The sequence below is a fragment of the Cellulomonas sp. PSBB021 genome (assembly GCF_002240455.1).
In the GTDB taxonomy this organism is placed as follows: Bacteria; Actinomycetota; Actinomycetes; order Actinomycetales; family Cellulomonadaceae; genus Cellulomonas; species Cellulomonas uda.
In genome coordinates this window covers 2,471,041-2,526,980 of sequence record NZ_CP021430.1, presented here as the reverse complement: position 1 = coordinate 2,526,980, position 55,940 = coordinate 2,471,041, and the positions used below count along the sequence as shown (strand labels likewise).

Annotated in this window: 58 protein-coding genes and 1 tRNA gene (2 of these 59 only partly in view); 32 read left to right on the top strand and 27 right to left on the bottom strand. The window is 73.6% G+C overall.

Translation table 11 applies throughout. The annotated features are described in order from the left end of the window. The 4 genes from CBP52_RS11560 to CBP52_RS11545 all read left to right on the top strand — a co-directional run. On the top strand, window positions 1–2,011 hold the 3' portion of the coding sequence (locus CBP52_RS11560; protein WP_094181073.1) for a DNA polymerase III subunit gamma and tau. Its footprint begins 803 nt before the window's first position; the window shows 2,011 of its 2,814 coding nt (coding positions 804–2,814); its start codon lies beyond the left edge, outside the window; the stop codon is at window positions 2,009–2,011. After that, entirely contained in the window at window positions 2,008–2,241 is a 234-nt protein-coding gene (locus CBP52_RS11555; RefSeq protein WP_094181072.1) for a hypothetical protein, read from the top strand. Before CBP52_RS11560 ends, CBP52_RS11555 begins: the two co-directional genes overlap by 4 nt. 178 nt (window positions 2,242–2,419) lie before the next feature. Beyond that, a complete protein-coding gene (gene recR / locus CBP52_RS11550; protein ID WP_094181071.1) occupies window positions 2,420–3,019 on the top strand; it encodes a recombination mediator RecR in 600 nt (199 codons plus the stop codon). Between the two features lie 64 nt (window positions 3,020–3,083). Then, window positions 3,084–3,662, top strand: coding sequence for a DUF5063 domain-containing protein (locus CBP52_RS11545; protein WP_094181070.1), 579 nt, complete (start codon window positions 3,084–3,086; stop codon window positions 3,660–3,662). Window positions 3,663–3,722: 60 nt separating this feature from the next. Here the strand turns inward: CBP52_RS11545 and CBP52_RS11540 are convergent, their stop codons facing one another. Further along, complete coding sequence (locus tag CBP52_RS11540; protein WP_094181069.1) at window positions 3,723–4,832, bottom strand: ABC transporter permease; 1,110 nt, start codon at window positions 4,830–4,832, stop codon at window positions 3,723–3,725. Then, window positions 4,829–5,881, bottom strand: a complete 1,053-nt coding sequence (locus CBP52_RS11535) for an ABC transporter ATP-binding protein (protein ID WP_094181068.1) — start codon at window positions 5,879–5,881, stop codon at window positions 4,829–4,831. Before CBP52_RS11535 ends, CBP52_RS11540 begins: the two co-directional genes overlap by 4 nt. Window positions 5,882–6,045: 164 nt before the next feature. Here CBP52_RS11535 and CBP52_RS11530 point away from each other — a divergent pair, with 164 nt between their 5' ends. From CBP52_RS11530 to CBP52_RS11500, 7 genes are all read left to right on the top strand, one after another. Next, complete coding sequence (locus CBP52_RS11530; RefSeq protein WP_094181067.1) at window positions 6,046–6,495, top strand: thioredoxin family protein; 450 nt, start codon at window positions 6,046–6,048, stop codon at window positions 6,493–6,495. Between the two features lie 82 nt (window positions 6,496–6,577). Beyond that, window positions 6,578–7,036, top strand: a complete 459-nt coding sequence (locus tag CBP52_RS11525) for a DUF4395 domain-containing protein (RefSeq protein ID WP_094181066.1) — start codon at window positions 6,578–6,580, stop codon at window positions 7,034–7,036. A 126-nt stretch (window positions 7,037–7,162) separates the two neighbouring features. Further along, a complete protein-coding gene (locus tag CBP52_RS11520) occupies window positions 7,163–8,434 on the top strand; it encodes an aspartate kinase (protein WP_094182341.1) in 1,272 nt (423 codons plus the stop codon). Continuing rightward, window positions 8,431–9,489, top strand: a complete 1,059-nt coding sequence (locus tag CBP52_RS11515) for an aspartate-semialdehyde dehydrogenase (protein ID WP_094181065.1) — start codon at window positions 8,431–8,433, stop codon at window positions 9,487–9,489. Before CBP52_RS11520 ends, CBP52_RS11515 begins: the two co-directional genes overlap by 4 nt. Before the next feature lie 168 nt (window positions 9,490–9,657). Continuing rightward, complete coding sequence (locus CBP52_RS11510) at window positions 9,658–11,070, top strand: sensor domain-containing protein (protein ID WP_094181064.1); 1,413 nt, start codon at window positions 9,658–9,660, stop codon at window positions 11,068–11,070. Beyond that, entirely contained in the window at window positions 11,058–11,720 is a 663-nt protein-coding gene (locus CBP52_RS11505) for a response regulator transcription factor (protein ID WP_094181063.1), read from the top strand. The genes CBP52_RS11510 and CBP52_RS11505 overlap by 13 nt, the downstream gene beginning before the upstream one ends. Then, window positions 11,717–12,625, top strand: a complete 909-nt coding sequence (locus tag CBP52_RS11500) for a DUF4097 family beta strand repeat-containing protein (protein WP_094181062.1) — start codon at window positions 11,717–11,719, stop codon at window positions 12,623–12,625. Before CBP52_RS11505 ends, CBP52_RS11500 begins: the two co-directional genes overlap by 4 nt. A gap of 84 nt (window positions 12,626–12,709) precedes the next feature. On the opposite strand, the gene CBP52_RS11495 is transcribed toward CBP52_RS11500, so the two are convergent. From CBP52_RS11495 to CBP52_RS11485, 3 genes are all read right to left on the bottom strand, one after another. Continuing rightward, a tRNA-Pro gene (locus tag CBP52_RS11495) sits at window positions 12,710–12,783 on the bottom strand. 99 nt (window positions 12,784–12,882) lie between these two features. Continuing rightward, window positions 12,883–13,845, bottom strand: coding sequence for a metallophosphoesterase (locus tag CBP52_RS11490; protein WP_094181061.1), 963 nt, complete (start codon window positions 13,843–13,845; stop codon window positions 12,883–12,885). Then, window positions 13,842–16,313 carry a transglycosylase domain-containing protein gene (locus CBP52_RS11485; RefSeq protein WP_094181060.1) on the bottom strand — a complete coding sequence of 824 codons (2,472 nt, stop codon included), beginning with the start codon at window positions 16,311–16,313 and terminating at the stop codon, window positions 13,842–13,844. The genes CBP52_RS11490 and CBP52_RS11485 overlap by 4 nt, the downstream gene beginning before the upstream one ends. Before the next feature lie 374 nt (window positions 16,314–16,687). Between CBP52_RS11485 and CBP52_RS11480 the strand changes: the two genes are divergently transcribed. The 3 genes from CBP52_RS11480 to CBP52_RS11470 all read left to right on the top strand — a co-directional run bounded on the left by CBP52_RS11480 (window position 16,688) and on the right by CBP52_RS11470 (window position 17,684). Continuing rightward, window positions 16,688–16,978, top strand: a complete 291-nt coding sequence (locus CBP52_RS11480; protein WP_094181059.1) for a WhiB family transcriptional regulator — start codon at window positions 16,688–16,690, stop codon at window positions 16,976–16,978. Window positions 16,979–17,040: 62 nt separating this feature from the next. Further along, on the top strand, window positions 17,041–17,199 hold the full coding sequence (locus CBP52_RS11475; RefSeq protein ID WP_094181058.1) for a DUF4177 domain-containing protein: 159 nt from the start codon (window positions 17,041–17,043) through the stop codon (window positions 17,197–17,199). Continuing rightward, the gene (locus CBP52_RS11470; protein ID WP_094181057.1) at window positions 17,199–17,684 is read left to right on the top strand and encodes a RidA family protein; all 486 of its coding nucleotides are present in this window, start codon (window positions 17,199–17,201) and stop codon (window positions 17,682–17,684) included. The genes CBP52_RS11475 and CBP52_RS11470 overlap by 1 nt, the downstream gene beginning before the upstream one ends. 53 nt (window positions 17,685–17,737) lie before the next feature. Here the strand turns inward: CBP52_RS11470 and CBP52_RS11465 are convergent, their stop codons facing one another. Both CBP52_RS11465 and CBP52_RS11460 read right to left on the bottom strand, forming a co-directional pair. After that, a complete protein-coding gene (locus CBP52_RS11465; protein WP_094181056.1) occupies window positions 17,738–18,415 on the bottom strand; it encodes a Crp/Fnr family transcriptional regulator in 678 nt (225 codons plus the stop codon). A gap of 126 nt (window positions 18,416–18,541) precedes the next feature. Continuing rightward, window positions 18,542–18,955: a hypothetical protein gene (locus CBP52_RS11460; protein WP_094181055.1), complete on the bottom strand. Its 414-nt coding sequence runs from the start codon at window positions 18,953–18,955 to the stop codon at window positions 18,542–18,544. A 171-nt stretch (window positions 18,956–19,126) separates the two neighbouring features. Between CBP52_RS11460 and nth the strand changes: the two genes are divergently transcribed. After that, complete coding sequence (nth, locus tag CBP52_RS11455) at window positions 19,127–19,840, top strand: endonuclease III (protein ID WP_094181054.1); 714 nt, start codon at window positions 19,127–19,129, stop codon at window positions 19,838–19,840. 21 nt (window positions 19,841–19,861) lie between these two features. Here the strand turns inward: nth and CBP52_RS11450 are convergent, their stop codons facing one another. Genes CBP52_RS11450 through CBP52_RS11440 form a run of 3 tightly spaced genes read right to left on the bottom strand, consistent with a single transcriptional unit; the run spans window position 19,862 to window position 22,866 of the window. Next, a complete protein-coding gene (locus CBP52_RS11450) occupies window positions 19,862–20,797 on the bottom strand; it encodes an alpha/beta fold hydrolase (protein WP_094181053.1) in 936 nt (311 codons plus the stop codon). Window positions 20,798–20,807: 10 nt separating this feature from the next. Next, window positions 20,808–22,163 carry a Na+/H+ antiporter NhaA gene (gene nhaA / locus CBP52_RS11445; RefSeq protein ID WP_094181052.1) on the bottom strand — a complete coding sequence of 452 codons (1,356 nt, stop codon included), beginning with the start codon at window positions 22,161–22,163 and terminating at the stop codon, window positions 20,808–20,810. Next, on the bottom strand, window positions 22,135–22,866 hold the full coding sequence (locus tag CBP52_RS11440) for a response regulator transcription factor (RefSeq protein WP_094181051.1): 732 nt from the start codon (window positions 22,864–22,866) through the stop codon (window positions 22,135–22,137). Before CBP52_RS11440 ends, nhaA begins: the two co-directional genes overlap by 29 nt. A 258-nt stretch (window positions 22,867–23,124) precedes the next feature. On the opposite strand from CBP52_RS11440, the gene CBP52_RS11435 reads away from it, so the two are divergent. The 10 genes from CBP52_RS11435 (at window position 23,125) to CBP52_RS11390 (ending at window position 31,360) form a co-directional block, all read left to right on the top strand. After that, complete coding sequence (locus CBP52_RS11435) at window positions 23,125–23,859, top strand: hypothetical protein (RefSeq protein ID WP_094181050.1); 735 nt, start codon at window positions 23,125–23,127, stop codon at window positions 23,857–23,859. A gap of 248 nt (window positions 23,860–24,107) precedes the next feature. After that, complete coding sequence (locus tag CBP52_RS11430; protein ID WP_094181049.1) at window positions 24,108–24,788, top strand: FABP family protein; 681 nt, start codon at window positions 24,108–24,110, stop codon at window positions 24,786–24,788. 19 nt (window positions 24,789–24,807) lie between these two features. Continuing rightward, entirely contained in the window at window positions 24,808–25,986 is a 1,179-nt protein-coding gene (locus CBP52_RS11425) for a folate-binding protein YgfZ (protein ID WP_094182340.1), read from the top strand. Window positions 25,987–25,988: 2 nt separating this feature from the next. Next, window positions 25,989–27,128, top strand: a complete 1,140-nt coding sequence (locus tag CBP52_RS11420; protein WP_094181048.1) for an aromatic acid exporter family protein — start codon at window positions 25,989–25,991, stop codon at window positions 27,126–27,128. A 282-nt stretch (window positions 27,129–27,410) separates the two neighbouring features. Beyond that, window positions 27,411–27,746 carry a type II toxin-antitoxin system Phd/YefM family antitoxin gene (locus CBP52_RS18275; RefSeq protein ID WP_094181047.1) on the top strand — a complete coding sequence of 112 codons (336 nt, stop codon included), beginning with the start codon at window positions 27,411–27,413 and terminating at the stop codon, window positions 27,744–27,746. Continuing rightward, window positions 27,746–28,165: a type II toxin-antitoxin system VapC family toxin gene (locus CBP52_RS11410; protein WP_094181046.1), complete on the top strand. Its 420-nt coding sequence runs from the start codon at window positions 27,746–27,748 to the stop codon at window positions 28,163–28,165. The genes CBP52_RS18275 and CBP52_RS11410 overlap by 1 nt, the downstream gene beginning before the upstream one ends. Before the next feature lie 146 nt (window positions 28,166–28,311). Beyond that, the gene (locus CBP52_RS11405) at window positions 28,312–28,644 is read left to right on the top strand and encodes a DUF2516 family protein (RefSeq protein ID WP_232514459.1); all 333 of its coding nucleotides are present in this window, start codon (window positions 28,312–28,314) and stop codon (window positions 28,642–28,644) included. Further along, entirely contained in the window at window positions 28,644–29,615 is a 972-nt protein-coding gene (locus tag CBP52_RS11400) for an asparaginase (RefSeq protein WP_094182338.1), read from the top strand. The genes CBP52_RS11405 and CBP52_RS11400 overlap by 1 nt, the downstream gene beginning before the upstream one ends. A 58-nt stretch (window positions 29,616–29,673) precedes the next feature. After that, complete coding sequence (gene dtd / locus CBP52_RS11395; RefSeq protein ID WP_094181045.1) at window positions 29,674–30,111, top strand: D-aminoacyl-tRNA deacylase; 438 nt, start codon at window positions 29,674–29,676, stop codon at window positions 30,109–30,111. Window positions 30,112–30,811: 700 nt separating this feature from the next. Continuing rightward, window positions 30,812–31,360, top strand: a complete 549-nt coding sequence (locus CBP52_RS11390; protein WP_094181044.1) for an O-acetyl-ADP-ribose deacetylase — start codon at window positions 30,812–30,814, stop codon at window positions 31,358–31,360. A gap of 10 nt (window positions 31,361–31,370) precedes the next feature. Here the strand turns inward: CBP52_RS11390 and CBP52_RS11385 are convergent, their stop codons facing one another. The 11 genes from CBP52_RS11385 to CBP52_RS11335 all read right to left on the bottom strand — a co-directional run bounded on the left by CBP52_RS11385 (window position 31,371) and on the right by CBP52_RS11335 (window position 38,651). Next, complete coding sequence (locus CBP52_RS11385; protein WP_094181043.1) at window positions 31,371–31,955, bottom strand: alpha/beta family hydrolase; 585 nt, start codon at window positions 31,953–31,955, stop codon at window positions 31,371–31,373. A 5-nt stretch (window positions 31,956–31,960) separates the two neighbouring features. Beyond that, window positions 31,961–32,860, bottom strand: a complete 900-nt coding sequence (locus CBP52_RS11380; protein WP_369826218.1) for an HAD family hydrolase — start codon at window positions 32,858–32,860, stop codon at window positions 31,961–31,963. Window positions 32,861–32,871: 11 nt separating this feature from the next. Next, window positions 32,872–33,591 (bottom strand): vancomycin high temperature exclusion protein, encoded by a 720-nt coding sequence (locus CBP52_RS11375; RefSeq protein ID WP_232514458.1) that lies wholly within the window; start codon window positions 33,589–33,591, stop codon window positions 32,872–32,874. A gap of 212 nt (window positions 33,592–33,803) precedes the next feature. Beyond that, window positions 33,804–34,145 carry a DUF86 domain-containing protein gene (locus CBP52_RS11370; protein ID WP_094181042.1) on the bottom strand — a complete coding sequence of 114 codons (342 nt, stop codon included), beginning with the start codon at window positions 34,143–34,145 and terminating at the stop codon, window positions 33,804–33,806. Then, entirely contained in the window at window positions 34,142–34,588 is a 447-nt protein-coding gene (locus tag CBP52_RS11365) for a nucleotidyltransferase domain-containing protein (RefSeq protein WP_094181041.1), read from the bottom strand. Before CBP52_RS11365 ends, CBP52_RS11370 begins: the two co-directional genes overlap by 4 nt. Window positions 34,589–34,625: 37 nt before the next feature. Further along, window positions 34,626–35,360 carry a Sir2 family NAD-dependent protein deacetylase gene (locus tag CBP52_RS11360; protein WP_094181040.1) on the bottom strand — a complete coding sequence of 245 codons (735 nt, stop codon included), beginning with the start codon at window positions 35,358–35,360 and terminating at the stop codon, window positions 34,626–34,628. A gap of 1 nt (window position 35,361) precedes the next feature. Beyond that, window positions 35,362–35,844 carry a PPOX class F420-dependent oxidoreductase gene (locus CBP52_RS11355; protein WP_094181039.1) on the bottom strand — a complete coding sequence of 161 codons (483 nt, stop codon included), beginning with the start codon at window positions 35,842–35,844 and terminating at the stop codon, window positions 35,362–35,364. A gap of 20 nt (window positions 35,845–35,864) precedes the next feature. Further along, a complete protein-coding gene (locus tag CBP52_RS11350; protein ID WP_094181038.1) occupies window positions 35,865–36,458 on the bottom strand; it encodes a hypothetical protein in 594 nt (197 codons plus the stop codon). Beyond that, window positions 36,455–36,967: a hypothetical protein gene (locus CBP52_RS17945; RefSeq protein WP_198303438.1), complete on the bottom strand. Its 513-nt coding sequence runs from the start codon at window positions 36,965–36,967 to the stop codon at window positions 36,455–36,457. The genes CBP52_RS11350 and CBP52_RS17945 overlap by 4 nt, the downstream gene beginning before the upstream one ends. Then, window positions 36,964–37,518 carry a nucleotide-binding protein gene (locus tag CBP52_RS11340; RefSeq protein ID WP_198303437.1) on the bottom strand — a complete coding sequence of 185 codons (555 nt, stop codon included), beginning with the start codon at window positions 37,516–37,518 and terminating at the stop codon, window positions 36,964–36,966. The genes CBP52_RS17945 and CBP52_RS11340 overlap by 4 nt, the downstream gene beginning before the upstream one ends. Then, a complete protein-coding gene (locus CBP52_RS11335; protein WP_232514457.1) occupies window positions 37,515–38,651 on the bottom strand; it encodes an XRE family transcriptional regulator in 1,137 nt (378 codons plus the stop codon). Before CBP52_RS11335 ends, CBP52_RS11340 begins: the two co-directional genes overlap by 4 nt. 226 nt (window positions 38,652–38,877) lie before the next feature. On the opposite strand from CBP52_RS11335, the gene CBP52_RS11330 reads away from it, so the two are divergent. The 3 genes from CBP52_RS11330 to CBP52_RS11320 all read left to right on the top strand — a co-directional run bounded on the left by CBP52_RS11330 (window position 38,878) and on the right by CBP52_RS11320 (window position 43,098). Continuing rightward, window positions 38,878–42,060 carry a type I restriction endonuclease subunit R gene (locus CBP52_RS11330; protein WP_094181037.1) on the top strand — a complete coding sequence of 1,061 codons (3,183 nt, stop codon included), beginning with the start codon at window positions 38,878–38,880 and terminating at the stop codon, window positions 42,058–42,060. A gap of 175 nt (window positions 42,061–42,235) precedes the next feature. Beyond that, window positions 42,236–42,781 carry a hypothetical protein gene (locus tag CBP52_RS11325; RefSeq protein ID WP_157732587.1) on the top strand — a complete coding sequence of 182 codons (546 nt, stop codon included), beginning with the start codon at window positions 42,236–42,238 and terminating at the stop codon, window positions 42,779–42,781. After that, window positions 42,778–43,098: a hypothetical protein gene (locus CBP52_RS11320; protein WP_157732586.1), complete on the top strand. Its 321-nt coding sequence runs from the start codon at window positions 42,778–42,780 to the stop codon at window positions 43,096–43,098. The genes CBP52_RS11325 and CBP52_RS11320 overlap by 4 nt, the downstream gene beginning before the upstream one ends. A gap of 61 nt (window positions 43,099–43,159) precedes the next feature. Here CBP52_RS11320 and CBP52_RS11315 read toward each other — a convergent pair whose 3' ends face one another. From CBP52_RS11315 to CBP52_RS11290, 6 genes are all read right to left on the bottom strand, one after another. Continuing rightward, window positions 43,160–45,262, bottom strand: a complete 2,103-nt coding sequence (locus tag CBP52_RS11315; RefSeq protein ID WP_094181034.1) for an MMPL family transporter — start codon at window positions 45,260–45,262, stop codon at window positions 43,160–43,162. 153 nt (window positions 45,263–45,415) lie between these two features. Further along, entirely contained in the window at window positions 45,416–47,278 is a 1,863-nt protein-coding gene (locus CBP52_RS11310) for a M48 family metallopeptidase (protein ID WP_094181033.1), read from the bottom strand. Window positions 47,279–47,374: 96 nt separating this feature from the next. Next, window positions 47,375–48,208 (bottom strand): hypothetical protein, encoded by an 834-nt coding sequence (locus CBP52_RS11305; RefSeq protein ID WP_157732585.1) that lies wholly within the window; start codon window positions 48,206–48,208, stop codon window positions 47,375–47,377. Continuing rightward, a complete protein-coding gene (locus CBP52_RS11300; RefSeq protein WP_094181031.1) occupies window positions 48,205–48,837 on the bottom strand; it encodes a DUF6318 family protein in 633 nt (210 codons plus the stop codon). Before CBP52_RS11300 ends, CBP52_RS11305 begins: the two co-directional genes overlap by 4 nt. Before the next feature lie 180 nt (window positions 48,838–49,017). After that, entirely contained in the window at window positions 49,018–49,491 is a 474-nt protein-coding gene (locus CBP52_RS11295) for a hypothetical protein (protein WP_094181030.1), read from the bottom strand. A 129-nt stretch (window positions 49,492–49,620) separates the two neighbouring features. Next, on the bottom strand, window positions 49,621–50,271 hold the full coding sequence (locus CBP52_RS11290; protein ID WP_094181029.1) for a DUF6318 family protein: 651 nt from the start codon (window positions 50,269–50,271) through the stop codon (window positions 49,621–49,623). 248 nt (window positions 50,272–50,519) lie between these two features. Between CBP52_RS11290 and CBP52_RS11285 the strand changes: the two genes are divergently transcribed. The 4 genes from CBP52_RS11285 to CBP52_RS11270 all read left to right on the top strand — a co-directional run. Continuing rightward, window positions 50,520–53,099: an ATP-dependent Clp protease ATP-binding subunit gene (locus tag CBP52_RS11285; RefSeq protein ID WP_094181028.1), complete on the top strand. Its 2,580-nt coding sequence runs from the start codon at window positions 50,520–50,522 to the stop codon at window positions 53,097–53,099. Window positions 53,100–53,228: 129 nt separating this feature from the next. Beyond that, window positions 53,229–54,059, top strand: coding sequence for a hypothetical protein (locus CBP52_RS11280; RefSeq protein ID WP_094181027.1), 831 nt, complete (start codon window positions 53,229–53,231; stop codon window positions 54,057–54,059). Then, a complete protein-coding gene (locus tag CBP52_RS11275; RefSeq protein WP_094181026.1) occupies window positions 54,056–55,561 on the top strand; it encodes a serine hydrolase in 1,506 nt (501 codons plus the stop codon). The genes CBP52_RS11280 and CBP52_RS11275 overlap by 4 nt, the downstream gene beginning before the upstream one ends. A gap of 25 nt (window positions 55,562–55,586) precedes the next feature. Then, on the top strand, window positions 55,587–55,940 hold the 5' portion of the coding sequence (locus CBP52_RS11270) for a gluconokinase (RefSeq protein WP_094182333.1). Its footprint extends 156 nt past the window's final position; the window shows 354 of its 510 coding nt (coding positions 1–354); the start codon lies at window positions 55,587–55,589; its stop codon lies off the right edge, out of view.

The window sequence follows — 55,940 nt, the reverse complement described above, 5'->3', positions numbered from 1 at the left end:
TGCCGCGTTCCGCGTGGTCGAGCGCGTGATCGCGACCGGCCACGAGCCGCGCCGGTTCGTCGAGGACCTCCTCGAGCGCCTGCGTGACCTCATCGTGCTCGACGCCGCCGGCGAGGCCGCGGGTGCGGCCCTGCGCGGGCTGCCGGGGGACCAGCTCGCCGCGATGCGCGTGCAGTCCGCGCGGCTCGGCGCCGCCGAGCTGTCGCGGTCCGCCGACCTGACCAACGCCGCCCTGACCGAGATGACCGGCGCGACCTCGCCGCGCCTGCACCTCGAGCTGCTCATGGCCCGCCTGCTGCTCCCGGCCGCCGACGACCAGCGCGTCGGGCTCGCCGCACGGCTCGACCGCCTCGAGCGGGGTCTGCCGGCCATCGCGGGCGCGGCACCGGCAGCCGCCGCCGAGAGCGTCTCCGCTGCTCCTGCGGGCAGCGAGCCTGCGACGCCCGTCCGGCTGGGTGGTGCCGGCCGGGGTGCGGACGCCGCACGTGCCGTGCTCGCGGCGCACCGGGCCGCGCAGCGCGGCGACGCGGAGCAGCCGTCCGCGGTCTCCGCGTCCGCCCAGCCCGTGACCCCCGCGCCCGTGGCCGCCGTGCCCGTGTCCGCCGAGCCCGTGGCCGCCGTGCCCGTGTCCGCCGAGGCCGGGGCGGCGGGGCGCGTGCCCGACGAGCCCGATGTCCCCGACGTGCCGGCAGTCGACCACGTGGTGACGCCGGACGACGTCGACGACGTCGCCACGCCGGTGGGTGGTGCGTCGCCCGAGACTGCCGCGCGCTCCGAGGAGGACGTGCCGGCCGAGGGTGAGGCGACGACCGAGGGCGAGGCGTCCTCCGACGGCGAGATGTCCTCCGACGGTGAGACGTCCTCCGGCGGTGAGGCGTCCTCCGACGGTGAGGCGTCCTCCGAGGACGAGGCGCCGTTCGAGGCCGTGCGGGTGCCGGCGGTCTCCGAGACGGAGACGCTGCGTCGTCGCTGGCCCGAGGTGCTCGACACGGTCCGCTCGCTGCGTCGGGTGACCGGTGCGCTCGTCGACCCGAACAACGCCCAGGTCGCCGAGCTCGACGCGACGACGCTGCGCCTCGCCTTCACCACGCCCGAGCTCGCCAACGCGTTCCGCGGCGGCCCGCACGCCGACGTCGTCTCGCGCGCGGTCCACGAGACGCTCGGGTTCCAGGTCCGTGTCGAGGCGGTCACGGGTGACGCCCGCGCGGCTCAGCCGACTGTCGCGCGCCCGCAGCCGGGCCCGAGCCGGCAGGGTTCCGCGCAGGAGCGGCCGGGTCACGAGCGTCCCGCTCAGCGGCGTGCTGCCGAGCAGCGTCCTGCCGGCGCGACGCGGTCCGCCCAACCGCGTGCAGACGAGGCGAGCGCCACCGCGGTTGCGGACTCGGGCGACGCCGACGCGGAGGGCCACCGGGCGTCCGGCACACGAGCGGCCGACCACCCCGCCGAGCCGGGCGAAGAGCCTCGGGCGGGAGCGCGCGCGGGTCGTCCCGGCCTCGAGGACGGCAGCGCCCCCCAGGACGGCAGCGCCCCCCAGGACGGCAACGCCCCCCAGGACGACTGGGTGCCCCCGGAGGAGCCCGACGACCCCTGGGCGACGCACGTCCCGGCCGAGACTCCGACGACACCCGACCCGGTCCGCGCGGCGGCCCCGATGCCCGCCTCCGCCCCGGCGCACCCGTCGTCGCCGGCACCCGACCCGGCGACGCCGGCACCCGACTCGGCGATGCCCGCAGCCGACCCGGCGCCCGCCCCGCCTCGTGCGACCCTGACCGCTCCCGGTGTGATCTCGCCCGAGGACGCGGCTGCGTCCTGGGGCCTGCCTGCCACCATCCCGGCGGCGCCCGCCTCGCCCGCAGCCGCCTCGCCCGCAGCCGCACCGTCCGCAGCCGCACCGTCCGCAGCCGCATCGTCCTCGGTCGGGCGGCCTGCGGCCGCGTCGTCGTCGGTCGCATCGACTGCGGCCGGGGCACCCTCGGGCCGCGAGGGGCCGGCCCGGGGCCGCGGGCGATGAGCGCGGTCGAGTCCGCGGTGGCCCGCGCGCAGCGGCTCGCGGCGGCGGCGCCGCAGCGGTCGGCGAGCGCGCCTCGTCGGCCCGCGCCGAGCGTCCCGAGCGACCCGTACTTCGACGCGTCCCCGGACGACCCGGACATGGCCTCGTCGGGCCTGGTCGGCGCGCCGCTCGTCGCGCAGATCCTCGGCGGCACCGTCATCGACGAACAGCTCGACGACCCCCGCCCCTGACACCCCCGCCCCCCGCCGCCCCCGCGATGAGGTCGTGGGTCTCTCGGGAAGTCGCGCAGTCGAACGCACGACCTCGCGAGAGACGCACGACCGTGCGAGAGACGCGCGACTTCACCAGCGGCGGCGGGGGTGGGCGCGGGAGGCGGGTCGTGGGGGTGGCAGCACGTACGCTGGGGGCGTGTACGAGGGCGCGGTCCAGGACCTGATCGACGAGCTCGGGCGGTTGCCCGGGGTCGGCCCCAAGAGCGCCCAGCGCATCGCGTTCCACGTGCTGGCGGCGGACCCGGCGGACGTGCGGCGGCTCGCGGACGCGCTCATCGAGGCCAAGGAGCGCGTGACGTTCTGCGAGACGTGCGGGAACGTGGCGCAGGAGCCGCAGTGCCGGATCTGCAAGGACCCGCGGCGCTCGCCGACGGTCCTGTGCGTGGTCGAGGAGGCGAAGGACGTCGTCGCGATCGAGCGCACGCGGGAGTTCCGCGGGAAGTACCACGTGCTCGGCGGCGCCATCAACCCGATCGCGGGGGTGGGACCGGACGACCTGCGCATCGCGCAGCTCATGCGTCGCCTCGCGGACGGCACGGTCACCGAGGTGATCCTGGCGACGGACCCGAACGTCGAGGGTGAGGCGACGGCGACGTACCTCGCGCGGCTGCTCCTGCCGATGGGCCTGACGGTGAGCCGTCTGGCGTCGGGCCTGCCCGTGGGCGGGGACCTGGAGTACGCCGACGAGGTCACGCTCGGCCGCGCGTTCGAGGGTCGTCGCCTGCTCTCGGCGTGACGCGCACGCCGGGACGGCCTGCGCGTCGGATGACACGCGCGCCCGCGACGCGGAGGATGGGCGGATGAGCTCCTCGGCTGTCCTCCCGCCCGACGACGACCTGCGCTCCATCGCCGAGGCGATGGCGACGGAGTCCCGCTCGTACCTGACGACGGTGACGGAGGTCGCCGCGGGTGCGAACCCGGAGGCGGCGCTGCCGCTGCTGCTGCTCGCGGTCTCGGACCTGCTGGCGGTGGGGGCGCGCCTGGGTGCGACGACGGACGTGGTGCCCGTCGAGCGGTTCGAGCCGGACGTCGGCCCGGACCCGGACGTCGAGCCGCTGCGTGCGGGGCTGGCGAACGCGTTCGAGGGCATCGACGAGTACGTCGAGGTCGTCGACCCGCTGCTGGGTGCGGAGGTCGCGGCGGCGACGGTGTCGGGCGACCTGGTGGCGATCGCGGGCGCGGTGGTGCAGGGTCTGCGGCACCACGAGCGCGGCGGTGTGCTCGAGGCGCTGTGGTGGTGGCAGTTCTCGTACCTGTCCGACTGGGGGGAGCGTGCGTCGAGCACGCTGCGCACGTTGCAGGTGACGCTCGCGCACCTGCGCCTGGACGTGGACGACGACGTCGCGACCGAGGCGGAGTACGACGCGCTGCAGCCCTGAGCGTGACCGAGCCCGGCCCGGGAGCACCCCGGACCGGGCTCGGCGAGGACCCCGCCTGCGTCAGGCCACGCGGGTCCCGCGGGGCAGCGTGCGGGTCGGGATGGACAGGCGCCGCACGGCGAGCACGTAGCCCACGGCGCCGAGCGCGAGGTTGAGGCCGAGTCCCCAGGGCCACACGGGTGCGTCGCTCGTGGCGTCCTCGAAGTCGTCGTTCATCCAGCACTCGTCGACCTTGCCCTCGGCCCCGGCGCGCACCTGCCGGACGACGTGCCGCAGGCCGCCCAGGACGTCGGACTCGTCGTCGAGGGCGGTGCGTCCCGCGCCGTCGGCGACGACGACGAAGGGGTTCACGGCGAGCAGCCACCACGTGCGCTCGGTGTGCGCGACGTCCCGCTCGCCCGAGCGCCAGACGCACTCCACGTCCGCGGAGCCGTCCCAGTCGTCGGGCATCGAGTAGACCTGGACGCGGTCGGTGGATGTGACGGAGCCGTAGGTCAGCCCGAACAGCATGGGCGACAGGAACGTGACGGCCGCGACGACGATGAACGTCAGCACGGTCGACCCGGCGGTGCGGGACACGAGCGCGGACATCCCCAGCCCGATCGCGCAGACGGCGACGAGCAGCGCGGCGATCAGCAGCACGACGCGCAGCAGGGCCCACCAGGAGGTCGGCCCGGACGCGGTCGCGAGCGCGAGGAACGGCACGCTCAGGACGAGGAACGCGCATGCGGCGGCCCACGCGGCGAGCAGCTTGCCGAGGGCGATCTCCGCGGGCGTCAGGAGCGTGACCTGGAGCGTCGCGAGCGTGCCCGCGTTGCGGTCGCCGTTGACGGAGGTGGAGGACAGCGTCGGCGTGACGAGCAGCCCGAGCCCGAGCACCAGGAACGTCACGGCGGCGAACAGCACGGGCCCCTGGCTGGCGCGCGTCATCCCCGCGTCGCCGGTGCCGAACACCGTGCCGAGCGCGCCGAGCATGAGGAGCGTGAGCGCCCCGATGACGACGGTCCACACGACGAGCGCGACGACCCACCGGGTCGAGCGCACGCGCTGGCGCAGCTCGAGGGCCGCGACCGTGCGCACGCCGTGCCAGGTCAGGCTCCACCGGCCGCGGATGCGGGGCGTGCCGCCCGGGGCGGGCGCCGCCGCCGGGACCTCGATCGTCTGCGTCATCGCCGCTCCTCCTCGAGTGCCAGGTACGCGCGCTCGAGCGCGCCCGCCGCGGGCGCGAGCGAGACCAGCGGGACGCCGGCGGTGACCGCGTCGCGCACGAGCCGCGCCGCACCCTCGTCGCCGTCGACCGTGAGCAGCACGCCTCCGGGCTCCTCACGTGGCGGTTGGTGGGGGTCCTGCTCGTCGTCGGGCCGCCACGACGCCCCGGCGGCCGTGAGCCAGCCGACGAGCGCCGCGTAGGACAGGGCACGCACGTGCCACGTCGCGCTCGCCGCTGCCCCCGCGCGCACCGTGCCGGCGCCGAGCTCGTCGGACGTGACGGTGCGGCCGCGGGAGACGAACACGACGTCGTCGGCCATCTCCTCGAGCTCGGCGAGGATGTGGCTGGAGACGATCACGGTGCGGCCCTCGTCGGCGAGGCGGCGCAGCAGCAGGCGCAGGTCGACGCGCGAGCGCGGGTCGAGGCCCGAGGCGGGCTCGTCGAGCAGCAGCACCTGCGGGTCGTGCACGAGCGCCCGGGCCAGGCCGAGCCGCTGCTTCTGCCCGCGGGAGAGCACGGACGCCGGGCGGTCGGCGTACTCGGTGAGGTGCACGGTGGCGAGCAGCTCGGCGGCCCGGCGGCGCGCGGTCGCGGGGTCGAGCCGGTACGCGGCGCCGAACGTGTGCAGCACCTCGCGCGCGGTGAGCGAGTCCCACGTGCCGAACGCGTCGGGCATCCAGCCGGTGCGGCCGCGCGCGGCGAGGCCGTCGGTGACCGGGTCGTGGCCCGCGACGCGGACCTCGCCCGCGTCCGGCACGAGCAGTCCCGCGAGCACGAGCAGGAGCGTGGTCTTGCCCGAGCCGTTGGGCCCGACGAGCGCGGTCACGGCTCCCGAGCGCGCGGTGAACGAGACGCCGTCGAGCGCCTGCACGGAGCCGAACGCGCGGCGCAGGTCGCGCACGACGACGCCCGGCGCCGGGCTGGGCGCGGCTGCCGCGGCGGGCCCGGGGCCGGGTGCCGAGGTCGGGGGTGCCGGCGGCCCCTCGGGGGGAGCGGGAGTGTCGGTCATGCGAGCGACCCTAGGAGTCTGGGCCCGGCCGCGGAGTCGTCCTGCGGGTGGATCTGCCGGTGGCGCGCGTCATCACCCGGTCGGGTGGCGTCCGTCCGCGTGTCGACCGTCGCCTACCTTGACCGGCTCGGTCGGGTTATCGTGAGCGCCTCGACCCGGGAGGCATGGTGAAGGAAGTCGCGCTCGTCGCGGTGGTCCTCGCGCTCGCCTCCGTGCTCGGGGTCGTGTGGCGGGCGCGCAACGGCCGGTTCCGCGCCGCGCCGTCGACGAGCGTCGCGGCCGCCGGCCTCGTCGTCCTGACGCCCGACGAGGTGACGGTGCCGCTCGGTGCCCGCGCGACGTTCCTGCAGGTCTCGAGCGAGGTCTGCAGCGCGTGCCGTTCGACGCACCGCGTGCTGTCCGCGGTCGCCGCGCAGGAGCCCGGCGTGGTGCACGTCGAGCTCGACGCCGCCCAGCACCTGGACCTGGTGCGCCGCCTCGACGTGCTGCGCACCCCCACCACGTTCGTGCTCGCGCACGACGGCTCGGTCGTCGGTCGCATGTCCGGTGCCACCGACCGCCGGCAGGCCCTCGCCGCGCTCGAGTCCTGTCCGGACGTGGCGCCGGCCCGCTGACCCTCCCGCCCCCGCGGGACCACCGCCCGTCGCCCGTCCTCCGGCGACGCGCGTCGTCGGACTCCCCCCACCTGGAGCCGTCATGACCACTGCCTCTGCGACCACCACCTCGGTCGGCGTCGACCCGCGCGGGCCGCGGTTCGGGGCCGGCGTCACCGCCGTCCTGCTCGTCCTCGTCCTGCTGCTCGGCGGCTCGCTCGCGGCGACCGTGCTGCTCGCGCTGGTCGCCGCGAGCTTCGCGCTCGGTGCGGTCGGTGGCGTGGGTGCCACGTGGCAGGGCCGGGTGTTCGCCGCGGTCGTGCGCCCCCGCCTCGTGCCGCCCGCCGAGCTCGAGGACCCGCGCCCGCCGCGGTTCGCGCAGCTCGTCGGCCTGGTGATCACGGCGCTGGGCGTGCTGGGCGCGCTGCTCGGCGCGGCGTGGGCCGTGCCGCTCGCGGCCGCGTTCGCGCTGGTCGCGGCGTTCCTCAACGCGGTGTTCGGGCTGTGCCTCGGCTGCGAGCTGTACCTGCTGGGCGTGCGCCTGCGCGCGCGCCGGCCGTGACGGCCGCGGCGACCGCATCCTGATACTGCTGGCCCTCGCGCGCCGGCGGCGCTTACGATCCCTGCGACCAGGAGGACCCGGCGGGCCGTTGAGACAGACGGCGACCGGCGACAGATGGAGCAGCACGTGGCACTTGTCGTGCAGAAGTACGGCGGTTCGTCGGTAGCGGACGCCGAGAGCATCAAGAGGGTGGCCAAGCGCATCGCCGCGGCGAAGCGCGCCGGGGACGACGTCGTGGTCGTCGTGTCGGCCATGGGTGACACCACCGACGACCTCCTCGACCTCGCGAAGCAGGTCTCGCCCCTGCCGCCGCAGCGTGAGATGGACATCCTCCTCACGGCGGGTGAGCGCATCTCGATGTCGCTGCTGGCGATGGCGATCAACAACCTCGGGGTGCGCGCGAAGTCCTTCACGGGCCAGCAGGCGGGCGTCATCACCGACGCCGTGCACGGCAAGGCCCGCATCGTCGACGTGGTCCCGACGCGCGTGCGCGAGACCGTCGAGAAGGGCCAGGTCGCGATCGTCGCGGGCTTCCAGGGCGTCACGGAGTCGACGAACGACGTGACGACGCTGGGCCGCGGCGGCTCGGACACCACGGCGGTCGCGCTCGCAGCGGGCCTGGGCGCCGACGTCTGCGAGATCTACACGGACGTCGACGGCGTGTTCACCGCCGACCCCCGGATCGTCTCGACCGCCCGCAAGCTCGACCGGGTCTCCTACGACGAGATGCTCGAGCTCGCCGCGTCGGGCGCCAAGGTGCTCATGCTGCGGTGCGTCGAGTACGGCCGCCGCTACTCCGTCCCCATCCACGTGCGCTCGTCGTTCACCAACCACACGGGCACGCTGGTCACCAACGAGAAGAACGAGGACTCAGACGTGGAGCAGCCGATCATCGCGGGCGTCGCGCACGACCGCTCGGAGGCCAAGATCACCGTCGTCGGCGTGCCGGACGTCCCGGGCAAGGCCGCACGGATCTTCCAGGTCGTCGGCGACGCCGGCGTGAACATCGACATGATCGTCCAGAACGTGTCGGTCGCCGCGACGGGCCTGACCGACATCTCGTTCACGCTGCCTGCCCTCGACGGGACCGCGGCGCTCACCGCGCTGACCGAGCGCCAGCCCGACATCGGGTTCCACTCGCTGCAGTTCGACGACTCGATCGGCAAGCTCTCGCTCGTCGGCGCGGGCATGAAGTCGCACCCGGGCGTCTCGGCGAAGCTGTTCGCCGCGCTGGCCGACGCGGGCATCAACATCGAGATGATCTCCACCTCGGAGATCCGGCTCTCGGTGGTGACGCGGGCCGACGACCTGGACGACGCGGTGCGCGCGGTGCACACGGCGTTCGAGCTGGACGCCGAGCAGGACGAGGCCGTGGTGTACGGGGGGACCGGACGATGAGCGGGCTGACCATCGCCGTCGTCGGCGCGACCGGCCAGGTCGGGGCGGTCATGCGCCGCCTGCTCGACGAGCGCGACTTCCCCGTCGCGTCCATCCGCTACTTCGCGTCGGCCCGGTCCGCGGGGCGCACCCTGCCGTGGCGTGACCAGGAGGTCGTCGTCGAGGACGTCGCGACGGCCGACCTGTCGGGCATCGACATCGCGCTGTTCTCCGCGGGTGGCTCGACCTCCAAGGAGCACGCCCCGCGCTTCGCGGCGGCGGGCGCGATCGTCGTCGACAACTCCTCCGCGTGGCGGCGTCACCCGCAGGTGCCGCTCGTCGTGTCCGAGGTGAACCCGGACGCGCTCGACGAGATCCCGCTCGGCATCGTCGCGAACCCGAACTGCACGACGATGGCCGCGATGCCGGTGCTGCGCCCGCTGCACGAGGAGGCCGGCCTGCGTCGCCTCGTCGTCTCGACGTACCAGGCGGTGTCCGGCTCGGGCCTCGCCGGTGCGCAGGAGCTCGACAGCCAGGTCCGTGCGGCGGTCGAGCAGGACACCCTCGGCCTGGTGCACGACGGCTCGTCGGTGTCGTTCCCCGACCCCGTGAAGTACGTCGCGCCGATCGCGTTCGACGTGATCCCGCTCGCGGGCTCGGTCGTCGACGACGGCCGCAACGAGACCGACGAGGAGCAGAAGCTGCGGCACGAGTCGCGCAAGATCCTGTCGGTGCCGGACCTGCTGGTCTCCGGCACGTGCGTGCGGGTCCCGGTGTTCACGGGTCACTCGCTGTCGGTGAACGCGGAGTTCGAGCGGCCGATCAGCCCGGAGCGGGCGCGTGAGCTGCTCGCCGACGCGCCCGGCGTGCGCCTCGAGGACGTCCCGACGCCGCTCGCGGCCGCCGGTCAGGACCCGTCGCTCGTCGGACGCATCCGGGCCGACGAGGGCGCGCCCGAGGGCCGCGGTCTGGCGCTGTTCATCTCGAACGACAACCTGCGCAAGGGTGCCGCGCTCAACGCGGTGCAGATCGCCGAGCTGCTGGCGACGCGTCTGACGGCCCGCGCGACGGCCTGACCCCGCCCCGCCCGACCCACCCCTGCCGACCCCGCGGTTCCTCCGGCTCCGACGCACGTGAGCCGGAGGAACCGCGGGGTCGGCGTGCGTGACCGGGGGTTCTCCCTACCGTGACCTGGTGGGCCGACGGGATGTCGACGCAGGCCAGGGGGCCCGTAGGTTCGTGGCATGACCTCGCAGCTCGCTCCCGGCCCGGTCCCCTCCGGGCCCGTCGACCAGCCCGTCGACCCGGTCGACGCCGCCTTCCCGCCCACGTCCCGCGACCTCGCCACCGTGGCGCCCGCGCTGGCCGACTCGGGGCGGTTCGCGCTCGCACCCGTCACGCCCGAGACGTGGCGTGCGCTCGCGCAGACGACCATCGGCTTCCTCTGGCTCGTCACGGTCGGCACCGTCGTGCTGACCGTCGTGCCGATCGCGGTGTCGTTCGTCCTCGTCTTCGGCGTCGGCCTGCTCATGCTCCCGCTCGTCCTGCGCGCGGCCCGGGGGTTCGCCCGCGCCGAGATCGCGCGGCTCGGCGCCCAGACCGGTGCGCTGGTCCCGCCCCCCGTGCCCGCCCACCGCGGCGGACCGGGCTGGTGGTCGCGCTACCTCGCCCCGCTGCGCGACACGCGCGCCTGGGCCGCCCTCGGCTACGCGGCGCTGGCGACCCTCACGTCGTCGCTCGCGTTCGCGCTCGTCGTCGGGCTCGGCGGCGGCGGCCTCGCCGGCATCCTGGCGCCCGTCTACGGCACCGGCCCGCTGCTCGAGGACTGGCTCGGCTGGCCCACGTGGCTCCTCACCGCGGCCCTGGTGCTCGCCGGGCTCGTCGCCCTGTGGCTCGCGGCGCTCGCGGCGCAGGCGACCACGCTCCTGCACGTCCGCATGGCCCGCGGGATGCTCGGCGCACCGCGGTCCGCGTACGAGGTCGCGGTCGCCGACGCCGCGCGCGAGCGCGCCGAGTCACGCGTCGCGCACGTGGAGGAGACCCGCCACCTCGTCGTGGGCGCCGCCGACGACGAGCGCCGCCGCATCGAGCGGGACCTGCACGACGGCGCGCAGCAGCGCCTCGTCGCCCTGGGCCTCGAGCTCGGCGCGGCCAAGCGCCGCGGCGCGCAGGACCCGGAGGTGGCCGCGGCCGCGCTGGACCACGCGCACCGCGAGATCCAGGAGACCCTCGCCGAGCTGCGCGACCTGGTGCGCGGCATCCACCCGGCCGTCCTCACCGACCGCGGCCTCGACGCCGCGCTCAGCGCACTCGCGTCCCGCTCGCCGATCCCCGTGACCGTCCGGACGCCCGACGACGACACGCTCGAGCAGTGCGGCACCGCCGCGCGGGCCGCCGCGTACTTCGTCGTCGCCGAGGCGCTCACCAACGTCGCCAAGCACGCCCAGGCGCGCTCCGCGCAGGTCGCGGTCGCGTGCGACGGCACCACGCTGCGGCTCGTCGTCTCCGACGACGGGCGCGGGGGAGCCGCGGCGGCACCCGGCTCGGGCCTCGACGGCCTGCGCAGCCGCGTCGCCGCCCTGGACGGCACCTTCGACCTCGCCAGCCCCGCCGGGGCCGGCACGACCCTCACCGTGGAGCTCCCGTGCGCATCGTGATCGCGGAGGACTCGGTCCTCCTCCTGGACGGCCTGACCCGGCTGCTGACCGCCGAGGGGCACGACGTCACCGGCTACAAGACCGCCGACGAGCTCGTCGCGGCGCTCGGCCCCGACGCGGCGGTCCCCGACGTGCTGGTGACCGACGTGCGGATGCCTCCCTCGCACACCGACGAGGGTCTGCGCGCCGCGATCCACCTGCGCAGCCTGCACCCGCAGCTCCCCGTGCTCGTGCTCTCGCAGTACGTCGAGCAGCGCTACGCCCGCGACCTGTTCGCGGGTGACGTGCGCGGCCTGGGCTACGTGCTCAAGGACCGCGTGACCGACGTGGACGAGCTGCTCGACGCGATCTCCCGGATCGCGGCCGGCGGCACCGTGATCGACCCGGAGGTCGTCGCGCAGATCATGGCGCGCGCGACCCGGACCGGCCTGGAGGACCTCACCCCGCGCGAGCGGGAGGTCATGGCGCTCGTCGCCGAGGGTCGCTCCAACTCCGCGATCGCCGAGCGCCTGTTCATCGGGCTGCCCGCCGTGGAGAAGCACGTCACCTCGATCCTCACCAAGCTCGGGCTGCCGCCGGACAGCGACGACCACCGTCGCGTCCTGGCCGTGCTGCGCTGGCTCGAGCACCGACCGAACGGAGAGTCATGAGCACCGCCACCCAGACCCCCACGCCGCCCGCACCGGTGCGCGACCCGCGCACCTCCGGCTGGGCCAAGGCCCTGCTGTGGGTGGGCGGCACGATCGGCGCCCTCGCGATCGTGTGGGCCGCCCTCGACGTCACGAGCCTCATCGCCCGTGAGAAGACCACCGGTGAGGCCACGTACGCGGCCGCGCCGACCGTCGAGCTCGTCGCCGACGGCCGCGTGACCGTCACCGCCGGCGGGTCCGACGAGGTGCACGTCTCGCGCGAGGCGCGGTTCGCGTTCGTCGACCCGCACTACGCGGCGAGCGCTTCCTCGGACCGGCTCGTCGTCTCCTACCAGTGCTCGTGGGGCTGGGTGTGGGACTGCGACACCGACCTGGACGTCACGCTGCCCGCGGGCACCGCGATCGTCGTGCGGACCTCCGACGGCGACGTCCGTGCCACCGGGGTGCTCGGTGACGCGGACCTGCGCTCCAGCAACGGCCGCGTCGAGGCCTCCGCGATGGGCGGCGACCTCGTGGCGCACTCGAGCAACGGCAGCGTCGACGTGCGTGACGTCACCGGGTCGGTGCGCGCCACGTCGAGCAACGGCTCGGTGGTCGTGCGCGGCGCCGCCTCGGTCGAGGCGCGCTCGAGCAACGGCCGCGTCGAGGTCGAGGACGTGCAGGGCGTCGTCGTCGCCGAGTCCAGCAACGGTGACGTGCAGGTCGCCGAGGCCCACGACGACATCACCGCCACGTCCAGCAACGGCAGCGTGACCGTGCACGGGACGGGCCGGCCCGTCGCGCTCGACATCCGTACCTCGAACGGCTCGCAGCGCACCGAGGCCCCCACGGACCCCGCGGCCCCCGTGCACGTGACGATCCACTCGTCCAACGGCTCGGTGAGCTACCTGCCCCCGCGGTCCTGACGGACCCGTGTCCGGCGCGACGGCGCGAAAGCGATGGGCCCTCACGCCCCGGCATGATTGCCGGCCGTGAGGGCCCATCTGCTGTCGGGGTGGCGGGATTCGAACCCACGACCTCTTCGTCCCGAACGAAGCGCGCTACCAAGCTGCGCCACACCCCGTGGAAAGCCCGCTCAGACTACCTGACCGACCCCCGGATCTCCGAATCCGTCCCGCCCCGAGACGGGCCCGGGTCCGTCTCGGGTCCGGCCCGGGTCCGGTCAGTGCTCGGCGGGGACCAGGGTGAGGAGCGTCGCCTCCGGGCGGCACGCGAACCGCACGGGTGCGTACGGAGACGTGCCCAGGCCGCCGCTCACGTGCAGCCACGTCGAGCCCGCCCCACCCGGCGCGTCGGGACGGGGCCCGGGCCAGCCGTGCAGGCCCTTGGCACGGCCCGGGTCGAGGTCGCAGTTCGTCACGAGCGCACCCCAGCCGGGGACGGCGAGCTGGCCGCCGTGCGTGTGACCCGCGAGGACCAGGTCGGCGTCGTCGGCCAGGAACGCGTCGAGGACGCGCTGGTAGGGCGCGTGGGTCACGCCCACGTGCAGGTCGACGCCCGGCGTCCCGGCTGGGCCGGGCTCGGTGCGGGCGTCGTCGGGACCGCCCGCGGCGGGCATGCGGTCCCGGTCGAGGTGCGCGTCGTCGGTCCCGACGAACGACACGCGCCGCCCCGCGACGTCCAGGACGCCCCGGTGGTTGTCGAGGTCCAGCCAGCCCGCGGAGCGGAACAGGCGCACCATCTCGCGCCACGGCAGCTCCTGCGGGGGCTGCGGGGGAGTGGAGCGCGCGTCGGCGCGCAGGTACCGCGCCGGGTTCTTGGGCTGCGGCGCGACGTAGTCGTTGGAGCCCATGACGAACACGCCCGGGCGGGCCAGCAGCGGCTCGAGCGCGTGCGCGAGCAGGCCGAACGACTCGAGGTGCGCCCAGTTGTCGCCCGTGTCGACGACGAGGTGCGGGTCGAGCTGCGCGAGCTCGCGCACCCACGCGGCCTTGCGGTCCTGGTCCGGCGTGAGGTGCAGGTCGGAGACGTGCAGCACCCGCAGCGGGTCGTGCCCGCTCGGCAGCACGGGGACCGTCACCTCGCGCAGCGTGTACCAGCGGGCCTCGACCAGGCCCCACGCCACCCCCGCCGCGGCGAGCGCGACGAGGCCCCCCGTGGCGCGGGCGAGCGAGGCTCCCGTCACGGCTTCACAGCGGCGTCGTCACGGCCGCCGCGGTCCCGTCCGGGGGGTCCGGGCTGGTCGCCCTGGCAGGCCGGGTGGTCGGGGTTCACCTCGCACGGGTCGCGGTCCTTCTTGCCGCTCGACAGCGTGAGCGTGATGACGGAGCCGGCGGTCGCGGACCCGCTCGGGTCCTGCCGGGCGACCCGGCCCTCGGGCACGTCCGACTCGATGCGCTCGCTGGAGACGACGACCTGGAACCCGTGCGACGCGAGCGTCTGACGCGCCTCGTCCTCGGTCTGGCCGACCACCCACGGCACGGAGATCTTCTCGCCGTAGATGTACTTGGCCGGCGGCTCGTCGAAGGACGGGTTGTCCTGGTCGCCGAGCGCGTCCTCCATGAACCGGACCCAGGTGGGCGCGGCGATCGACGAACCCCACGGACCGCCGCCGTACCCGCCGTAGTACTTGCCGTTGATCGTCAGGCCGTGCATCGACTTCATGCCGTCGGTGTGGCCGACCCACACGGCGGCGGACAGCTTGGGCGTGTAGCCGACGAACCACGTGTGCTCGTTCTGCGACGTCGTGCCGGTCTTCCCCGCGGCGGCGAAGCCGGGCTGCTTGACGCCCTTCGCGGTGCCCTTCCAGACGTTGCTGAGCGCGTAGTTCATCGTCTTGGCGATGTTCTGGTCGATCTTCTGGCTGCACCCGGCGCTCGGCACCTCGAGCTCCTTGCCGTCGCTCTTGGTGACCTTGAGGACGGCGATGGGCTTGCAGTACTTGCCGTCGGCGGCGAACGCGGCGAACGCGGAGGCCATCGTGAGCGGCGAGACGGACTGCGAGCCGAGGACGTTCGCGGGCAGCGGGTCGATCTGCCCGTCGCCGGCGAGCCCACCGGCCTTCACGACGCCCAGCTCGGCCGCACCGGTGAAGATGCCGCACAGGTCGACCTTGCTCGCCATGGCGACGTACGCCGAGTTCACCGAGTTCATGGTGCCCTGCAGGACGGTCATGACGCCCTTGCCGCCCTCGGCGTTGTTGAAGTCCCAGGTCCCGGTCAGGTTGGTGCACGACGCCTTGAACTCCGAGAGGTTGTACGACATCTTCGTCGCGTTGAGGACCTCGTAGAGCGAGTGCCCCTCCTTGAGCCACTGCAGCAGCGTGAACGGCTTGAACGTCGAGCCGGGCGGGAAGCCGGAGGCGCTGCCGAACGCGTTGTCCGCGGTGAAGTTCACCGCGGTCTCGCGGTCGCCGTGCTCGAGCGTGTTGTTGTACACCCGGTTCTGCGCCATGGCCTTGATCTGGCCCGTCCCGGGCTCGACGACGACCATCGCGGTGCCGATGCCGGAGGAGTCGTCGACCGGGATCCCGGCCTTGACCTCCTTGTCGGCGTCGGCCTGCATGTCCTTGTCGAGCGTCGTCCAGATGGTCAGGCCGCCCGTGAGCAGCAGGTGGCGCCGCTCCTTGGCGGTCTCACCGAACGCGGGGTCGTTCGCGATGACCTTGGTGACGTAGTCGCAGAAGAACCCCGAGCCCGGCACGGTCTCGCCGGCCGACATGCAGCCGAGCTTGGCGGACTGGGGGTTGAGGGTGTCCTCGATGGGCGTCTTCTTGCCCTCCTTGAACTCCTTCTCCGTGATGTAGCCCTCGCGGAGCATGAGGCTCAGCACCGTGTTGCGGCGCTTCTCCACCCGCTTCGGCTGCTTCAGCGGGTCCCAGTACGACGGCGACTTGGTGATGCCGGCGATCGTCGCGGCCTGCAGGTAGTTGAGCTTGCTCGCGCGCATCCCGAAGTAGCGCTGCGAGGCGGCCTCGACGCCGTAGACGTTGGTGCCGAACGCCGCGATGTTGAGGTACTTCTCGAGGATCTCGTTCTTGGACATCGTCTTCTCGAGCGTGATCGCGAGCTTCGCCTCGCGGAGCTTGCGCGCGAGGCCCTCGGTGCCCTCGTCGGCGCGGGCCTCCTCGATGGCGGCGAGCCTCGCCTCCTCGGTGTCCTCGTTCAGGGCCGCGTCGATCAGCACGTTCTTGACGTACTGCTGCGTGAGCGTGGACGCGCCCTCCTGCGAGACGTGCAGCGCGTTGCGCGCGGCCGCACGGAACATGCCCATGACGTCGACGCCCGCGTGCTGGTAGAACCGGCGGTCTTCGGTCGCGATCACGGCCTTCTGCATGATCTCGGCGATCTGGTCGAGCGGGACGACGACGCGGTCCTGGTCGTAGAACGTCGCGAGCGTGGTGCCGTCGGACGCGAGGATGCGTGACTTCTGGGGCAGCGGGCTCTGCTTGAGCTCGGTGGGCAGGTCGTCGAACGCGGTGACGGACATGTTCGTCACGCCGTTCGCGATCGCGACGCCCGGCAGGGCGAGCCCCGCGGCGAGCACGCCGCCGATCCCGGCGACCAGCACGAAGGACAGCAGGAGGGCCAGCGCCTGGACGGCGTTGACCTGGCGGCCGCGCGTGCGGGCAGGCGTGCGGGCAGGGTTCGGCATGCCCGTCAGGGTAGTCGGCCCACCTGGACGACCGCCTCGTACCAGGGGAGGACCCGGACCTCTGCACCGGACCTGCACATCCACCGTCCGTGGGGTGACCGCTCATCCCCGGTCCCGACGAGGGTCCGCGCGGTCGGGTGCACCCGGTCGGGTCGAGCCGGGGTGCCCGGTTCACCCGATCCGGTCACCGCGTGCGGGAGCGCGTCCACACCTCGGGATGACCCGATCGGAGTCTCGTCAAGATTCCAGATCACGCGCTAGTTTTCCAGTCATCCAGCGGACGACGACGCCTTGTGGTAAAAGCCAATGACGCTCAGAGGTCCGGGAACGGTACCGGCGACGGGGGCCTCGCCGACTTCGAGCAAGGGGGCGCGGTGGTAGCGACCAAGGAGGGTCACTGGACCGCGTCTGCGGCCTGCGGGTCCGGGAACGTCTCGCCCGACGCGCTGTTCGTCGAGGGCTCCGCGCAGCGTGACGCCCGGTCGGTGTGCCAGCAGTGCCCCGTCCGGCTCGAGTGCCTCGCCGACGCGCTCGACAACCGCATGGACTTCGGGGTGTGGGGCGGGATGACCGAGCGGGAACGCCGCGCGCTGCTGCGCCGCCGGCCCGAGGTCCGCTCGTGGTGGTCGGAGCTCGTCCCGCGCGGCGAGCTGGTCCCGAACTGAGCGACCCGTCGCGGCGGTGGCCGGGACGCACGGCCGCGCAGGCGGCTGGCTAGGGTGGGCGCATGGCGACCAAGTGGGAGTACGCGACCGTCCCCCTCATCATCCACATGACCAAGGCGATCCTCGACCAGTGGGGCTCCGACGGCTGGGAGCTCGTGCAGGTGGTCCCGGGGCCCGGTGACGGCCTCGTCGCCTACCTCAAGCGCCCGCTGGACTCCTGATGGGTGCCGCGCAGCGGCTCGCCGAGCTCGGGCTCACGCTCCCGTCGGTGGCCGCGCCCGTCGCGGCGTACGTCCCGGCGGTCCGCAGCGGCGCGCACGTGCACACGTCCGGGCAGCTGCCGTTCGTCGACGGCGCGCTGCCGACCACCGGCAAGGTCGGCGCGCAGGTCGGTCCCGACGAGGCCACGGTGCTCGCCCGGACCGCGGCGCTCAACGCCCTCGCCGCGGTGGCTGCGCTCGTCGAGCGGGAGGGCGGGCCTGCGGGTGCGGACGCGCTCGACCGGATCGTGCGGGTGGTCAAGGTCGTCGGGTTCGTCGCGAGCGACCCGTCGTTCACCGGCCAGCCCGCGGTCGTCAACGGCGCGAGCCTGCTGCTGCACGACGTGCTCGGTGACGCGGGCGTGCACGCCCGGTCCGCGGTCGGGGTCGCGGTGCTGCCGCTGGACTCCCCGGTCGAGGTCGAGATCGTCGTCGAGACGGCGTAGACGCGTCGGAGGCCCGGACCGACGGTCCGGGCCTCCGACGTCGTCGAGGCGCGTCAGCGCGCGCGGCGCTCCAGGCGGTCGATGTCCAGCAGGACGACCGCACGCCCCTCGCGGCGCACCCAGCCGCGGGCGGCGAAGTCGGCCAGGGCCTTGTTCACGGTCTCGCGCGAGGCGCCGACGAGCTGCGCGAGCTCCTCCTGCGTGAGGTCGTGCGCGACGCGCACCCCCTCGTCCACCTGCTCGCCGAACCGCGTCGACAGGTCCAGCAGCGCCTTCGCCACCCGGCCCGGCACGTCGGAGAACACGAGGTCGGCGAGCGCCTCGTTGGTACGGCGCAGCCGGCGCGCGAGCGCCTGCAGCAGGTGCCGCGCCACGTCGGGGTTGTCGGCGAGCCAGCGGACCAGGTCGTCGTGGTCGAGCTCGAGCAGGACCGCGTCGGCGACGACGGTCGCGGTGGCCGTGCGGGGACCCGGGTCGAACATCGAGAGCTCGCCGAACATCTCGCCCGGGCCGAGCACCGCGAGCAGGTTCTCCCGCCCGTCGGTCGAGCGCCGACCGAGCTTGATCTTGCCGTCCCGCACGATGTAGAGCCGGTCACCCGGCTCGCCCTCGTGGAACAGCACGTCGCCTCGCACCATCTCGAGCGGGGTCATGCTCGCGACGAGCGCGAGCGCCGCGTCCTCGTCCAGTCCGGCGAACAGCGGTGCTGACAGCACGACGTCCTCAGCCACGCCACGCTCCTTCGTCTCGATCCAGCCCGGAACACTCCGGTTCACCCGGCGCGCCGAGGCCCGGCCACGTCGAGATCCACCCACCAGTCTGCCGCATCCGGCGTCGCTGTCCCGCGCGAGCGGGGGTCAGCGACGGACCGGTGGCGTCGCCACGACGTCGCCGGCGCACGCCGGGTGGTCGGCGAGACGCGAGATCAGACGGTCCGTGGTGCGTGCGAGCGCCTCCGTGACGCCCTGCTCGTACAGCGCGAGCTGCTCGTCCAGCGCGCGCAGCCGGTCGATCGCGGGCATGTCGCTCGGTTGCAGGTCCGGCAGCAGACGCTCGAGCTCGCCCATGCGCGGCACGCCGAGCGTGACGTCGAGCGGCAGCTGGAACGCGACGTCCTCACCGAGCGGTGCGGGCCGCGCGGCTGCCGCCAGCGCCAGGTCGAGACGTGCGCGTACGAGCCGCCGCCACCAGCCGACGCGCTGGCTCTCGGCACGTAGCGCCCGTCGGTCGAGCCGCAGGCTGCGGACGCCGTGGTCGCCCCCAGATGTCATCGTGGTACGTCCTCCTCGTCCCGCTGACCAGTACGTCTACGGCAGACCGGACGTCCGACTTGAACGGTTCGGCCCGTGGTTCTTCGCACGTCACCCTGGGGGAGCAACGCGAACCGATGCGGACATCCGTCCAGGTCAGGGGGTGTGGGTGCCCGCACCTACGCTGACAGGGTGACGAGGACCTCCCCGCAGCCCGCTGTTGCCGAGACCCCCCTCGCCCGGACCCGCCGCGCGCGGCGCGTCGACCGCCTGCTGGCGCAGCGCTACCCCGACGCCCGGTGCGAGCTGGACTTCACCGACGCGTTCACGCTGCTGGTCGCGACCGTCCTGTCGGCGCAGACGACGGACGTGCGCGTCAACGCCACCACCCCCGAGCTGTTCGCGCGCTACCCCGGCCCGGCGGAGCTCGCGGCGGCGGACCCCGACGAGCTCGAGGCGATCCTCAAGCCGCTCGGGTTCTTCCGGGCCAAGGCGAAGGCCGTGACCGGGCTGTCGCGCGCGCTCGTCGAGCAGTTCGGCGGGACGGTCCCGCGCCGGCTCGACCAGCTCGTCACCCTCCCGGGCGTGGGCCGCAAGACGGCCAACGTCGTGCTCGGCAACGCGTACGGCGTCCCCGGGATCACCACCGACACGCACGTGCTGCGGCTGTCACGCCGGCTGGGGTACACGACGAGCGAGGACCCGCTGGTCGTGGAGCGCGAGCTCGGCGCGCTGCTGCCGCGGCGCGACTGGACCATGGCGTGCCACCGGCTGATCTTCCACGGCCGCCGCACGTGCCACGCGCGACGGCCCGCGTGCGGCGCGTGCCCGCTGGCACGCCTGTGCCCGTCGGCGGGCATCGGGGAGACGGACCCCGTGCGGGCCGCGGCCCTGCTCAAGGGCTGACGCGACCCGGGGAGCCGGGGGTCAGGGCTCGAGCGGCGCGACGCGACGCAGCCACGCCAGCAGCGTGCGCGTGACGTGCTCGGGCTCCTGCTCCGCGAGGAAGTGCCCCGCGCCTGGCAGCAGCTCGTACGTGTAGTCCGAGCCGACGAGCGCCGAGGTCTCGCGCGTCAGCGCGGCCGCCCGCGAGCCGAACAGCCCGTCGCGTGAGCCGTGCAGGTGCAGCACAGGCGTCGGACGCGTGCGCCGCAGCCCCGCCGCGAACCGGCGGCCGTCGGGCCGGGGCGCGGAGCGGCCCAGCCAGCGCAGCTGCTCGAGCTGCGAGTGCGCCGCGAACGGCACGCGCAGCGCCCCGAGGTAGGTCCGCTCGGTCGCGCGGTCGAGCCACTGCCCGCCGCCCCACTCGACGAGGAACCGGTGCGCGAGGTCGCCGCGCGCCAGCGCCCGCTCGGGCAGGGACGGCAGCTGCACGTACGCGAGCCGCCGCGCGGCGGCGGGGCGGAACGTGGTCCAGGGCCGCCGCACCATGTCGAGCGGGTGCGGCGACGACAGCACACCGACCGCGCGCGTCGCGGCGGGCTGCAGCGCGGGCATGGCCCACGCGACGGCGCCACCCGTCCCGGCGCCGACCACGACGGCCGAGCTCGCCCCGAGCGAGCGCACCACGCCCGCGACGTCGGCGGCGAGGGTCGGCACGTCGTAGCCCTGCGGCGGCTTGTCGGAGCCGCCGGTGCCGCGCAGGTCGAGCGCGGCGGCGCGGTACCCGGCCTCGGCGAGCGCGGGCAGCTGGTGGCGCCACGCCCACCAGAACTGCGGCACCGCGTGCAGCAGCACGACGAGCGGGACGTCGCGGTCGTCGGGTCCGGCGACGGCGGCGTGGAACCGCGCGCCGTTGGCGGCGACGAACCGGTGCTGCCACGGCCCGTCGATCAGGAGCGTGGCGGAGTCGACGGCTGTCATCGTCGTGAACCTATCCGTTCGGCGGTGACGCGGGCGCCTCGGTGCCCGCAGGGTCGGCCGGGTGAGGGGTGGTCGGGTCGGTGCTCGCGCGCAGCCGCCGGCCACGCGCTGCGAGCACGGTACCGCCGACGAGCGCGGCGACGAGGGACGCCGCGAGCACCGCGAGCACCGCGTGCTCGTCGTGCCCCGAACCCTCGTCGAACGCGAGCTCGGCGATCAGCAGCGACACGGTGAACCCGATCCCGCCCACGAGCCCCACCCCGATCACGTCGCCCCAGCGCAGCCCGGGTGCCAGGCGGGCGCGGGTGAACGTCGCCACCAGCCACGTGACGCCGACGATGCCGAGCGGCTTGCCGACGACGAGGCCGACCGCGACCCCCTGCGCGACCGGGTCGGACAGGGCGCCGCGCACGACGTCCGACGAGATGGTCACGCCCGCGGCGAACAGCGCGAACACCGGCACGGCGACGCCCGCCGAGACGGGGCGCCACACGTGCTCCCACCGTTCGGCGAGCGACTGCTCCGGGTCGTCGGGGAGGCCGTGCGCGCGTGCGGTCGCGGCCGGGCTCGCGGGCACGACGAGGCCGAGCGCGACACCCGCGAGAGTGGCGTGCACGCCGGACGCGTGCAGCAGGGCCCACGCGAGCACCCCGAGCGGTACGAGCAGCCACGCGCTGGTGCGCCGCCGCCGCACCAGCACCGCGAAGACGACGACGCACCCGACGGCGCCGACGAGCGGCAGCCACGCGAGCGAGTCGGTGTAGAACGTGCCGATCACGAGGATCGCGAGCAGGTCGTCGACCACCGCGAGCGTCAGCAGGAACGCCCGCAGCGCCACGGGCAGCCCGCGGCCGACGAGCGCGAGGACCGCGACGGCGAACGCGATGTCGGTCGCGGTGGGCACGGCCCAGCCCTCGGGCGCGCCACCGTCCCGGCTCAGGTTCACCGCCAGGTACAGCAGCGCGGGTGCGACCATCCCGCCCACGGCCGCCACGATCGGCACGACCGCCGTCGCGGGGTGGCGCAGCTCGCCGACGGTCAGCTCGCGCGCGAGCTCGAGACCCACGACGAAGAAGAAGACCGCGAGCAGGCCGTCGGTCGCCCACTGCGCGAGCGTGAGGTCGAGGTGCAGCGCGTGCGGACCGACGACGGTGTGCGACACGCTCGCGTACGCGTCCGGCCAGACGTTCGCCCACACCAGCGCGACGAGCGTCCCGACGAGCAGCAGGACCCCGCCCGCGCGCTCACCGCGCAGCGTGTCGGCGAGGTTGCGCTCGCCGCCGGGGGTGAGCCGGGCGAAGAGGTCCGGTCCGCGGCGGGCGGGCGGGCGGGTGGGGTCAGACGGCGGGTTCGGTGACGTTGTCACGGTCCCCCGACGCCCCCGACGCCCGGCGCTCCTTGGGCGGGTCGAAGCGGTACCCGACGTTGCGCACGGTCCCGATGAGCTGCTCGTGCTCGGGGCCGAGCTTCGCGCGCAGACGCCGCACGTGCACGTCCACCGTGCGCGTACCCCCGTAGTAGTCGTAGCCCCACACCTCCTGGAGCAGCTGGGCGCGGGTGAACACGCGACCCGGGTGCTGCACCAGGTACTTCAGGAGCTCGAACTCCTTGTACGTGAGGTCGAGCGGACGGCCGCGCAGCCGGGCGGTGTAGCCGCCCGCGTCGATCGTCAGCTCGCCCGAGGAGATCTCCTGCGGCGCGTCCTCGAAGCCCGAGACCGCGGCACGCTCCATGACGAGCCGGAACCGTGTCTCGACCTCCGCCGGGCCGGCCGAGTCGAGCACGATGTCGTCCGCGCCCCACTCCGCCGTGACGACCGTGAGGCCGCCCTCGGTGAGCACGAGCACGAGAGGGACCGCCAGACCCGTGGCGCGCAGCAGCCGACAGGTGGTGCGCGCGGTGACCAGGTCGCGGCGCGCGTCCAGCACGACGATGTCCGCATCCGGCGCGTCGACCAGCGCCGAGGGCTCGACCGGCAGCACGCGCACGCGATGGGACAGCAGCCCGAGCGCCGGCAGCACCTGTGCCGATCCACCGGACGCCGGGGTCAGGAGCAGAAGGTCTGCCACCGTGGAACCTCCCTGCGGCGAGTGGGGACACGCTACCGCGTGCGCCGCGCCCGGCGGACGGGCGTCCGGGAGTCGTCGTCCGCGCGTCGGGCCGCTCGGGCGGGTGATCACGGGCCGTCGCACCGGGCACCGGCCCGGGCATCTGCGAGACTGTCGGCCGTGCTCTCCCTGGTCCTGATCGTCCCCGTGCCCGGTGCGGGCGTTCTCGTCGGCGTGCGCGCCGCGTCGCGCCGAGCGGCGGACGGGCGGTAGCGGACCGTGCAGCTCGCCACGCGTGCGGTCGTCACGGCCGCCCTCGCCGCCGTCGTCGCGGTCGCCGGGTACGTCGGCGGCCTGCCCGTGACCGTGGTCGCCGCCCTGCTCGCGATCGCGTTCGCGGTGGGCTGGCCGTCGCTCGCGAGCCTGCCGTTCAAGCCCGGCTCGGCGGCCGTGATCGGCATCGGCGGGGTCGGGGCCGTGCTCGCGGTGCACGCCGTGCTCGACCAGCCGTACCTGCGGTACCTGCCCGTGGTGTTCGCGACGACGATCCTGCTCGCGTTCCTCAACGAGCTGCTGCGGCGCGGCGGGCGGGACCGGCTCGTGGAGTCGGTCGCGGGCACGGTGACCGGCACGCTGCTGGCGGTCGCGGTGGCCGGCTGGGTCGCGATCGGGCGCACGCCCGGCGGTGAGCCGATCGTCGTCGTCGGTGCGCTCGCGCTCGCGGTCGGGTCCGCGGTCGTCGCGCTGCCGTTCGCGGGCTGGGCCGGGGCCACCGTCACGACACTGGCCGCGACCGGCGCCGGTGCGCTCGCCGCGCTCGTCCTGCCGGACATCGACCTCGTGGCGGGTGTCGTGCTCGGCGCCGCGGTGGGTGTGCTCGTCGCGTCGCTGCACGTCCTGTTCGACGACCTGCGCACGCTCGCGCGCCACCTGCCGTCCATCGCCGCGGTCGTGCTGCCCGTCACGGTGACCGGGATCCTCGTGTACGTCGTCGGGCGCGTGCTCGTCGGCTGACGAGCCCCCGGGACGACCCGGGAGACGCGGCGCGCGGCGCGGCGCGAGGTGGATGTGACGTGCGTCGTCGCGATCGACGGGGGCACAGCGCGTCGAGGTCGTTAGGATCGGTCCATGACTGCGCTCGAGGGGCTCTTCATCGGTCTGCTGGTCCTCGCCACCGGCGCCATCGCCTGGACGGCGGGCATCGTGGTGCTCCGCCTGTTCAAGTCGCAGAACTGACGCCCGGACCCGGGAGGCACCACCCCATGGCCTTCGTGCTGCCCGAGGGGCTCGCACCCGAGGTGTACCCGCTCGCCTGGCTGGTCGGCCGCTGGCACGGCCAGGGCGTCGTCGGGTACCCCGGCATCGACGAGACCGCGTTCGTGCAGGACGTCGTGTTCGACCACGACGGCGGCCCGTACCTGTCCTACACGTCGACCATCCGGCTCGTCGTCGCGCCGGACGACGCGTCCGCGCTCGCGGACGCCGCACCCGACGAGGCAGCGCCCGACCACGCCGCACCCGACCGTGCCGCACCCGACCGTGCCGCACCCGACGAGGGCGGGGCCGGGGACGGCGCGCCCTCCGCGCGCCCGGCGAGCGACGTGCCCGTCGAGGACGGACCGGTCTGGTCGACCGAGTCCGGGTACTGGCGGGTGCCGCCCGAGCGGCCCGCCGACCTGCCGGACGCGCAGTTCCCCGTCGAGGTCCTCCTCGCCGACCCGTCCGGGCACGTCGCGGTGTACGTCGGCGCCGTCGGCAACGGCCGCGTCGACCTCGCGTCCGACCTGATCGCGCGCACCGCGACGGGCGCCGACGTGACCGCAGCGAAGCGGCTGTACGGCCTGGTCAACGGCGAGCTCATGTGGGCGCACGACATGGCGGCGTTCGGCCGGCCCATGCAGTCCTACGCGTCGGCGCGCCTTGCGCGCGTCGAGGACGCGTGAACCGGTGACGGGCCCGGCGATGACCGAGGCCGCCGTCCCCGCCGAGGCCCCGTCCTACGAGGCGCCCCGCCACCGCAGCCCGCTGCTCGCGCGGCGCGGCGCGGTCGAGGGCGTCGGACCGGACGCCGGCGTCGCGTGGCACTACGGCGACCCGACCGCCGAGCAGCGCGCGCTCGCGCGCGGGGGAGCGGTCGTCGACCAGTCGCACCTGGGCGTCGTGCGCGTCGCGGGGCCGGACCGGCTGACGTGGCTGCACTCGATCACCACCGCGCAGCTCGCGGACCTGCCGCCCCGCACCTCCACCGAGCTGCTGGTGCTGAGCCCGCACGGGCACGTCGAGCACGCGGCCGCGGTCGTCGACGACGGCGAGGCGACGTGGCTCGTGACGCAGACACCCGCGGCGCTCGCGGCGTGGCTCGACCGCATGAAGTTCATGCTGCGCGTCGAGATCGCGGACGTGAGTGACGACTGGGCGGCGATCGGCGAGCCCGTCGCGGCCGAGGGCGGCCCCGACGAGCCCGTGACGTGGCGCGACCCGTGGCCGCACGTCACACCGGGCGGGACCCGCTACGGCCCCGCCCCCGACGAGCACCCCGGCGCCGACCGTGCGTGGCGGCTCGTGCTCGTCCCGCGCGGCGACCTGGCCGAGCAGGTCGCGGCCCGTGAGGCGACCGGGTGGCCGCTCGCCGGCACGTGGGCGAGCGAGGCGCTGCGGGTCGAGGCGTGGCGCCCGCGCGCCGCGTCCGAGGTCGACCACCGGACCATCCCGCACGAGCTCGACTGGCTGCGCACCGCCGTGCACCTGCACAAGGGCTGCTACCGCGGGCAGGAGACGATCGCGCGCGTGCACAACCTCGGGCGCCCGCCGCGGCGCCTGGTGTTCCTGCACCTCGACGGCTCCGGGCACCTGCTGCCCGAGCCGGGGGCCGCGGTGCACGAGACCACCGGCACGCCCGGCGAGCCCGGGCGCGAGGTCGGCCGTGTGACGTCGGTGGCCCGCCACCACGAGCTCGGGCCCGTCGCGCTCGCCGTGGTCAAGCGCTCGCTCGCCACCGACGCCGAGCTGCTCGTCGCGTGCGAGGGCGCGATGGTGTCCGCGGGACAGGAGGTCGTCGTGCCCGGTGAGGGCGTCTCGACCGACCGTCCCGCACCGCGCGGGCCCGTCGCCCGCGGGCTCGGCGTCCACCCCTCGCTCTGACCATGGGGGCCGCGCCGACGAGGCCCGCGACCGACGCCCCGCGCGGGGGCCTGCGCGAGCTGCGGCTCGTCGCCCGTGCGCGCTGGCGGCAGGGGATCGACCGCGTCCGGGCGGCGCGGTTCCCGATCCTGCAGGCATCGGTGGCCGCAGGCATCGCGTTCGGCATCGGTCGGTACGTGCTCGACCACCCGTACCCGTTCTTCGCGCCCGTGTGCGCGTGGATCGCGCTCGGGTTCAGCGCCGACCGGTCGCTGCGCCGCGTCGCGGAGATCGCGGTGGGCGTGGCGATCGGGGTCGGGCTCGGGGACGCGCTGGTCCACGTCATCGGGACCGGGCTGTGGCAGGTCGCGCTCGTGCTGTTCGTCGCGGCGACGGCCGCGCGGCTCCTCGACCGTGGTGCGCTGCTCACCACGCAGGCCGGCGTGCAGGCCATGATCATCGTCGGCCTGCCGAACATCGCCGCGACGGGCGGGCCGCTCGGACGCTGGACCGACGCGCTCGTCGGCGGTGCCGTCGCGTTCGCCGTCGCCGTCCTCACCCCGTCCGACCCGCGGCGGCACCCCCGCGAGCTCGCCTCGCGCGCGACGCAGGAGGTCGCGGACGTGCTAGGCGAGCTCGCGCACGCGCTGGCGACGCAGTCGCCCGCCGACGCCGAGGACGCGCTCGTGCGCGCCCGCGCGTCGCAGCCGCGGCTCGACGAGTGGCGCGAGACCGCGACCAACGCGCGCGAGCTCGCGCGACTCTCGCCCGCCGCGCGCCGGCACCGGGGCGAGCTCGTGCGGCTCGTCGGGGCGTCCGTGCAGCTCGACCGTGCGATGCGCAACACGCGCGTCATGACCCGGCGCGGGCTCGCGCTCCTCGAGGCGCCCACTGCCCACGACCTCGTCGCGGCCGGGCAGCGGCTCGAGGCGACCGCGGCCGCCGCCGACGACCTGGCGTCGGCGTTCGCGAGCGGGCGCGACGCCGCGCGCGTGCGCGAGGCCCTGCTGCGCTCCGCCGCGGCCCTCGACCCGTTCACCATCGCGCCGGACGACTGGCAGGTGCAGAGCCTCGTGCTGCTGCACCGCTCGCTCGTCGTCGACCTGCTCGAGGCCGCGGGCGAGGACCCGGCCCGCGCCCGCGCCGCCCTCCCGGACCTCTGACCCTCCCCGCCGAGACCGCTGTTGCTCCGGGAATGGCCGCGGTGAGCCGGAGCAACCGCGGGGTCGGCGATCCATCTCCGGCCGAGACTCAGCTCCCTCCCTGGTCGAGCCCGTTGTTGCTCCGGGAATGGGGGGCGTGAGCCGGAGGAAGCGCGGGGTCGGCGGACCGCTTCTCGTCGAGACCGTTGTTGCTCCGGGAATGAGGGGCGTGAGCCGGAGGAAGCGCGGGGTCGCGGGTGCTGGGGGGTGGGCCGGGGAGGAGGGAGCCGGTAGCGTGCCGCCGTGGAGGTCGCGGTCAGCGCGTTGCGCGCAGAGCTCAGGCAGTGGATCGAGACGGCGCGCGCGGGGCAGGACGTCGTGATCACCGAACGCGGCATCCCGGTGGCGCGGCTCACCGGCATCGAGTCCGCCGACCTGCTCGCGCGGCTCGAGCGCGACGGTCTGCTCGCGCCCGCTCGGGCGGCCCGCGAGCCCGCGCGGCCGGTCACCGTGGACGGGACCCGCGGCGGCGCACGGGACGGCGCGCGTGACGGGTCGCGGGAGGGGTCGCGGGACGGTGCACGCGACGGTGCACGCGGCGGTGCGCTGTCCGGGCTCGTGCGGCGACTGCGCCGCTGATGGCCGTCTGCTACTTCGACACCAGCGCGCTCGTGAAGCTGTGCGTCGCGGAACCCGGCTCGGAGCTCGCCGCGGCGCTGTGGGAGGGCGCGGACCTCGTCGCGACGTCCCGGCTCGCCGACGCGGAGGTGCGCGCACTGCTCGCCGGGGGGCGGCGGGCCGGCGTCATCGACACGCGCGTCGAGCGCGCCGCGCTCGCGCAGTGGGACCGGCTGTGGCCTGCGCTGCACGTCGTCGAGCTGCACGAGCCCGTCACCGCGGGCGCCGCGACGCTCGTCGGGTACCACGCGCTGCGTGCCGCGGACGCGTTGCACCTGGCCTCCGCGCTCGCGCTGCGGTCCGACGAGCTCGTCGTCGTCGCGTGGGACGAGCACGTGGCCGCGGCGGCCCGCGCCGAGGGGCTGCGCGTCGTCCCGTGACGCGGTGGCCCGGCGGGCGGGGCCGCCGACGAGCGTGCCCGGGGCACCGCGCACGGCGTGCCGGCCACGGGACTGCACGGGATGACGGCACGGGGTGACTGCGCGGGGTGACTGCGCGCGGCGCGTGCGGCCCGTAGGCTCGGCGCGTGGGAATCGTCGGAAGCCTCCAGTGGATCCTCTACCTGCTGTTCCTGCTCGCGATCTTCGTGCTGTGCGTGTGGGCGCTCGTCGACCTCCTGCGCCGCCCCGCGAGCGCGTTCCCCGCGGCGGGCAAGCGCACCAAGAACTTCTGGCTCGTGATCGTGGGCGTCGCGACGTTCCTCGCGTTCCTCGCGATGCCCCCGCTGCAGCTCATGCCGTTCCTCGGCCTGCTCTCGGCGGTCGCCGCGATCGTCTACCTGGTCGACGTCAAGCCCGCCGTGGCGCCCTACTCGCGCCGCAGGCCCGGTGGTCCGACGAGGTCGACGGGCGGCTGGTGATGTCCGACGTCGCGACGTCGGCCGTCCCGCTCGCGCGCGTGGTGCGCGGCGGTCTCGTCGAGTCGGTCCACGCGGGGCACGTCGTCGTGCTCGCGCCCGACGGCGACGTCCGCCTCGCGCTGGGCGACCCGGACGTGACGATCTGGGCCCGCTCGTCGCTCAAGCCGCTGCAGGCCGTCGGGATGCTGCGGCACGGCCTCGACCTGCACGACGAGCAGCTCGCGATCGCGTGCGCGAGCCACAACGCCGAGGCGGGACACCTGGACACGGTGCGCACGCTGCTCGCGGCGCACGGCCTGACGGTGGCGGACCTGGACAACACGCCCGACTGGCCGCTCGACCCCGAGGCGGCGTGGTCGTGGCGCGAGCAGGGGCACGGCCGCGAGCCGCTCACGCAGAACTGCTCGGGCAAGCACGCGGCGATGCTCGCGACGTGCGTGGCCGCGGGCTGGGGCGTCGCGGGCTACCGCGAGCCCGGGCACCCGTTGCAGCGCGCGCTGCACGACGCGGTGGCCGAGCTCACGGGCGTGCCGGTCGAGGCGACCACGGTCGACGGGTGCGGCGCGGCGCTGTTCTCGACGAGCCTCGTGGGCCTGGCCCGCGCGTTCGGGCGGCTGGGCCGCGCGCCCCACGACCCGGCGCACGCGGGCACGCCGGAGGGCCGCGTCGCGGCGGCCGTCACCGCGCACCCGTGGCACGTCGCCGGGACCGGGCGGGACGCCACGCGGTTCATGCAGGCCGTCCCGGGGCTCGTCGCGAAGGACGGGGCCGACGGCGTCTACGCCGCGGGACTGGCGGACGGCGGCGCGGTCGCGCTGAAGATCGCCGACGGCTCCGCGCGGCCGCGGGCCGCGGTGCTCGCGGCGGCGTTGCGCGTCGCGGGGGTGGACCCCGCGCTCGTCGACGAGGTGGGCCGCACGCCCGTGCTCGGGCACGGCGAGCCGGTCGGGGCGGTCGAGGCCACGTTCTGACGCGCCCGACGAGGCGCCGGACGCGCCCGGGAGGCACCGGGCCGGGAGAGGCAGGGACATGCGAGCCGTCGTGCAGCGGGTCACGCGCGCGTCCGTGACGGTGGAGGGCGAGGTCGTCGGGGCGATCGACAGGCCCGGGCTGGTCGCGCTGGTCGGCGTCACGCCCGGGGACGGGCCGGCGCAGGTCGAGCTGGTGGCGCGCAAGATCGCGGAGCTGCGGATCCTGCGCGACGAGCGGTGCGCGGTGGACGTGGGCGCGCCCGTCCTCGTGGTCAGCCAGTTCACGCTGTACGGCGACACCCGCAAGGGGCGTCGGCCCACGTGGAACGCGGCCGCACCCGGTCCGGTCGCCGAGCCGCTGGTCGACGCGGTCGTCGAGGCGTTGCGTGCCCGCGGGCTCGAGGTCGCGACGGGCGTGTTCGGCGCGGACATGGCCGTGGAGCTCGTCAACGACGGCCCGGTGACGATCCTGCTGGAGTCGACGCCGGAGGCGTGACGACTGAGGCGACGCCGGGCACGGGAGAAGGCCCCTCGAAGTAAGCGTTCGAGGGGCCTTCCCGGGTGATCCCAGGCCGTCCGTCCGGTCGGGCGAACCCGGCCGTCCGTGTCGTCACCGACGGGTCGGTGCGACCGGCGCCGCTTCGACGGTGCGGCTCCCACCCGGCACCCGGTGGTCCGGCGAACCGGTCCGCCGCGGGCGGGGGGACTGCGATCGACCTCCCGGCTCCGAGCGGCCCTCGCGTCGTCGTCCGCGAGCCTCCGGGTTGCCCCGTCGGTGTGGTCGCCCGTTCTCCGGTCGGCCCGGTCCCGCTGTCACTGTCCCCGTCAGGGGCACCTCCCGAGGGGGGTGGTTCCTGTCGGTTCTCGATCGGGCGGGGCCGATGAGTGATTTCTAGTCCTGCGTCCAGGACCCCGCAAGGGGCAGGTCAGGGGCAGTTTCGTCCACAGGTCCCTCCACACGGTCGTGCACAGGCCGGCCTGCGAGAACACCGGCCGAACACAGGGTTGTGGACAGAATTTGTGGACAAGTCGCGTGTCGTTCACCCGGTCGGCGGTCGCCCTCCTCGTACCCTGGAGGTCGGTGAGGGCCCCTCGGAGTAAGCGTCCGAGGGGCCCTCTCATGCGTGAGGCGTCTCACGGCGCAGGCGGGACCGTTGGCCGCGCGGACCCACCCGCACCCGGTCGAGGATGGTGGCATGAGGATCGACGCCTCGCTGGGGGACATCACCGAGCTGGCCGTGGACGTCGTCGTGAACGCGGCGAACTCCTCGCTCCTGGGCGGCGGGGGCGTGGACGGGGCGATCCACGCCGCGGCCGGGTCCGGGCTGCTGGAGGCCTGCCGCGCGCTGCGCGCCACGCGCTACCCGGACGGCCTGCCCGTCGGTCACGCCGTGGCGACAGACGCGTTCGACCTGCCCGCGCGGTGGGTCGTGCACACCGTCGGGCCCAACTGGCGCGCGGGTGAGCGTGACCCCGCGATGCTCGCGTCGTGCTTCCTCAGCTCGCTCGAGGTCGCCGTCGACCTCGGTGCGCGCACGATCGCGTTCCCCGCCGTCAGCGCGGGCGCGTACGGGTGGGACGTCGACGAGGTCGCGCGCATCGCCACGGCCGCCGTGCGGACCTGGAAGGTGGGCACCGCGCAGGACCGCCGGCCCGACGGCACGCCCAACGGGATCTCGCACGCGCAGTTCGTGCTGCACGACGAGCGCGCGCTGCGCGCGTTCCAGGAGGCGCTGACGGCCTGACGCGAGCGCCTCAGCCGACGGGGCGTGCGAACCAGCGGAGCACGGCCGCGACCACCGGCGGGTCCTGCGGGGAGTGGTCGCCCGGCACCGTGACCAGCTCCCACGGACCCGCGAGCGACGCCAGGTGGTGGCGCAGCTCGTCGGGGGAGCCGAACGGGTCACGCTCGCCGCTGACCGTGAGCACCGGCACCCGCACGTCCGGCAGGTGCCCGACGCGCAGCTGCTCGGGACGGCCCGGGGGGTGCAGCGGGTACGACAGCAGGAGCAGACCCGCAGCGGGCTGACCCTGCGCCACGGCCATCGACGCCATGCGCCCGCCGAACGAGCGCCCGCCCAGCACCAGCCGCGCCGGGTCCACGCCCAGCTCGTCGGCCCACGCGTCCGCGCGCTCCCGCAGGTGCGGGACGGCGGCCTCGGGGCGCTCGGGGCCACGGCTGCCGCGCTCGCGGTTGGCGAAGTCGAGCCGCAGCACCGGCAGCGGGGCGAGCGCGGCCTCGAGCGCGACGAGCGTGCGGTGGTCGCGGTCCGCGCCCGCACCCGGCGTGAGCACCACCCCGGCGACGGTCGTCGGGTCGAACGCGCGGTCGTCGGCCATGGCTGTCAGGGTAGCGACGCGTCCAGGCGGAACGCCGCGCGCAGGGTCGCCAGGACGCCGTCGTCGTCGTTCGACGGCGCGACGAACCGGGCCGCCGCGCGGACGTCCGGGTGGGCGTTGGCCATCGCGAACGACCACCCCGCGGCCTCCAGCATGCCGAGGTCGTTGAAGTAGTCACCGAACGCCATCGTCTGCTCGGGTGGGACACCGAGCCGGGCCTGCAACGCGCGCAGCGCCCGGCCCTTGTCGGCGTCCGGGCCCATGACGTCGACCCAGTGCTCGCCCGAGACGAGCACGCGGTCGGGGCCGTCGAGCGGCGCGAGCAGCGGCCCTGCGCCGTGTTGCGCGTCGTCGACGTCGAAGACGGCGAGCTTGAGCACCTCGTCGTCCACCGCCTGCAGGTCCGCCACGTGCTCGAGGCGGCGGTAGTACGGGCGCACGTGGGCGAGGAACTCCTCGTCGGTCCGCTCGACGTACGCCGAGCGGACACCGCACAGCACCGCGCCGAGCCGCGCGCCCTGCGCGACCGCGCCGCGCACCAGGTCCACGCCGCGATGCGCGGTCCCGCGGGCGAGCGGCGCGACCGCCACCGGCTCGTCGTCCTGCACGACGAGCGCACCGTTCTCCGCGATGTACGTCAGGTCCCCGCGGTCCAGCTGCGCGCGCAGCGTCGCGTGCTGGCGTCCGCTCGCCGGGCACACCGTGACGCCCCGCGCGATCAGCGCGTCGAGCACCGGCCGGAAGCCGTCCGGGAGGCGCTTGGCGGAGTCGAGCAGCGAGCCGTCCATGTCGAGCGCGACCAGGCGCACGGACGTCGCGTCGAGCGTCGAGCGCAGGTCGTCCAGGAGCGTGGCGGGCCGGGTGTCGGCGGTGCGGGCGTGGTTCGCGGGCTGGTCCTCGGGCACACCCGATCGTCTCAGGAGTCGCGCAGCGCGTCCTGCACGCCCTGCTCCGCGGGACCCAGGTGCACCGGCTCGCGTCCCGTCAGGCCGTCCCACCAGCCCTTGTAGGACGCCGCGACCTCCCGCAGCTCCCAGCGCCGCAGCTGCGCGGACGGCACCCCGGCCGACGAGACACCCACACCCTGCGTGTCGATGCCCGCCGCCGTGCAGGAGAACACCGCGCGGCGCACGTGGTAGTCCTGCGTGAGCACGACCGCGGCGTCCACGCCGAACACGCGGTGCGCACGCACGCACGAGTCGTGCGTGTCGAACCCGGCGTAGTCGAGCACCACCGCGGACGTCGGGACGCCGTTCGCGACGAGGTAGTCGTGCATGGCCGTCGGCTCGTCGTGACCCACCGAGCCGTTGTCGCCGCTCACGAGGATCACCTGCACCGTGCCGCGCTCGTACAGCGCACGCGCGGCGTCGAGGCGGCGGCGCAGGTAGGTGGACGGCGAGCCGTCGGGACGCAGACCCGCGCCGAGCACGATCGCGACCGGCGTGTCCCGCACGTCGTCGAGCGCCCGCAGCCGCGCCTGGCCGGTGCCCTGCACCCACGCGAGCGGGACGAGCAGCACGACGACGAGCGCGGCGGCGACGAGCAGGCGGCGGCGCCACCGCCTGCGCGCGGGCCGGGCGTGCCGCGCCGGCTCGTCGGGCGGCGCGGCGGGAAGCTGCTCCGCCTCGATGCTCACCCGCCCACCCTACGACCCCCCTCCCACCCCCGACCGCCGCCGCGCCACCTGCCACCGGTGGCCGGTCCGAAGCGGAGCTGGACCGTGAGTGGGTGGAGAGACGCTCGCCATGCGAGCGTTTCTCCACCCGTTGCGGGAGCGGCGCACGCGGCGGGGCGTGGATGAGAGGTCTCTCATCGGGGACTCCTGGTCGGTGGGCACCGTCAGCGCCGTCAGCGGTCCGGCGCGAGCAGGTCGGCTCGCAGCACGGGCAGCTCGCGCACCAGGACGTTCCACAGCAGGTCCTTGTCGATGCTCACGTCGTGGTGCGCGAGCCGGTCCCGGATGCGCTTCAGCTCGCGCCACGGCACCCTCGGGCGCGCGGCCCTGAACTCCTCGTCGAAGGCCCCGCACGCCGTCTGCAGATCGATGAGCAGCGCCTTCGTCGCGAGGTACGCGATCTCGTCGTCGCCCACGAACTCGTCGTACCCGCGCGCCACGATCCGGTCGGCCACGTCGAGCAGCCGGGCGACGTCCGCCAGGGCGCGGGTCGCGCGCTCCGCCGGTGTGCTCACAGCGGGCGGGCGGTCGCCCGGGCCGACTCGACGACCGGGCCACGCCCGTCGTCGTGCACGATGTCGACCCGCACCTCGAGCAGGTCCTCGAGGTCGAGCTCCATGCGCATGACGTCGACGAGCGACGTCCCTGGCGCGGTGTCGACGAGGAGGTCGAGGTCGGAGTCCGGGGTGTCGGAGCCGGCAGCCGTCGACCCGAACACCCGGACGGTGCGTCCGCCGTGCGCCCGGACGATGTCCAGGATCTCGTCGCGGTGCTCGCGCAATGCCTCGGAGGGGAGCGGCCGGAGCGCGGCGAGTACCCGGTCGAGCTGGACCGGCCCGAGCGGGCGGCGGCCGGTCTCGTGCGCGCTGATGTTGGGCTGCGGCACGCCGCTGCGGTGCGCGAGCTCGGCCTGCGTGAGGCCGCGCCGGCGCCGGCGCTCCGCGAGGTCGGTCGACACGTACCGACCATAGCGCGTCGCTATAGGGCTCGCGGGGTCAGCGGGTCAGGGTCGCGACGAGGGCGGGGACCGCCTCGTCGATCGGGGTGCGGATCACCTCGTCGGCCAGGTGGTCGTACGGGGTGGGCTCGGCGTTGACGATCACCAGCCGCGCCCCGGACTCGACCGCGAGCGGCGCGAGGCTCGCGACCGGGTGGACCGTGAGCGTCGTGCCGATCGCGACGAACGTCTGCGCGTCCGTGGCCGCCGCCACCGCGCGGCTCAGCGCGTCCTCGGGGAGCTGCTCGCCGAAGTACACGACGTCCGGCTTGAGCACCCCGCCGCACTCGACGCAGCGCGGGTCCGGCTCGTCGGGCAGCCGTGCGAGCACCTCGCTCGTCGGCCACGTCGTCGTGCAGCGCAGGCACGACGTCGTGGCGAGCGACCCGTGCAGCTCGACCACGTGCTCGTCGGACGAGCCCGCGGCCTGGTGCAGGCCGTCGAAGTTCTGCGTGAGGACCGCGCGCAGCCCGCCCGCCCGCTCGAGGTCCGCGAGCGCGCGGTGCGCGGCCGTCGGACGGGCGTGCCAGACCGCGTGCGACGCCCACGCGCGCCAACCCTGCACCCGCACGTCGGCGTCGCGCACGTACGCGCCGATCTCCAGGAGCCGGGCGGCCGACGGGTCCTGCGTCCACACGCCCTGCGGTCCCCGGAAGTCGGGGATGCCCGACGACGTGGAGATCCCCGCGCCCGTGAGGACCGTGACCCCTGGCTCGTCGTGGTGGTGCGGCACGTCAGCCCTGCGCGTCGAGCCGGGCCGCGACGTCCGCGGGGAACCCGCCCGTCGCGATCGGACCCCAGCGCTCGGGCGTGATCCGGATCATCGACTTGCCCTGCACCCGCATCGCCGCCCGGTACTCGTCCCAGTCCGGGTGCTCGCCCGCGATGCAGCGGAAGTAGTCGACCAGCGCGTCCTCCGCCTCCGGCATGTGCAGCACCTGCGCGGTGCCGTCGACCTGCACCCACGGGCCGTCCCACTCGTCCGAGAGCACGCACACGCTCACGCGTGCGTCACGCTCGGCGTTGCGCGTCTTGGCGCGACCCGGGTAGGTGGAGATCACGATGCGGCCCTCGTCGTCCACGCCGCCCGAGACGGGCGAGACCTGCGGGCGGCCGTCCGCGCGCGTGGTGACGAGCAGCAGGTGGTGCCGCGGCCGCACGAACTCGAGAAGCTCGTCGCGGGTGGCGGCGGTGGTGGTCGCGATGGAACGTCCCATGGGATGACGGTACGGCGAGCTCACCCGACCTCGTCGGAGAGTGCCGTGGCGGCGTCGACGAGGAGGTCGTCGACACCGCTCAGGTCCCACCCCTCGGAGCTGGCGACGCGCTCGCGCTGTAGGTCGCAGACGACCGCGACGGCGCCCGGGAACGCGCGCTCGATCATCCGCAGCCCGAGGTCGAACGCGACGGGCGTGAGCTCGTCGGCCAGGAGCCAGGTGCCGACGACCTCGAGGATCCCGTCTGGGCGCCGCTCGGCGAAGGTCGGCCGGACCTCGACGAGCAGGTCGACCAGTCGTGCGTCTGCGGGGGTGGTCGACTCGTGGCGAGCGGCTCTCCACCGAGGGTGAACCCGGTCCCATGCCAGTGCGACGCGCTCGTACGACGGGCGGCGTCGCGGGTTGGCGCGCGCGGCGGCTCCTCTCACCCGTGCGCCATCGCGAGTCGTCGCGCGGTCGCTCCGGATCGCACTGCGGATCGGCATCCAGAAGTCGAGTGCGGGCTCGTAGGCACCGGTGCGTTCCACGATGTCGCGGACGACCCGAGTCCTGCGGGCCGGACTGCCGGCGTTGACGTACTTGAGCACGTCCGTCGCGCCGAGCGGGCGGCTCACTGCTTGCTCCACGTGCCGCAGTCACTCTCGAAGTCCTGCCCGGCGCTGAGGGTGACGGTGGGGTGCCCGCCGTTGACGATGTCGTTCTGGATGATGTCGTCCTGGTTGGTCCCCGTGCGGTAGATGCCCCAGTAGCAGGACGACGCGACGGGCTCGGTGGTCCTGTAGGTGCCCGGCTCCACGTCGACCCCCACCGTCCAGGTACCGATGCCGATCTGGGACGCGGCCACCGCCTCCTCCGCAGCACCGATGACCGCCTCGCGGTCGTCGAGCTCGGTGGCGCGCGTGTCGAGCTGGGTCTCCCGTTCGTCGAGCTCCGCGGCTCGCGAGGCGAGGTCGCTCGTCGCGGTCTCGGCGGCGTCGGCCCTCTTCTCCGCTGTGGTGGCGCGCCGCTCGGCGGCGCTCAGTGACGCCTTCAGGTCGGCGGCCGTCGTCTCGGCGGCCGTGTCGAGAGCACCGCTCGCGACGATCGCGCACCGACCGGTGCCGTCAACGGGCGGCGAGTTCACGAGTCGTCGTAGTCGAGCAGACCGTTCTCGATCACGTGGCGCCGGAACCCGCCGGCCTCGAACGGAAGGAAGTACTCGCTCGCGAGCAGGTCGTCCGCGAGCTTCTCGACCATCACCAGCGTCAGCTGCTTCGTCCGGACTGCGTCGCAGAGCAACGGAACTGTCGCGATGACGCGCAGCCCTTTCTCCTTCGCGACCTGACGAGCGGTGTTGTCGTCGATGACGATCTCGCAGCCGTAGACCTCCCCCATCGCGAGAACTCCGCACTCACCCAGGTTGGTGCGTCCGACCGCGAGCCGGCTCTCGTACGAGGCGAACGTCGCGAGGTAGGCGACGTCGGTCGCTCGGTGGACCGTGATCCACTCGGCATTGAGGACGGCGCCGAGCGTGGGGTTGTGCTCCGAAGCGCGGCGCAGCTCGTCCTCGACCGCCTCCGGGATGTAGACGGCTCGCCCGGCCGCGAGGAACCGCAGCACGCCCAGCCAGCCCTGGGCTGCGAAATGGCGCAGCGGTCCCGTGTCGAAGACCAGCGCGTCGGCCGGGACTGTCACGACACGAACGACCAGATCTCGTCGCTCCTGCGGGTCCGAGGTTGGGGAAGGTCCGACTCGTCGAACGTCCCGTGGAGCAGCTCGAGACCGCGTTCGCGGCTGATCCGCTCGTCGCGGACAAGACGCACCACGGCGCGGGCGTAGGGTCCGGGCACCGTGGTTCCCGCCAGCTCCTCCAATGGAACGTGGAGGTTCATCTCCACGATGTCGGCCCGAGTGGTGCGGATCTCGCGGACTGCGGCTATGGCGTCGCCATCGGCCAACGAAAGTTCCCTCAGCCGTGCTGCCAGTGTCGCCATGTCGACGCGGTAACTGCTTGCGATGTGGATCGCCGCTGCGCGGAGACCCTGCTCGTCCACCGAGGTGGACCACGTGGTCAGAGACGCAGCGGGCAGGAGGAGCGCGCGGGCGAAGCGGTCGAGGCGGGCTTCAGTCGGCACCGCGTCGTCGGACCGAGCCACGCGCCAGTCGATCGTGTAGTCGTCTCCCAGCAGGTAGTGCCCGAGTTCGTGCGCCAGCGCCAGGCGGCGTCGCCCTACCTTCATGTGGCTGTTCACCAAGCTGACGCCACCTCGGCGTAGCAAGACCGTTCCAGCATCGGCTGTGTCCTTGCCGATGTCTCGGGAGAAGGCCAGCAGACCCAGGGTCGCAACACTCGCGCTCAGGTCCCGGACGGGTTCGTCGGCGGTCAGGCCGAGGAGGCGCCGCGCGCGCGCGGCGAGAGTGTCTGCCTCGGCGTTCGTGGTCGGCTGCGCGAAGTCGTCCGGAATCGCTGCTGCTCCAGCAGCGAGACCAATCTCGGAGCTGTCCAAGCCGGCGACGAACTCGACATCGTCAGTGATCCGCGCAAGGAGGGCGTCGATCTGGGAGTCGCTCGTGTCCATGCCTTGGCTCGAACGGTGTGCGACGAGCGCGGGGATCGGCTCAGTGAAGAACGACGTCATGCGCACGCCCAGTGCGGTGGCGATGTCGGCGAGCTCGAGGGCCGTCACCCGCCGGCTTCCCGCCTCGATCTTGTTGACGGCCGTGCGGTCGATCCCGACCATGTGGGCCACGTCGTCCTGGCTGAGATCGGCGCGCTTTCGTGCCTCGCGGATGCGCTCGCCCAGCATCTTGGCGTTGACCGTCGTCACATGTGCGATTCTCGCACAGGCTCGTGTGCGGAACCTGCGGCACCGGGTGGACTCGGTTGCGCCGTCATACGTTTCGGCATCGGGAACCTATGGCGCAACGACCGGCGAGCAGCGCCCATCGGCGAACAGCCCCCTTATCGGCACGGCCCCACACGATTGCCCGGCACCGCGGCTAGGGTCCGAGCATTGGAAGGCCGATGACCCAGCAGGCGGGAGCGAGCGTGCGATGACCATGTCCGAGGACGCGTGGGAGCAGCTCGCGCTCGAGACGCTCGCGGAGCCCCTCATGTGGCGCGTTGCGCGCGGCCCGCAGATCGCACCCGGCTCTGGTGAGCGCGAGAGCTGGGACGACCTCGTCATCCCGTCCCGCCTGCGCCGCGCCCTGCGAGACCTCAACCCGTCCGTCCCCGTCGGGTACCTCGAACAGGCGATGGCGGAGATCCTCGCGCCGTCGTCGCAGGACGCGCTGACCGAGAACTACCGCATCCATCGCTTCCTCACGGAGGGCTACCGGGGCCTGACGTACATCGACGACGAAGGACGCGAGCAGACCCCGACGATCCGTCTGGTGGACGTCGACCCGGACCGCAACGACTGGCTCGCCGCCAACCAGGTGACCGTGGTCCGCGGCGACGTCGAACGGCGCTTCGACGTCGTTCTCTACCTCAACGGCATGCCCGTGGTCCTGATCGAGCTGAAGCGCGCCGGTTCGGCGAACGCGGGCCTCGCCAGCGCACACGCACAGATCGAGACCTACGTGCGCGAGCTTCCGCTCGTGTTCCGGTTCGCCGTCCTCGCGGTGATCAGTGACGGCATCACCGCGCGGTACGGGACCCCGTTCACCCCGCTTCACCACTGGACGCCGTGGAACGTGGACGACGTCGGTGCGGTCGTCGGTGCGGAGCACACCGCGGACGGGATGTCGGCACTCGACGTGCTGCTCGACGGGCTCGCCTACCAGCCCCGCTTCCTTCAACTGCTGAACGGGTACGTCGCGTTCGACGGCGGAGACGACGGTCTCACCAAGCGGATCGCGAAACCCCATCAGTACTTTGCCGTGGACAAAGCGATAGCGGCGACGATCGCGGCCGTCGGCAGCAACGGCAAGGCGGGTGTCGTCTGGCACACCCAGGGCTCCGGCAAGTCGATGGAGATGGAGCTGTACGCCAACCAGGTGCTGCGGCACCCGCGCCTGGCGAACCCGACGATCGTCGTCGTCACCGACCGCACCGAGCTCGACGGGCAGCTGTACCAAGGCTTCGCGCGCAGCCTGCTGCTCCCCGAGAAGCCCCAACAGGTGGTCCGCCGCGAGGAGCTGCGCGCCGAGCTGCGCGGCCGCATGTCCGGCGGCATCTATTTCACGACGCTGCAGAAGTTCTCCCGCACCAAGGACGAGCGCGACGCAGGGGCGGCGCACCCGCTGCTGTCCGACAGGTCCAACATCGTCGTCATCGTCGACGAGGCGCACCGCAGCCACTACGACGACCTCGACGGGTACGCCTGGCACCTGCGCAACGCGCTGCCCCGCGCGACGCTCATCGCGTTCACGGGTACGCCCGTCGCGTTCGCTGAGCGGGACACGCGGGAGGTGTTCGGCGACTACATCGACATCCACGACCTCACACGGGCGGTCGAGGACGGCGCGACCGTCCCCGTGCACTTCGAGTCCCGCCTCGTGAAGGTGCGGTGGGCCGACGAGGTCGACGAGGACACGATCGACCGCGCCGCGGACGAGGTGACCTCCGGTCTCGACGACACCGAGCGAGAGCGGATCGAGAAGTCCGTCGCCGTCGTCAACGCCGTCTACGGGGCCCCCGCGCGGATCGCGATGCTCGCTGACGACCTGGTCGCCCACTGGGAGGACCGACGCGCCTCGATGGGTGCCGCGCTCGGCACACCCGAGACTCCGTTCATCTCCGGCAAGGCCCTGGTGGTCTGCGCGACGCGGGAGATCTGTGCGCGGCTGTACAGCGCCCTCGTCGAACGCCGACCGGACTGGCACTCCGACGAGCTCGAGAAGGGACGCGTGAAGGTCGTCTACTCGGGCTCGGCGAGTGACACGATGCCCGTCGCCCAGCACGTGCGGCGGGACTCCGCGAACGCGGTGGTCAAGCAGCGGCTGAAGAACCCGGACGACGAGCTCGAGATCGTCATCGTCAAGGACATGATGCTCACCGGGTTCGACTCGCCCCCGCTGCACACCCTCTACCTCGACCGTCCCCTCAAGGGTGCGTTGCTCATGCAGACGCTCGCCCGTGTGAACCGCACGTTCCGCGGCAAGCAGGATGGTCTGCTCGTCGCCTACGCGCCGCTGGCCGACAACCTTCACGCAGCGCTCGCCGAGTACACGGTCAGCGACCAGGAGACGAGGCCCGTGGGGCGTCCGGTCGACGAGGCGGTCGACCTCGTCGGCCAGCTGCTCGACCGACTCGACACCCTCCTGGACGGCTATGACTGGAGAGCCCGGCTTCGGCAGGGTGATCGTCGGGCTTACGTCGCCGCCGTGCTCGGCGCCGTCGACTACCTGCGACGCCCCGACACCCCGCCCGTCACCAGCAGCGACGGCGAGGAGTCGCGCGTCGCGGCGTACCGGCGCGAGGCCGGCCGGCTCGCTCGCGCGTGGGCGATCGCGGGCCGCGCGGACGCCTTGCACGCCCGCCGGCCGGACGCGCAGTTCTTCGAGGAGGTGCGCGTCTGGATCGGGAAGTTCGACGCCGAGGACCGACAGGCTCGCGGAGAGCCCGTGCCCGACGACGTCCAGCGCCTGCTCAACCAGCTCCTCGCGGGCGTCGTCCAGTCGACCGAGGTTCTCGACATCTACACGGCGGCCGGCATGCCTCGGCCCGCTCTGTCCGACCTGACGCCGGAGTTCCTGGCACAAGCCCAGGCATCCGAGCGCCCCCACCTGGCGATCGAGGCGTTGCGCGCACTCATCGAGGCAGAGTCCCGTACCGCCACGCGACACAACCTCGTGCGGCGCTGTGCGTTCTCCGAGCGTCTGGCCGAGCTGATGAACAGCTACACCAACGCGCAGCTCACGTCGGCCGAGGTCATCGCCGCGATGATCGAGCTCGCCCGCGACGTCGCGCGCGAAGCGAGCCGCGGCGCGCACTTCTCGCCGCCGCTCGACGAGGACGAGCTGGCCTTCTACGACGCGGTCGCGTCGAACGAGTCGGCCGTCGAGCTCCAGGGGGAGGACGTCCTCGCCCAGATCGCCCGTGAGCTCGTCACGATCATGCGCCGCGACGTCAAGACCGACTGGACCGTCCGCGACGACGTGAAAGCGAAGCTGCGCTCGTCGATCAAGCGGCTCCTCGTCAAGCACGACTACCCGCCGGACAAGCAGCCCGCCGCGATCCGTCTCGTGCTCGAGCAGATGGAGTCGATGGCGCCGCGCCTCACGGCCTGACGCCTCGGGCACCAAGGCCTGTGGACAGCGGATCGCCGCGTCTTCGTATCGTCACTACCTTCAGGGCGAACCGGAGCGAACCGGACGTCAGGGGAAAGGTGGTCGAATGAGATCCCGATTGATTCTCACGGCATGTGCTGCGCTGGTGGTTGGACTCGCTCTGCCCAGCGCGAGCGTGGCCGCCGACGAAGTCGCTTGGAGCGCCGATGCCGCGAGCAGCACAGAGGAGTCGCCGACAATCGGCGCTGGCGGCGCCGAGCCTAGTTCCGCAACATCCGATCTCGACGCGGACACCGGCTCCGACGTGATCTCCATCCGGATCGGAGGAGAGGCGGACGCGGGTGGGCCGCTCATCAAGATCGGCTTCATCGTGTGCAACCTGTGGTCCGACAAGCCCCACTACTCGAACGGGGCCGGTGGAGTCATCTACAAGGTCCGCGGTGAGTGCAAGAAGTACGGCGTCGGTCTCGAGAACGTCGTCAAGGTGCATATGAACGGGACCTTGACCAAGGACGGTGTCGTGCGTGCGACGAGGTATGGAACATTCAGCATCAAGACGGATGGCACGAAGCACACCTGGTACGTGCCGCTCATGAACTCGGGCGGCTCGGGGTGCGGTACCTGGAAGGGGAGGAACGTGGTCACGAGCACGGTCCCCTCAGGTATCGCGCCGGACGGGGTTGTCTTCTCGAGTACGAGGTCGGGGTGTTTGCGGGGATGATCGAGAGTCTCTCGTCTGTTCTGGGACGGCTGCCCGAGGGGCGGGTCGCCGATGTCCATCCCACCTACTTCGTGACGTTCCTGACAGGACCGGTCGAGGGCGAGCTGGCGGACATCGACACCGAGGCCACGTACGTGGTCGAGGGTGCGCGCGACGTGACGGCGGTGGTCGCCTGGGCGCAGGCTCACCTCCCGGAGCGGCTGCTGCTCGCAGAGGTGAGCGTGCAGGCGTACGACGGGCCGGACCGTGCCCAGGTCTGGTCGCTGCAGCCTGACACGCCCTGGGCGCGCGAGGTCGGGCCGGACTACACGCACTGAGGACGGACCCGCCCCCGCGCCACGGGTCGCGTGGGCGGGGGCGGGACCGTTCTCGGGTGGGTCAGGCGACCGGTTCGGGCACCCGCTCCGCGACCACCGCGGGCTCCGGTTCGGGCCGGCGGGCCAGGCGGCTCGGCCACCACATGCGCGGGCCGATGTCGAGGTTCAGGGCCGTGACGAGCACCGAGCGGACGACGAGCGTGTCGAGCAGCACGCCGAACGCGACGGCGAACCCGATCTCCGCGAACCCGACCGCGGGGAGCGTGCCGAGCGTCGCGAACGTGCCCGCGAGCACCAGCCCGGCCGACGTGATCACGCCACCGGTCGCGGCGAGGCCGATGAGCGTGCCGCGGCGGTGCCCGACGCGCTGCACCTCCTCACGCACGCGCGTCATGAGGAGGATGTTGTAGTCGATGCCCAACGCGACCAGGAACACGAAGACGAACAGCGGGAACGACGAGTCGGCGCCCGCGAAGTCGAACACGTGGCGGAACACGAGCGCCGAGACGCCGATGGCCGCACCGAACGACAGGATCACCGTGCCCATGAGCACGAGCGGCGCGACGACCGAGCGCAGGAGCGCGACGAGGATCAGCAGGACCGCGAGCAGGATGATCGGGATCACGACGAGGTTGTCGCGGGCCGACGCGCGCTGCACGTCCAGGTTGATCGCGGTCTCCCCGCCGACCACGGCGTCCCCACCCGGCACCGCGTGCACGGCGTCCCGGACGCGGTCGATGGTGTCGAAGCCCGCCTCGGAGTCCGGCTCGCTGGTGAGCGTGCCCTCGAGGTAGGCGGTGCCGTCCGCGACGACGGGCTCGGTGACGCTCGTCGGGTCGATGCCCTCGACGCCCGCGAACGCCGCGCGTACGTCGTCGGCCGCCGACGCGTGCGCCAGCACGACGACGGGCGTCCCGACGCCACCCGTGAAGTGGTCGACGAGCACCTGCTCGCCGACGATCGACGGCTGCTCGGTGGTGAACGACTCCTCGGTCGACAGGCCCGTCGCGTTGAGCTGCAGGGCCCCGAACGACGCGATGACGAGCACCACGGACGTCCCGACCCACGTGCGTCGCGGCCGCAGCGCGATGCGGTCACCCACGCGCGCCCAGAAGCCGTGCTCGGTCGGCTCGGCGTCGCCCAGGTGCGGCACGCGCGGCCAGAACACCCAGCGGCCGACCGTGACGAGCAGCGCCGGCAGGAGCGTGAGCATGACGAGCAGGCAGACGACGATGCCCGCGGCCGCCACCGGCCCCAGCCCGGCGGTCGAGCTCATCGTCGCGAACAGCAGGCACAGCATCCCGGCCGCGACCGTCGCGCCGGACGCGATGATCGCCGGGCTCGCCCGGTGCAGCGCGACCGCCATCGCGGCGTGCCGGTCACCGTTCCTGCGCAGCTCCTCGCGGTACCTCGCGGTGAGCAGCAACGCGTAGTCGGTGCCCGCGCCGAACACGAGGACGGTGAGGATGCCCGCGCTCTGCGCGTTCACGGTGAGGTCCGCGTTCTCCGCCAGCAGGTACACCACGGCCTGCGCGACGGTCAGCGCGACTCCCGCCGAGACCAGGGGCAGCAGCCACAGCACCGGGCTGCGGTAGGTGAGCAGCAGGATCACGATGACGACCGCGGCTGCGGCGTACAGCAGCGTCGAGTCGATGCCCTCGAACGCCGCCGCCGAGTCCGCCGACGCCCCGACCGGCCCGGTCACGTGCAGCGCCAGCCCCTCGGGGTTGTCCGCGCCCGCGGCGCGCAGCGCGTCGACCACGTCGATCGACTGGTCCCAGTCCTCCATGGACACCGGCACGATCACCTGCGCGGCCTCGCCGTCCTGCGAGACCTGCGGCCCGACGACCTCGCCCGCAAGCAGCTCGACCGCGCCGAACGCGCGCACGTCGTCGGCGATCGCCTGCTCGTCCTGCGCCGTCAGACCTCCGGGCCGCTCGTAGACGACGACCGCCGGTGCGGTGTCCTCCGGGACGAACGCGGCGGCGCGCTCCAGCACCTGCGTGGACTCCGCGTCCTTCGGGAGCCAGCTGCCGGCGTCGTTGTCCTGCGCGTCGGTGAGCTTTCCCGCGAGCGGGCCGAGCAGCGCGAGCGCGCCCAGCCAGAACACGATGACGACGTACTTCACGTACCGGTGGGTGACCCACCCGGCGACCTTGACCATGACACGCCCCCTGGACTGCGTCGATGTGAGGGAGAGGAGACGGCGCGGACCGTGCGCCGAGGAAACGCTCCCGCACAAGGGGCGAACAGGGACATCCGGGATACCCCCGGTTCCGAGGTGGGGTTCCCCTGAGGTCTCGGGTCGGGGTCGGGCTCAGGCCCCGACCGGCTGGGCGGCGAACCGCTTGGCGACGTCGGCCAGCGCGAGGCTGCTGCCCGAGGCCAACTCCTGGCTGTCCAGCTTCGTCGTGAGCGCCAGCGTGGTGCCGTCGTGCAGGTCGAACGCGACCCGGACCGGGAAGCGCCGCGTGACACGGCCCGCGACGACGTCCTCGAACGGCACGAACCAGCTCCGCGCGGCGAGCTCGGCCGGTGACGCGCTCGCGGCCAGCGCGCGCAGGCGCTTGCGGCCCTCCTGGTAGCGCTTCGGGCACGGCACCAGGACGAGCCCGTGCGTCAGGACGAGCAGGTCGAAGTGGTCGCGGCCGACGACGACGTTGGCGACACCCGCGACCACGGCCGCACCCCGGGCGTCCGCCTCCGCGGACGCGGCGACCGCGTCGAGCTCGACCCCGAGCGCGACGAGCTGCGCCCGCAGCTCCGACGCGCCGCTCGGGCCCTGCCCGCCGAGCAGCGCGAGCGGCCGCAGGTCGAAGGGCGCGCCGTCGGGCCCGACGAACGGGTCGCGCGCGTCCCAGCGGTGCTCCCACCGCGCGGCCCCGCCCTCGACGAGCGCGCACCGCAGGACCGCCTCCCACACCGCCGTCGCGGGGGTCGCGCCCGTCTCGTCGGGGTCTGCGGCGGCGTCCATCCCGAGGTCGAGCAGGACCTCGTCGAGCCGCCCCTGCTCCGTCAGGTCGAGCAGGCCCGCCAAGGACCCGACCTCGACCCCGAGCCGCCGGCCCACGGCGCGGAACACGATGTCGGCCGTGTGCTGCGCGCTCGCCGCCCGGGCTCGCGGCGTGAGCTCGTGCCAAGGCAGGCGCTCACGGTCGGCGTACCGCACCACGGCCTCGGCGAGCATCCCGGTCAGGGCCGGCAGGTCGCGGACGAGCGTGCCGGCCGGGCGCGTGTCCCGCGGGACGACCGGGTTCTCGGCCAGCTCCATCGCGGCCACCCGGGCCGCCGTCGACGGGTGGCTGTCCCACCGGGCCTGCTCGTCCGACGGCGCGAGCGTGCGCAGCCGGTCCAGCTCGTCCCGGCGGGCCGCGAGCAGCGCGGCGAACCCGCTGAAGAACTCGTCGCTCGTCGGCGCCAGACCCGCCTCCCACGCGTCGGAGACGTACCGGTCGAAGTAGAACCGCCACGCGACCGACAGCACCTCCAGCTCGTGGAGCGTGCCGGCCGCGACCTCCCGCCCGGCGACCTGCACCGACACGGCATCCGCCTCGAGCTCCTGGCGGCGGCTGATCGCGGCGGACGCGAGCAGGTACAGCCGCCCGTACCCGCGCAGCACCCAACCGGCGACGCCTGTGACCTCCGCGGCCGCGGCGCCGACCGCCTGCCGACCGCGGTAGGCGATGGGCGCGAGACGCGTGTGACCGTGCGAGTAGTGCCCGAGCTCGTGCGCGAGCACCGAGCGCAGCTGCGCGACGTCGAGCGCCTGCAGGAGCGGGAGGCCCACGTACAGGCGCCGCGTCCCCGCGACGAGCCCGAGCGCCCGCGCGTCCTCGGAGACGAACGCGTTCAGGTCGTGCACGAGGCGGATCTCGCGCGGGACGCTCGTGCGCGCGGCGCTCGCCAGCTCCTCGACCGTCGCCCACAGCTCGGGTGCGGCCTCGCGCGTCAGGACGACCCCCGTGGGCTCGTGCGTCTGCGCCTTGCTCACCTTGCGCATCGTCACGACGAACCCGAACGCCGCGGCCAGCGCGAAGATCGCGAGCTTGGCCCCGATGGTGTGCCCCGAGGAGATCAGCGCGACGCCCACCGCGAGGATCCCGAGGAACACGAGCGCTGCCGTGACGTAGAACCCTGCGATGAGCGCCAGGCACAGCAGCGCGCGGTAGGTGGTCTTCACGTGCCGAGTATGGCGAGCCGGACGCCCGGCACGGGGTCCTTTCGACCTACTCGTCCCATCGTCCCCCGTCCGGCCGGCGACGTCCTCGCGGGACCGTCACCCGACGAGCGTGCTGCGGAGCTCGATGACGTCGAACGGCTCGAACGGCGTCGTCGTGTGGGCGGTCCCTTGGATGTCGCGCCATTCGCGGTCCGGGTCCTCGTCGACGCGGTACTTCCCTTCCCACGTCGTCGTGAGGATGACGGTTGCGGTGAGCTCTTGCGAGTAGGCGTGCGCGACGTCGAACGACGGGTAGGGCGCGCCGGGGTCGTCGGTCTCGAGCACCGCGCCGTCACCGAAGTCCCACGTGTACGCCACCGGGTAGACCTCGACGTCGATGCCGTAGCCCAGCAGTGAGGTGCGGAAGGTGCGGTTCTCGGGTTCGGCGTACACGATCAGCGCCTTGTTGACCAACGCCTCCGTGCCGGCAGGTTGGCGATGCGCTGTGAGCGGCTTGATCGTGAGACGACGCAGGTCGCGCTCGGTCAGCGCGGGCAGGAGGTCATCAGGGCAAGCCCATCCGGCCCGCATCTGCCAGAGTGTCCAGTCGTCACTCGTCGGCGTCGGCCGAGTCCGGACCCACAGGGGTTCGACGGGCGCCTCCCCCTCGCACCACGGGACCTGGACCGTGCCGTTCGGTGGGCCGCAGGGACCGTCGATGCCCGGCGTCAGGTACTCAGAGTTCACGTTGCACAGTGGTGCACGCGCGTACTGCTTCAGGGGATCGGGCTTGGCCTTCCAGGAACGCAGCTCCTGCTCCCCTTCGAACGCGTCGACGAGGACGACCTTGTCCTCGCCCATCTGCGACTTGGCCGAGGCCAGGGTGGGCGTCGCGGCGACGATCGCGGCGGCCGCGGCGAGCACGAAGGCGGCCCTACGAGTCGTGCTCACGAGTTCTTGGCCCAGTCATCGACCTGGACACCGTTGACGACCCACCGGCTGCCCGTCCAGGCGAGGCTGAAGTTCGCCTTGTACGAGAGCGTCTCGGGGAAGTCCTCGACGAGCGTGCCATCGGCCGCGACCGTTTGCGACGGCGTCTCGATGTACTCGACCCCGACCACGAACTCTCCGCCACCCATGTCGAAGCCCGACGTGAAGCCGAGCTCGAAGGCGCCACCTTCGCCGTGGTTCCCGGCCCCATGAATCTCGGTGACGAAGTCGCGAACGCTCGAGCAATAGGTGCACGGTCGTCCGCTCAGGGCATCCCAGTCGGCGAGGTCCCCGGTGGCGACGACATACGGGAAGAGCGACAGGAAGTAGCGCGCGACGGCCTTCGCGTTCTCTTCGGTCGCCGGGCCGTCGAGCGCGGCAGGACGCTCGGGTGGGATGGTGACCTCCTGCTGGTCCGTCGTGGGACCAGGCGACGGAGCCGGCGTCGTCGGGGACGCCTCCGGCGTCGAGGTGGTGGTGACCGCGGTCACGGGCGGTGTCGTCCCGAGGGGTTGCGGGCTCGCGTCGGTGCAGGCAGCGAGTGTGAGGGTCGCGAGGGCGAGCAGCAGCGCGGCGGGCGTCCGGGACATGCGCGCAAACTACCCAACTCAGGCATGCGGCGGGTGGGGTGGTCCGTCGGGTTGTGGACAAGCGTCCTCGCGGGGCGCTACGGCGCGTTCTCGAGCGCCATCCGCACCGACGAGGGTGCGGATCTCGTCGATGAACAGCCATCTCTCAACCCTTACCGATGAGCCCCGAGGAACCGGATGTCACCCGACGAGCGTGCTGCGGAGCTCGATGACGTCGAACGGCTCGAACGGCGTCGTCGTGTGGGCGGTCCCTTGGATGTCGCGCCATTCGTGGTCCGGGTCCTCGTCGACGCGGTACTTCCCTTCCCACGCCGTCGTGAGGGTGACGGTTGCGGTGAGCTCTTGCGAGTAGGTGTGCGCGACGTCGAACGAGGGGTAAGGGGAGCCGGGGTCGACCGTCGTGAGGGTCTGCCCGTCGCCGAAGTCCCACGTGTACTCGACCGGGTAGACGTCGACGTCGATCCCGAAGCCGAACAGGTCGGTGCGGAACGTGCGGTGCTCGGCGTCCGCGTAGACGATCAGCGGCTTGTTCACGAGCGCCTCCTCACCAGAAGGCTGGCGGTGCGCGGTCAGCGGCTCGATCGTCAGTCGCCGGAGGTCCTCCTGGCTGAACTGCGGCAGCAGGTCGTCGGGGCACGCCCACCCCGAGAGCATCTCCCAGGCGCTCCACCACGTCCTCGCCGACGCGAGTACGAGGAAGGGGCGGTTCCGGGGTCGCGCCCGCGGTGACCAGCACGACGATCGCCGCAGCCGCCCAGAGGACGGCGTGGCGGCCGAGGCCCTTCACTGCTTGCCGGCCCACTCGTCCACCTCGACGCCGTCGACGACCCAGGACGAGGACGAGCGTCGGAGTTCGAAGTTCGCCTTCATGCTGTAGGTGTCCGGGAAGTCCTCGACGACCGACCCATCGGACGCGACGGTCCGGGACGGCGTCTCGAGGTACTCGATCCCGACGACGAAGCGGCCGTCTTCCAACGCGAACGCCGAGGTGAAGTTCAGCTCGAGCGCACCGCCGGTGCCGTGGTTGCCCTTGCCGTGGATCTCCTTGGCGGTCGCCGCGATGCTGTCGCAGAAACTGCACTCGGGGCCACTGAGCTGGTCCCACGTCGACAGGTCGCCCGTGGCGAAGACGTACGGCACCAGTGACAGGAAGTACCGCGCGACGGCCTTCGCGTTGTCCTCGGTGGCAGCGCCGACAAGGGCGGCAGGTGGCTGAGGCGGTGTCGTCATGTCCTGGTCCGGCCCTGCGCTGCTCGTCGGCGCGGCCGACGGGGACGGCGCGGTCGTCGTCGAGGCCGACGCTGTCGACGGTGGGGTCGTCGCGGCGGTTGCGGCCACGGTGACAGCTCTCTCGGGTTCGGGCCCGCCGTCGGTGCAGGCGGCGAGGGTGAGGGTCGCCAGGGCAAGCATCAGCGCGGCGGGCAGGCGGGACATGCGGAAAAAGTACCCAACTCGGACATGCGGCGGGTGGGATCGTCCGCCTGGTGTGGACAACCGTCCTCGTGGGGTCGTCCTCCCGGGGCGCAGCGGGGCGGCGTGGGCTTTCACGCCTGCGGCGAACACGGGCCTATCGGCCGGGGTGCCGCCGTTAGCATCGAACAACGCCGCATCGTCGTCGGCCCCTGGCGCTCCCCACCGAAGCCGGGTCAGGGCGACGAGCACGCCGCTCGTGAGGAGTGCACATGTTCGAGAGATTCACGGACCGAGCCCGTCGCGTGGTCGTCCTCGCCCAGGAAGAGGCGCGGATGCTCAACCACAACTACATCGGCACCGAGCACATCCTCCTGGGCCTGATCCACGAGGGTGAGGGTGTCGCGGCCAAGGCGCTCGAGTCGCTCGGGATCTCGCTGGAGGCCGTGCGCGCGCAGGTGCAGGAGATCATCGGCGAGGGCCAGCAGGCGCCCTCGGGCCACATCCCCTTCACGCCGCGCGCCAAGAAGGTGCTGGAGCTGTCGCTGCGCGAGGCGCTGCAGCTCGGCCACAACTACATCGGCACCGAGCACATCCTGCTCGGGCTCATCCGCGAGGGTGAGGGAGTCGCCGCCCAGGTGCTGAACAAGCTGGGCGCGGACCTCAACCGCGTGCGCCAGCAGGTGATCCAGCTCGTCTCCGGCTACCAGGGCAAGGAGCCCGTGGCCGCGGGCGGGCCGCAGGAGGGCCAGCCCTCGGGCTCGGCGGTGCTCGACCAGTTCGGGCGCAACCTGACGCAGGCCGCGCGCGACACCAAGCTCGACCCGGTGATCGGGCGCGAGAAGGAGATCGAGCGGGTCATGCAGGTGCTGTCCCGCCGCACCAAGAACAACCCGGTCCTGATCGGCGAGCCGGGCGTCGGCAAGACGGCGGTCGTCGAGGGTCTCGCGCAGGACATCGTGCGCGGCGACGTGCCCGAGACGCTCAAGGACAAGCAGCTGTACACGCTGGACCTGGGCGCGCTGGTGGCCGGCTCGCGCTACCGCGGTGACTTCGAGGAGCGCCTGAAGAAGGTGCTCAAGGAGATCCGCACGCGCGGCGACATCATCCTGTTCATCGACGAGATCCACACGCTCGTCGGCGCGGGCGCCGCCGAGGGTGCGATCGACGCCGCGTCGATCCTCAAGCCGATGCTCGCGCGCGGTGAGCTGCAGACCATCGGCGCGACGACGCTCGACGAGTACCGCAAGTACGTCGAGAAGGACCCGGCTCTGGAGCGTCGCTTCCAGCCGATCCAGGTCAGCGAGCCGAACCTGCAGCACGCGATCGAGATCCTCAAGGGTCTGCGTGACCGCTACGAGGCGCACCACCGCGTCTCGATCACGGACGGCGCGCTCGTCGCGGCCGCGACGCTCGCGGACCGCTACGTCAACGACCGGTACCTGCCGGACAAGGCGATCGACCTGGTCGACGAGGCGGGCGCGCGCCTGCGCATCCGCCGCATGACGGCCCCGCCGGAGCTGCGCGAGCTGGACGAGGAGATCGCCGCGACGCGTCGCGACAAGGAGTCGGCGATCGACGAGCAGGACTTCGAGAAGGCCGCGCGCCTGCGCGACCAGGAGAAGCAGCTCGGCCTCAAGCGCCAGGAGAAGGAGAAGGCCTGGAAGTCGGGCGACCTGGACGCTGTCGCGGAGGTCGACGAGGAGCTGATCGCCGAGGTGCTGGCGAACGCCACGGGCATCCCGGTCTTCAAGCTCACCGAGGAGGAGTCCAGCCGGCTGCTCCACATGGAGGAGAACCTGCACAAGCGGGTCGTCGGCCAGGACGCCGCCATCAAGGCGCTCTCGCAGGCCATCCGCCGCACGCGTGCGGGCCTCAAGGACCCGAAGCGCCCCGGTGGGTCGTTCATCTTCGCCGGCCCCACGGGCGTCGGGAAGACCGAGCTCGCCAAGGCGCTCGCGGAGTTCCTGTTCGGTGACGAGGACGCGCTGATCCAGCTCGACATGTCCGAGTTCTCGGAGAAGCACACGGTCTCGCGACTGTTCGGCTCGCCCCCCGGGTACGTCGGGTACGACGAGGGTGGTCAGCTCACCGAGAAGGTGCGCCGCCGGCCGTTCTCCGTCGTGCTGTTCGACGAGGTCGAGAAGGCCCACGCGGACATCTTCAACTCGCTGCTGCAGATCCTCGAGGACGGTCGCCTGACCGACTCGCAGGGCCGCGTGGTCGACTTCAAGAACACCGTCATCATCATGACGACGAACCTCGGCACGCGGGACATCGCGAAGGGCGTCATGACCGGCTTCCAGGCCGGCGGCGAGCTCGCGACGGACTACGAGCGCATGAAGGCGAAGGTCAACGACGAGCTCAAGACGCACTTCCGTCCGGAGTTCCTCAACCGCGTCGACGACGTGGTGGTCTTCCCGCAGCTCTCGCAGCCGGAGATCTTCGCGATCGTGGACCTGATGATCGCCAAGCTCGACAAGCGCCTCAAGGACAAGGACATGGGCATCGAGATCACGCCCGCGGCCAAGAAGCTGCTGTCCGAGAAGGGCTACGACCCGGTCCTGGGTGCCCGCCCGCTGCGTCGCGCGATCCAGCGCGACATCGAGGACGCGCTGTCGGAGAAGATCCTGTTCGGCGAGCTCAAGTCCGGGCAGAAGGTCATCGTCGACGCGGTCGGCGAGGGTCTGCTCGGGGAGTTCACGTTCGAGGGCGTCGAGCGCGGCGCGGTCGGGAAGGAGCCGGTGGGTGCCGGTGTCTCGGCCGGCACACCCGGCTCGGGCCGCGACCTGCCCGCAGCGCCGCCGATCGCGGCGTCCGGTGACGGCGGATCGGGCCTGCAGCCCGCCTGACGCACCACAGCACGACACCGGCGAGGGCCGGGACCCCACCAGGTCCCGGCCCTCGCCGCATCCGGGGATGCGTGCCGCCCGCCCGGGTGGGTCTCGACCTGCGCGCGGGGCTGGACGACGATCGTCGTCGTGCATGCCCGTGCGGTCCGGTTCGTCGTCGGGGTCGCCGCCGTGACGGCTGCGGCGGCGGCGTGCGCACCGGCGGGGACCTCGGTCGACGAGCCGACCGCAGCGGCCACCACGGTCGCGCCGCTCGAGGACGACGTGCTGGGCGGCATCGCCGTGTCGGTCGCGCAGGCGCGGCTCGACCGGGAGCGGCGGGTCGTGCAGGTGCGGGTCGCGAACGGCTCGGCGGTCGACGTCACGGTCGTCGAGGCGCGGCTCACCACACCGGGTGCGGCGGGGGTGGCGATCTCGACGCGCGGGCGGGCGGTGCGCAGCGGGGTGGACCGTGACCTGTCGGTCGCGCTCGGGGCGCCGCGGTGCGACGGGGCCGCGGCCGCGGCGGGCGGTACGACCGCCGTCGAGCTCGACCTCGTCGACGACGACGGGCGCACCGGTGCGTGGCGCGGGTCGCCGGACGACCCGAACGGCGTGCTGGCGCGTATCCACCGCGAGGACTGCGCCGCTGCGGCGGTCGCGTCCGGCGCGCGGCTGAGCCTCGACCCGCACGTGACGGTCGGCGACCCGGGCGGCGGCGGTCGGCTGACGGGGTCGGTGACGCTGCGGCTCGAGCCCGTGCCGGGCGGTCCGCGCGTCGAGGTCGTGCGGGTCGACGGGACGACGCTGCTGACCCCGCTGGGTGGCGCGGCGTCGTGGCCGCTCGCGCTCGACTCGGCGGCGGGATCGGCCGAGGTGACGCTGACGTTCGAGCCCGCGCGCCGGGGTCCTGACGGGGGTCCCGGGTGGACCAACGGCCCTCGTGGGTTGTCGGTGGCCGGTGGCAGGATCGCGGTATGACGCCCGCCGATGACGACGGTCGCGCCGATGTGCACGGCCTGCCCGAGACCCTGCCGCGCAGCACACCCGAGGAGCAGGGTGTCGACCCGCGCGGCCTCGCGGCCCTCGTGCGCGCGCTCGCGGGCGGCCCGCCCGAGCAGGAGCTGCGCGCGCTCGTCGTCGTGCGGCACGGGCACGTCGTCGCGGAAGGCGCTCGCGCGCCGTACGCGACCGACCGCCGGCACGCGCTGTACTCGCTGAGCAAGACGTTCACCGCGACGGCCGCGGGTTTCGCGGTGGACGAGGGTCTGCTGAGGCTCGACGACCTCGTCGTCGACCTGGCGCCCGACGAGGTCCCGACGAGCGGGCTCTCCGACGACGAGCGCGCGCGCCTGGGCCGGATGACGGTGCGCGACCTGCTGACGATGCGCTCGGGCCACGACGTGGAGCCGAACGTGTTCGAGCAGCGCGGCTGGGTCGCCGCGTTCCTCGCCGCGCCGCTGCAGCACGAGCCCGGCACCCATTTCCTGTACAACACCGCGGCGACGTACGTCCTGTCGGCGCTCGTCGAGCGTGCGACGGGCCAGGGGCTGCTCGCGTACCTGCGTCCCCGGCTGCTCGACCCGCTCGGGTTCGCCGACGCCACGTGGGAGGTCTCGCCCGAGGGGCACGCGACGGGCGGGTTCGGCATGTCGGCGGCGCCGCGGGACGTCGCGGCGTTCGGCGAGCTGCTGCTGCGCGACGGAGCGTGGCGGGGGCGGCGGCTGCTTCCCGAGGGGTGGGTCGCGCTCGCGTCGCACGCGCACGTCCCGCCGGGGACCGCACCGGGCGACGAGCGCAGCGACTGGTCGCAGGGCTACGGCTTCCAGATGTGGCGCTCGCGGCACGGGTTCCGCGGCGACGGCGCGTTCGGGCAGTTCTGCCTGGTGCTGCCGGAGCAGGACGTGGTCGTCGCGATGTCGTCCGCGGTGGGCGACATGCAGACGCCGCTCGACCTGGTGTGGGAGCACCTGCTGCCCGCGTGCGGCGACGCACCGCTCGCGCCGGACGACGCGGGCCGGGCCGCGCTCGCGGAGGCGTTCGCCGGACTGCGCGTCACCTGGCCGCAGGGTCGGCCGACGTCGCCCGTCGCGGCACGCCTGGACGGCCGGCGCGTGCGGTTCGACCCGAATCCGCTCGGTGTCACGTCCGCGACGGTCCGCTTCGGCGACGCCGCCGACCGCGTCGAGGTGCGGCTCGAGGGGGACCCGGTCGCGCTGGAGCTCGGGCATGACGAGCCCGTGGGCGGCGCGCTGCCGCCGCGGTACCCGGGCATGCCCGGGCCCGAGCCCGTGGTCGCGCACGCGGTGTGGACGACGCGCGACGAGTACGTCGCGACGGTCCGCGCGCTCGAGGACACCCACGTGCTCACGGTGACGGCCAAGGTCACGGGTGACCTGGTCGAGGTCACGCCCCGGGTCACCGCGACGTTCGGGCCGACGGACCTGCCGACCCTGCGCGGTGTGCTCGCCGACCACGCCTGACGGTTCGCCTGACAGGATGGCGGCCATGCAGCACCTGGTCGTGATGGGGGTCTCGGGCTCCGGCAAGACGACGGTCGCGCTCCTGCTCGCGGAGCGGCTCGGCTGGACGTTCGCGGAGGCGGACGACTTCCACCCGGAGGCGAACGTCGCGCTCATGGCGGCGGGCACGCCGCTCACCGACGAGGACCGTGCGCCGTGGTTGGCATCGATCGCGCACTGGGTGTCGCAGCGGGACGCGGAGGGGGTCTCCACCGTCCTCACGTGCTCGGCGCTGCGGCGCGCGTACCGGGACGTGCTGCGCGGCGGTGGCGGGCGCGTGCGGTTCGTGCACCTCGCGGGCGACCCGGAGGTCATCGCGACGCGCATGGCGGCGCGCACG

Coding starts and splice junctions, on each gene's coding strand:
- CBP52_RS11410 (WP_094181046.1), top strand. CDS start 27,746: ATGGCCGTCTGCTACTTCGACACCAGCGCGCTCGTGAAGCTGTGCGTC.
- CBP52_RS11400 (WP_094182338.1), top strand. CDS start 28,644: ATGTCCGACGTCGCGACGTCGGCCGTCCCGCTCGCGCGCGTGGTGCGC.
- CBP52_RS11295 (WP_094181030.1), bottom strand. CDS start 49,491: ATGCTCTCGGGGTGGGCGTGCCCCGACGACCTGCTGCCGCAGTTCAGC.
- CBP52_RS11525 (WP_094181066.1), top strand. CDS start 6,578: ATGACCACTGCCTCTGCGACCACCACCTCGGTCGGCGTCGACCCGCGC.
- CBP52_RS11275 (WP_094181026.1), top strand. CDS start 54,056: ATGACGCCCGCCGATGACGACGGTCGCGCCGATGTGCACGGCCTGCCC.
- CBP52_RS11470 (WP_094181057.1), top strand. CDS start 17,199: ATGGGTGCCGCGCAGCGGCTCGCCGAGCTCGGGCTCACGCTCCCGTCG.
- CBP52_RS11300 (WP_094181031.1), bottom strand. CDS start 48,837: ATGTCCCGGACGCCCGCCGCGCTGCTGCTCGCCCTCGCGACCCTCACA.
- CBP52_RS11425 (WP_094182340.1), top strand. CDS start 24,808: ATGACCGAGGCCGCCGTCCCCGCCGAGGCCCCGTCCTACGAGGCGCCC.
- CBP52_RS11420 (WP_094181048.1), top strand. CDS start 25,989: ATGGGGGCCGCGCCGACGAGGCCCGCGACCGACGCCCCGCGCGGGGGC.
- CBP52_RS11450 (WP_094181053.1), bottom strand. CDS start 20,797: ATGACAGCCGTCGACTCCGCCACGCTCCTGATCGACGGGCCGTGGCAG.
- CBP52_RS11555 (WP_094181072.1), top strand. CDS start 2,008: ATGAGCGCGGTCGAGTCCGCGGTGGCCCGCGCGCAGCGGCTCGCGGCG.
- dtd (WP_094181045.1), top strand. CDS start 29,674: ATGCGAGCCGTCGTGCAGCGGGTCACGCGCGCGTCCGTGACGGTGGAG.
- CBP52_RS11485 (WP_094181060.1), bottom strand. CDS start 16,313: ATGCCGAACCCTGCCCGCACGCCTGCCCGCACGCGCGGCCGCCAGGTC.
- CBP52_RS11530 (WP_094181067.1), top strand. CDS start 6,046: ATGGTGAAGGAAGTCGCGCTCGTCGCGGTGGTCCTCGCGCTCGCCTCC.
- CBP52_RS11540 (WP_094181069.1), bottom strand. CDS start 4,832: ATGACGCAGACGATCGAGGTCCCGGCGGCGGCGCCCGCCCCGGGCGGC.
- CBP52_RS11430 (WP_094181049.1), top strand. CDS start 24,108: ATGGCCTTCGTGCTGCCCGAGGGGCTCGCACCCGAGGTGTACCCGCTC.
- CBP52_RS11390 (WP_094181044.1), top strand. CDS start 30,812: ATGAGGATCGACGCCTCGCTGGGGGACATCACCGAGCTGGCCGTGGAC.
- CBP52_RS11500 (WP_094181062.1), top strand. CDS start 11,717: ATGAGCACCGCCACCCAGACCCCCACGCCGCCCGCACCGGTGCGCGAC.
- CBP52_RS11515 (WP_094181065.1), top strand. CDS start 8,431: ATGAGCGGGCTGACCATCGCCGTCGTCGGCGCGACCGGCCAGGTCGGG.
- CBP52_RS11330 (WP_094181037.1), top strand. CDS start 38,878: ATGACCATGTCCGAGGACGCGTGGGAGCAGCTCGCGCTCGAGACGCTC.
- CBP52_RS11285 (WP_094181028.1), top strand. CDS start 50,520: ATGTTCGAGAGATTCACGGACCGAGCCCGTCGCGTGGTCGTCCTCGCC.
- CBP52_RS11320 (WP_157732586.1), top strand. CDS start 42,778: ATGATCGAGAGTCTCTCGTCTGTTCTGGGACGGCTGCCCGAGGGGCGG.
- CBP52_RS11290 (WP_094181029.1), bottom strand. CDS start 50,271: ATGTCCCGCCTGCCCGCCGCGCTGATGCTTGCCCTGGCGACCCTCACC.
- CBP52_RS11315 (WP_094181034.1), bottom strand. CDS start 45,262: ATGGTCAAGGTCGCCGGGTGGGTCACCCACCGGTACGTGAAGTACGTC.
- CBP52_RS11510 (WP_094181064.1), top strand. CDS start 9,658: ATGACCTCGCAGCTCGCTCCCGGCCCGGTCCCCTCCGGGCCCGTCGAC.
- CBP52_RS11545 (WP_094181070.1), top strand. CDS start 3,084: ATGAGCTCCTCGGCTGTCCTCCCGCCCGACGACGACCTGCGCTCCATC.
- CBP52_RS11385 (WP_094181043.1), bottom strand. CDS start 31,955: ATGGCCGACGACCGCGCGTTCGACCCGACGACCGTCGCCGGGGTGGTG.
- CBP52_RS11460 (WP_094181055.1), bottom strand. CDS start 18,955: ATGACATCTGGGGGCGACCACGGCGTCCGCAGCCTGCGGCTCGACCGA.
- CBP52_RS11535 (WP_094181068.1), bottom strand. CDS start 5,881: ATGACCGACACTCCCGCTCCCCCCGAGGGGCCGCCGGCACCCCCGACC.
- CBP52_RS11355 (WP_094181039.1), bottom strand. CDS start 35,844: ATGGGACGTTCCATCGCGACCACCACCGCCGCCACCCGCGACGAGCTT.
- CBP52_RS11475 (WP_094181058.1), top strand. CDS start 17,041: ATGGCGACCAAGTGGGAGTACGCGACCGTCCCCCTCATCATCCACATG.